The 54,681-nt window shown below is 68.0% G+C and carries 45 protein-coding genes and 9 pseudogenes; 26 read left to right on the top strand and 28 right to left on the bottom strand.

The annotated features are described in order from the left end of the window. The first annotated feature begins 276 nt into the window (after nt 1–276). From E2651_RS08295 to E2651_RS08275, 5 genes are all read left to right on the top strand, one after another. Nucleotides 277–1,458 carry an FAD-dependent monooxygenase gene (locus tag E2651_RS08295; RefSeq protein ID WP_135330373.1) on the top strand — a complete coding sequence of 394 codons (1,182 nt, stop codon included), beginning with the start codon at nt 277–279 and terminating at the stop codon, nt 1,456–1,458. Beyond that, nucleotides 1,458–2,996: a hypothetical protein gene (locus E2651_RS08290; RefSeq protein ID WP_135330372.1), complete on the top strand. Its 1,539-nt coding sequence runs from the start codon at nt 1,458–1,460 to the stop codon at nt 2,994–2,996. Before E2651_RS08295 ends, E2651_RS08290 begins: the two co-directional genes overlap by 1 nt. 34 nt (nt 2,997–3,030) lie before the next feature. Next, entirely contained in the window at nt 3,031–3,588 is a 558-nt protein-coding gene (locus tag E2651_RS44605; protein WP_209446098.1) for a hypothetical protein, read from the top strand. 152 nt (nt 3,589–3,740) lie between these two features. Beyond that, complete coding sequence (locus E2651_RS08280; protein ID WP_209446097.1) at nt 3,741–4,358, top strand: transposase family protein; 618 nt, start codon at nt 3,741–3,743, stop codon at nt 4,356–4,358. A gap of 94 nt (nt 4,359–4,452) precedes the next feature. Further along, entirely contained in the window at nt 4,453–5,040 is a 588-nt protein-coding gene (locus tag E2651_RS08275; RefSeq protein ID WP_135330371.1) for a hypothetical protein, read from the top strand. Nucleotides 5,041–5,913: 873 nt separating this feature from the next. On the opposite strand, the gene E2651_RS08265 is transcribed toward E2651_RS08275, so the two are convergent. The 3 genes and pseudogenes from E2651_RS08265 to E2651_RS08255 form a co-directional block, all read right to left on the bottom strand. Next, complete coding sequence (locus E2651_RS08265; protein WP_245238666.1) at nt 5,914–6,471, bottom strand: hypothetical protein; 558 nt, start codon at nt 6,469–6,471, stop codon at nt 5,914–5,916. A gap of 45 nt (nt 6,472–6,516) precedes the next feature. Next, a pseudogene (locus E2651_RS08260) lies at nt 6,517–6,707 on the bottom strand (IS5/IS1182 family transposase); the annotation flags it as partial. A gap of 204 nt (nt 6,708–6,911) precedes the next feature. Next, on the bottom strand, nt 6,912–7,652 hold the full coding sequence (locus tag E2651_RS08255; RefSeq protein WP_135330369.1) for a class I SAM-dependent methyltransferase: 741 nt from the start codon (nt 7,650–7,652) through the stop codon (nt 6,912–6,914). A 323-nt stretch (nt 7,653–7,975) separates the two neighbouring features. On the opposite strand from E2651_RS08255, the gene E2651_RS43855 reads away from it, so the two are divergent. After that, nucleotides 7,976–8,428 (top strand): hypothetical protein, encoded by a 453-nt coding sequence (locus E2651_RS43855; protein WP_167828731.1) that lies wholly within the window; start codon nt 7,976–7,978, stop codon nt 8,426–8,428. A gap of 251 nt (nt 8,429–8,679) precedes the next feature. On the opposite strand, the pseudogene E2651_RS08245 reads toward E2651_RS43855, so the two are convergent. After that, nucleotides 8,680–8,793: pseudogene (locus tag E2651_RS08245) on the bottom strand (IS5/IS1182 family transposase); the annotation flags it as partial. Between the two features lie 419 nt (nt 8,794–9,212). Here E2651_RS08245 and E2651_RS45150 point away from each other — a divergent pair. After that, nucleotides 9,213–10,523, top strand: a complete 1,311-nt coding sequence (locus E2651_RS45150; protein WP_245238664.1) for a hypothetical protein — start codon at nt 9,213–9,215, stop codon at nt 10,521–10,523. A gap of 39 nt (nt 10,524–10,562) precedes the next feature. Here E2651_RS45150 and E2651_RS08235 read toward each other — a convergent pair whose 3' ends face one another. From E2651_RS08235 to E2651_RS08215, 6 genes are all read right to left on the bottom strand, one after another. Further along, a complete protein-coding gene (locus E2651_RS08235; RefSeq protein ID WP_135330367.1) occupies nt 10,563–11,030 on the bottom strand; it encodes a hypothetical protein in 468 nt (155 codons plus the stop codon). Between the two features lie 945 nt (nt 11,031–11,975). After that, complete coding sequence (locus E2651_RS43850) at nt 11,976–13,121, bottom strand: IS630 family transposase (RefSeq protein WP_245238661.1); 1,146 nt, start codon at nt 13,119–13,121, stop codon at nt 11,976–11,978. A gap of 18 nt (nt 13,122–13,139) precedes the next feature. After that, entirely contained in the window at nt 13,140–13,895 is a 756-nt protein-coding gene (locus tag E2651_RS08225) for a PxKF domain-containing protein (protein ID WP_135330366.1), read from the bottom strand. A gap of 431 nt (nt 13,896–14,326) precedes the next feature. Next, on the bottom strand, nt 14,327–14,455 hold the full coding sequence (locus E2651_RS45925; protein ID WP_280922778.1) for a hypothetical protein: 129 nt from the start codon (nt 14,453–14,455) through the stop codon (nt 14,327–14,329). A gap of 195 nt (nt 14,456–14,650) precedes the next feature. Further along, nucleotides 14,651–15,334, bottom strand: a complete 684-nt coding sequence (locus E2651_RS08220; protein ID WP_209446095.1) for a response regulator transcription factor — start codon at nt 15,332–15,334, stop codon at nt 14,651–14,653. After that, nucleotides 15,331–16,521: a histidine kinase gene (locus tag E2651_RS08215; protein WP_135330365.1), complete on the bottom strand. Its 1,191-nt coding sequence runs from the start codon at nt 16,519–16,521 to the stop codon at nt 15,331–15,333. The genes E2651_RS08220 and E2651_RS08215 overlap by 4 nt, the downstream gene beginning before the upstream one ends. A gap of 294 nt (nt 16,522–16,815) precedes the next feature. On the opposite strand from E2651_RS08215, the gene E2651_RS08210 reads away from it, so the two are divergent. Further along, nucleotides 16,816–18,954 (top strand): multicopper oxidase family protein, encoded by a 2,139-nt coding sequence (locus tag E2651_RS08210; protein ID WP_135330364.1) that lies wholly within the window; start codon nt 16,816–16,818, stop codon nt 18,952–18,954. 9 nt (nt 18,955–18,963) lie between these two features. Beyond that, nucleotides 18,964–19,107, top strand: coding sequence for a hypothetical protein (locus E2651_RS45145; RefSeq protein WP_245238659.1), 144 nt, complete (start codon nt 18,964–18,966; stop codon nt 19,105–19,107). 318 nt (nt 19,108–19,425) lie between these two features. Here E2651_RS45145 and E2651_RS45140 read toward each other — a convergent pair. Then, nucleotides 19,426–19,503, bottom strand: a pseudogene (locus E2651_RS45140) (hypothetical protein); the annotation flags it as partial. A 153-nt stretch (nt 19,504–19,656) separates the two neighbouring features. On the opposite strand from E2651_RS45140, the gene E2651_RS08200 reads away from it, so the two are divergent. Then, the gene (locus E2651_RS08200) at nt 19,657–20,256 is read left to right on the top strand and encodes an SgcJ/EcaC family oxidoreductase (RefSeq protein WP_135330363.1); all 600 of its coding nucleotides are present in this window, start codon (nt 19,657–19,659) and stop codon (nt 20,254–20,256) included. Between the two features lie 479 nt (nt 20,257–20,735). On the opposite strand, the gene E2651_RS43840 is transcribed toward E2651_RS08200, so the two are convergent. Next, entirely contained in the window at nt 20,736–20,906 is a 171-nt protein-coding gene (locus E2651_RS43840; RefSeq protein ID WP_167828737.1) for a hypothetical protein, read from the bottom strand. Nucleotides 20,907–21,308: 402 nt separating this feature from the next. Then, on the bottom strand, nt 21,309–21,614 hold the full coding sequence (locus E2651_RS08195) for a carbohydrate-binding module family 14 protein (RefSeq protein ID WP_167828736.1): 306 nt from the start codon (nt 21,612–21,614) through the stop codon (nt 21,309–21,311). A gap of 357 nt (nt 21,615–21,971) precedes the next feature. Here E2651_RS08195 and E2651_RS08190 point away from each other — a divergent pair. The 5 genes and pseudogenes from E2651_RS08190 to E2651_RS08170 all read left to right on the top strand — a co-directional run. Then, nucleotides 21,972–23,224, top strand: a pseudogene (locus E2651_RS08190) (PHP domain-containing protein); the annotation flags it as partial. 182 nt (nt 23,225–23,406) lie between these two features. Continuing rightward, on the top strand, nt 23,407–24,537 hold the full coding sequence (locus E2651_RS08185) for a tyrosine-type recombinase/integrase (protein ID WP_245238657.1): 1,131 nt from the start codon (nt 23,407–23,409) through the stop codon (nt 24,535–24,537). Continuing rightward, on the top strand, nt 24,534–25,175 hold the full coding sequence (locus tag E2651_RS08180; protein WP_135330360.1) for a hypothetical protein: 642 nt from the start codon (nt 24,534–24,536) through the stop codon (nt 25,173–25,175). Before E2651_RS08185 ends, E2651_RS08180 begins: the two co-directional genes overlap by 4 nt. Nucleotides 25,176–25,979: 804 nt before the next feature. Continuing rightward, a complete protein-coding gene (locus E2651_RS08175; protein WP_209446094.1) occupies nt 25,980–27,218 on the top strand; it encodes a site-specific integrase in 1,239 nt (412 codons plus the stop codon). Beyond that, entirely contained in the window at nt 27,215–27,868 is a 654-nt protein-coding gene (locus E2651_RS08170) for a DUF6262 family protein (protein WP_209446093.1), read from the top strand. Before E2651_RS08175 ends, E2651_RS08170 begins: the two co-directional genes overlap by 4 nt. 198 nt (nt 27,869–28,066) lie before the next feature. Here the strand turns inward: E2651_RS08170 and murJ are convergent, their stop codons facing one another. After that, entirely contained in the window at nt 28,067–29,743 is a 1,677-nt protein-coding gene (murJ, locus tag E2651_RS08165) for a murein biosynthesis integral membrane protein MurJ (RefSeq protein WP_135330359.1), read from the bottom strand. A gap of 366 nt (nt 29,744–30,109) precedes the next feature. Here murJ and E2651_RS08160 point away from each other — a divergent pair, with 366 nt between their 5' ends. From E2651_RS08160 to E2651_RS08135, 6 genes and pseudogenes are all read left to right on the top strand, one after another. Next, on the top strand, nt 30,110–31,135 hold the full coding sequence (locus E2651_RS08160) for a hypothetical protein (protein ID WP_135330358.1): 1,026 nt from the start codon (nt 30,110–30,112) through the stop codon (nt 31,133–31,135). Nucleotides 31,136–31,315: 180 nt separating this feature from the next. Then, nucleotides 31,316–33,550, top strand: a pseudogene (locus tag E2651_RS08155) (DNA polymerase III subunit alpha); the annotation flags it as partial. A 2-nt stretch (nt 33,551–33,552) separates the two neighbouring features. Continuing rightward, nucleotides 33,553–34,122 (top strand): hypothetical protein, encoded by a 570-nt coding sequence (locus E2651_RS08150; RefSeq protein WP_135330357.1) that lies wholly within the window; start codon nt 33,553–33,555, stop codon nt 34,120–34,122. 360 nt (nt 34,123–34,482) lie between these two features. Beyond that, nucleotides 34,483–34,872, top strand: a complete 390-nt coding sequence (locus E2651_RS08145) for a hypothetical protein (protein ID WP_135330356.1) — start codon at nt 34,483–34,485, stop codon at nt 34,870–34,872. A gap of 784 nt (nt 34,873–35,656) precedes the next feature. Continuing rightward, nucleotides 35,657–35,959, top strand: a complete 303-nt coding sequence (locus E2651_RS08140) for a hypothetical protein (RefSeq protein ID WP_135330355.1) — start codon at nt 35,657–35,659, stop codon at nt 35,957–35,959. 106 nt (nt 35,960–36,065) lie between these two features. Beyond that, nucleotides 36,066–37,034, top strand: a pseudogene (locus E2651_RS08135) (IS701 family transposase); the annotation flags it as partial. Between the two features lie 80 nt (nt 37,035–37,114). Here the strand turns inward: E2651_RS08135 and E2651_RS08130 are convergent. Then, nucleotides 37,115–37,843 (bottom strand): SDR family oxidoreductase, encoded by a 729-nt coding sequence (locus E2651_RS08130; RefSeq protein ID WP_135330353.1) that lies wholly within the window; start codon nt 37,841–37,843, stop codon nt 37,115–37,117. 75 nt (nt 37,844–37,918) lie between these two features. On the opposite strand from E2651_RS08130, the gene E2651_RS08125 reads away from it, so the two are divergent. Continuing rightward, nucleotides 37,919–38,296: a MerR family DNA-binding transcriptional regulator gene (locus tag E2651_RS08125; RefSeq protein WP_135330352.1), complete on the top strand. Its 378-nt coding sequence runs from the start codon at nt 37,919–37,921 to the stop codon at nt 38,294–38,296. Between the two features lie 44 nt (nt 38,297–38,340). Here E2651_RS08125 and E2651_RS08120 read toward each other — a convergent pair whose 3' ends face one another. Then, entirely contained in the window at nt 38,341–38,952 is a 612-nt protein-coding gene (locus E2651_RS08120) for a hypothetical protein (protein ID WP_135330351.1), read from the bottom strand. 80 nt (nt 38,953–39,032) lie between these two features. Then, entirely contained in the window at nt 39,033–39,695 is a 663-nt protein-coding gene (locus tag E2651_RS08115; RefSeq protein WP_135330350.1) for a hypothetical protein, read from the bottom strand. Between the two features lie 174 nt (nt 39,696–39,869). On the opposite strand from E2651_RS08115, the pseudogene E2651_RS08110 reads away from it, so the two are divergent. Next, nucleotides 39,870–41,378, top strand: a pseudogene (locus E2651_RS08110) (ISL3 family transposase); the annotation flags it as partial. 23 nt (nt 41,379–41,401) lie between these two features. On the opposite strand, the gene E2651_RS46095 reads toward E2651_RS08110, so the two are convergent. The 7 genes from E2651_RS46095 to E2651_RS43835 all read right to left on the bottom strand — a co-directional run bounded on the left by E2651_RS46095 (nt 41,402) and on the right by E2651_RS43835 (nt 48,590). Next, complete coding sequence (locus tag E2651_RS46095; protein ID WP_348541612.1) at nt 41,402–42,481, bottom strand: site-specific integrase; 1,080 nt, start codon at nt 42,479–42,481, stop codon at nt 41,402–41,404. Between the two features lie 413 nt (nt 42,482–42,894). Then, nucleotides 42,895–44,163 carry an MFS transporter gene (locus E2651_RS08100; RefSeq protein ID WP_167828735.1) on the bottom strand — a complete coding sequence of 423 codons (1,269 nt, stop codon included), beginning with the start codon at nt 44,161–44,163 and terminating at the stop codon, nt 42,895–42,897. Beyond that, nucleotides 44,160–45,284, bottom strand: a complete 1,125-nt coding sequence (locus E2651_RS08095; protein ID WP_167828734.1) for a crosslink repair DNA glycosylase YcaQ family protein — start codon at nt 45,282–45,284, stop codon at nt 44,160–44,162. Before E2651_RS08095 ends, E2651_RS08100 begins: the two co-directional genes overlap by 4 nt. Next, nucleotides 45,277–45,969 (bottom strand): hypothetical protein, encoded by a 693-nt coding sequence (locus tag E2651_RS08090; protein ID WP_135330345.1) that lies wholly within the window; start codon nt 45,967–45,969, stop codon nt 45,277–45,279. The genes E2651_RS08095 and E2651_RS08090 overlap by 8 nt, the downstream gene beginning before the upstream one ends. An 85-nt stretch (nt 45,970–46,054) precedes the next feature. Continuing rightward, nucleotides 46,055–47,137 carry a YncE family protein gene (locus E2651_RS08085; protein ID WP_209446092.1) on the bottom strand — a complete coding sequence of 361 codons (1,083 nt, stop codon included), beginning with the start codon at nt 47,135–47,137 and terminating at the stop codon, nt 46,055–46,057. A gap of 434 nt (nt 47,138–47,571) precedes the next feature. Further along, complete coding sequence (locus E2651_RS08080) at nt 47,572–48,339, bottom strand: 3'-5' exonuclease (RefSeq protein WP_135330343.1); 768 nt, start codon at nt 48,337–48,339, stop codon at nt 47,572–47,574. A gap of 110 nt (nt 48,340–48,449) precedes the next feature. Next, nucleotides 48,450–48,590: a hypothetical protein gene (locus tag E2651_RS43835; protein WP_167828733.1), complete on the bottom strand. Its 141-nt coding sequence runs from the start codon at nt 48,588–48,590 to the stop codon at nt 48,450–48,452. A gap of 178 nt (nt 48,591–48,768) precedes the next feature. On the opposite strand from E2651_RS43835, the gene E2651_RS08075 reads away from it, so the two are divergent. Further along, on the top strand, nt 48,769–49,083 hold the full coding sequence (locus E2651_RS08075) for a hypothetical protein (RefSeq protein WP_135330342.1): 315 nt from the start codon (nt 48,769–48,771) through the stop codon (nt 49,081–49,083). Nucleotides 49,084–49,293: 210 nt separating this feature from the next. Here the strand turns inward: E2651_RS08075 and E2651_RS45130 are convergent. After that, nucleotides 49,294–49,407: pseudogene (locus E2651_RS45130) on the bottom strand (glyoxalase); the annotation flags it as partial. A 264-nt stretch (nt 49,408–49,671) separates the two neighbouring features. Continuing rightward, nucleotides 49,672–50,499: a hypothetical protein gene (locus E2651_RS08065; protein ID WP_135330341.1), complete on the bottom strand. Its 828-nt coding sequence runs from the start codon at nt 50,497–50,499 to the stop codon at nt 49,672–49,674. A 246-nt stretch (nt 50,500–50,745) separates the two neighbouring features. On the opposite strand from E2651_RS08065, the gene E2651_RS45920 reads away from it, so the two are divergent. Next, a complete protein-coding gene (locus E2651_RS45920; RefSeq protein WP_280922775.1) occupies nt 50,746–50,874 on the top strand; it encodes a hypothetical protein in 129 nt (42 codons plus the stop codon). A 238-nt stretch (nt 50,875–51,112) separates the two neighbouring features. On the opposite strand, the pseudogene E2651_RS08060 reads toward E2651_RS45920, so the two are convergent. Then, nucleotides 51,113–51,427: pseudogene (locus tag E2651_RS08060) on the bottom strand (VOC family protein); the annotation flags it as partial. Further along, nucleotides 51,424–52,677: an IS256 family transposase gene (locus tag E2651_RS08055; RefSeq protein ID WP_135330340.1), complete on the bottom strand. Its 1,254-nt coding sequence runs from the start codon at nt 52,675–52,677 to the stop codon at nt 51,424–51,426. The gene E2651_RS08055 and the pseudogene E2651_RS08060, both read right to left, overlap by 4 nt. Nucleotides 52,678–53,256: 579 nt before the next feature. On the opposite strand from E2651_RS08055, the gene E2651_RS08050 reads away from it, so the two are divergent. Continuing rightward, nucleotides 53,257–54,678 (top strand): hypothetical protein, encoded by a 1,422-nt coding sequence (locus tag E2651_RS08050; RefSeq protein ID WP_135330339.1) that lies wholly within the window; start codon nt 53,257–53,259, stop codon nt 54,676–54,678. The last annotated feature ends 3 nt before the right edge of the window (nt 54,679–54,681 follow it).

Below are 54,681 nucleotides of genomic sequence, written 5' to 3'. Positions count from 1 at the left end.
CAGACCTACACCGGGAAACGACAGCGACCTTCACCAACCGAACGACACCCCAGCAACACAGTGCCCAACCCCGCCACACCCACCACCAGTGAAACCCATGACGCACACCCAGAGCACATCACACGACACCCATCAGGCACGTTGACAGGCGTCTGTCGACATGTTGCGATGAGGCGCTGCTCAGCCCGGACCTCCGTCGCGTCGCATGCCGCTCGGGCACCGGGTCGACAGCCACTTGACCGGAGGCGGCGCCCCCCGAACCCAGAGCGAGGACCCATGCCGCAGCGCGCCGCGACCATCGTCGGCGGCGGGATCGGCGGCCTCGCGGCCGCCATCGCCCTGCACCGCCGGGGCTGGCACGTCGAAGTGCTGGAACGGGCCCCCGAGTTCACCGAGATCGGCGCCGGCATCTCCCTGTGGCCGAACGCGCTGCACGCGCTCGACGCGCTCGGTCTGGCCGACGCCGTCCGGGCACTGGGCGCCGTGGAAGCCGCAGGGGGCGTACGCGACCGCCGGGGCCGCTGGCTGTCCCGTACGGACAACACGGAGCTGGGGCGCCGCTTCGGCCATCCCCTGGTGGTGCTGCACCGCGCGGACCTGTTGCGGGCACTCACCGAGGCGCTGCCCGCCGACTGCCTGCGGGCGGGCAGCGAGGTGTCCGCGGTCCGCGACGACGGGCACGGCCCGGTCGTCGTGCACCGCGGGGGCGAGTCCCGGCCTGACCTCGTGATCGGGGCCGACGGACTGCGCAGCGCGGTACGCCGCGCCCTGCGGCCGGACGCGGCCGGACCCCGATACGCCGGTTACACGGCCTGGCGCATGGTCACCGATCCCCTCGCCTACCCGCCCTCCGAGGGCGCGGCGACCTGGGGCCGGGGGGAGCGCCTCGGGTACACGGGGCTGCCGGGCGGCCGGATGTACTGCTTCGCGACCGCGTCACTGCCGCCGGGAGCGGCAGCCGGTCCGTCCGAGTACGCCGAACTGCTGCGCCGGTTCGGATCCTGGCCGGACCCGATCCCCACCCTGCTGGCCGCCATCCCCGAGGAGGCCGTGCTCCGGCACGACCTGTACGACCTGCCGCCGCTGCCAACCTTCGTCCGCGGCCGGGTCGCGCTGCTGGGCGACGCCGCCCATGCCATGACGCCGAATCTGGGCCAGGGCGCGTGCCAGGCGCTGGAGGACGCGGTTACGCTCGCCCACTGTCTCGACGCCACCCTGGACGTGCCCGCCGCGCTGCGCTCGTACGACCTGCTGCGCCGCCCGAGGACCCAGGCCGTCGCGCGCCGCTCCGCCCGGCTCGGCGCCGTCGGCCAGCTGTCGTGGCCGCCCGCGGTGCTGCTGCGCGACACGGCCGCGCGGCTGACACCGATGCGGGCGACGTTGCGTTCTATGACACCGGTGCTCGGCTGGCGGGCGCCCGGTGAGCCGGTGACCCCGACAGAAAACGAGAGCCACTGATGCCGGACTGGACGTATCACCCCCTGCGCGGCGCGGCCGCCGCTGTCCTCGGCGTACGCCGTTCGCAGCGCACCGCACTGCGGCTGCTGGCCGCGATCGGCTCCCGTCCCACCGGCGCCCGGCTGATCGCCCGGGGTTTCGGTCACCGTCATCCGCCGGCGCGGCTCGCCGGTGAGATCGCCGGCGTGCCCGTGGCCGTCCGGCTCGGCATATCCGTCCCGCCCTCGCTCGCCCATGAGGCGATACGTGCCATGGCCCCGCTGGGGGCCGGTGTGGTCGAGGTGGCGCCGGTCTCGGCGGCCGACGTCGAGACCGTACGCGAGGCGGCTGCCGGCCGTTCGATCCCGGTGGTCGTGCGGGCCTGCGACCCGGAGGCCGAGGACGCCCTCAAATCCCACGTCGACGGGTTCACCATCGATGACGACCCGCACGTGGCGCATGTCACCGACCCGTCGGTCACCGCAGCGGCCACCGTGCTGGAGGAGCCCCAGACCGTCGTACTCGCCCGGCCCAGCGTGCTCGTCGCGGCCGGACCCGGATGGTTCGCCCGGGTCGTCGAGGCGGCCACGCCCACCGCGCCCGCTCCAGCGCTCCGGGACGTCGGCCGCGATCCGCGCCGCTGGCCCGCCTGGTGGTGGGCGCTGCTCGTCGGGCTCGGTATGACGGGCGCCGGACTCGGTGCCGCGGCGATCACGCTCGGGCCGGTGCTGCTCTGGTACGACCGCGACTACCTCGGCATGACGATGCACGAGCTGCATGCCGCCAACCACCACCTCGTGCACTTCCTCCAGCACGACCGGATCACCATGGCCGGCACGATGGTGTCCATCGGCGCCCTCTACACCGGCCTTGCGGTGGGCGGGATCAGACGCGGCTGGCCCTGGGCCCGCGAGGCGTTTCTGCTGTCGGGGGCGATCGGCTTCCCCACCTTGTTCTACTTCCTGGCGACCGGCTTCGTGGAACCCCTGCACACGGCCACCGCGATCGTGCTGTTCCCGATGTTCGTGGCCGGAGTCCGGCGCGCCCAGCACGCTCCGCGGTGGCGGCTGGCGCCCGAGGGGCCGGAGCCGGAGCGGCGGCGGGCGCTGGTCGGCCAGCTGCTGCTGATTGTCACGGGAGCAGGGCTGTTCGTCGGCGGAGCGGTGATCTCGGTGGTTGGTCTGACGGGTGTCTTCGTGCCGACCGACCTGGCCTTCCTGGGCACCGGTACGCAGACGCTGGAAGCGGTCAGTCCCCGGCTCGTGCCCTTCGTCGCCCACGACCGTGCGGGGTTCGGCGGCGCCCTGATGTCGGCCGCGGTGGCGATCACTCTCCTCAGCGCATGGGGCTGGCGGCGGGGCGAGACCTGGGTCTTCTGGACCCTGGCCACGGCGGCGGCCGCCGGCTTCCTGCCGGCTGTCGTGGTGCACGGCGCGATCCACTACACCGACTTCATTCACCTTGCGCCGGTCTACTTCGGCATCGCCATGACCGGGACCGGTCTGCTGCTCGCGCGTCCGTACCTCTGCGCCAAGGCGCCGGCGAGGCCGAAGGACTGACGGGCCGCCCCGGCGAGCGCTTGACCATGAGCGCATGGACGACTCGGACGCCCCCATCCACCGGACGGGCAACTGTACGTGGTTGGCCTTCTGGGCCACGGCGAAGGGTCCGATCGTCGGCGAGAGCGAGCGGGCGGCGTCGTACATCCGCCGCGAAGTCGTCCAGACGGCACCGGGCTTCATCCAACTCCCCAGGTGTCACAAACCGGTCTACGACACACCCGAGCAAACGGACACGGTCGCCTGCCTGCTTGCCGGCAGCACCACCTCCACCGCCGCCGCCGTAAAACGGCTGACCGGCACCACCGTCAGTAACCACAACGTGTCCACCCTGCTGGCCGACCTCACCCGCCGCGACGACTGCACCGACGCCCTGCACACGCTGATCCTGCTGGCCGACCATCTCGACGCACACGGTGCCCCGCTCGACTACGCGCGCCGCCGCGCCCTGTTCACCCCCCGCTCCCACTGGACCCACGGGCCTGGGACGATCCCCAGCGCCGCGCGAACACGTTCCCCGGAACGTCATCAGGCAGCAGACTCACCTTCACGGCCTTCGTCCAGATCGGTGCACCTTGGTCGGAGCACATGATCAGACGAAGGCCGCCTCAGCATCCGACGAACTCCCCGGTGGGCGGCCTAGTTCGAGGGCCATTTCGACGCCAGAGGTTAAAAGACAAGCTTAGTGACCTCGCCGGCGGCAACGGCGTCGCGCGCACCACCGTGGACCGATGGCTGAAGGAGATGATCAACCTGCTGGCCGCCCGCGCCCCCAGACTGGAGCGGGTGCTGGCAAAGCTCGCCCGCGAGGGTGGCAGCGTCGTCCTCCTCGACGGGTCGCTGATACCCACCCAGCGCCGCAGCGGCCTGCCCATCAGGCGCCGCTGGTCGGCCAAGCACAAACGCCGCGGGCTGCTGGCCATCGCCCTGACCGACGTGCGTGGGCGGCTGTTGTGGACCTCCACCGCCCGTCCGGCCCGCGGCTCGGAGATAACCGCCTGCCGCCACGACGACCTGGTCGGCCAGCTCCGCGCAGCCGACCTCGCCGCGATCGCCGACCTCGGCTTCATCGGCCTCGCCGACGGCGGCCCGGCCGCCGACCCGGCGGTCATCACCGGCTATAGGAATCCCAAGGGCAAGAAGCTTCCGTCCGCGAAGAAGCTGGTCAACCAGCTGATCGCCGCCGAACGCGCAGTGTGCGAGCACGCCTTCGCCCACCTGAAGAACTGGCGCGTGCTGACCAAGCTCCGCCTCGACGTGAAGTGGGCAACCCGACTCGTACGCGCGCTAATGATCCTCAACCGGCACGAGCACGACATCCCCCCACACACACCACCCCTGCGACCTGCATGTTCAGGATGAACACGGCTCAGTTGTTTCGGGCACGACCGAAACAACTGCCCTCCGGTCCAGTCCGGTTCCACCATCAGGAGTCACGTACATCCCGAGGCGAGAGGTGAGCCAGAACATGACTTTGAGCAGGCGCTGGGCAAAACTGGCAGTGGCAGTGGCAGTGGTGGTGGCTGCCCCTCTGGGAGCTCTTGGCACCGCATCACCAGCCACCGCGGAGGCCGCCTCCTCGGTGGTGCGGAATGACGGCGCCAAGGCATCCGACAACGTTGATGGGTGCGATCTCGCCCACGTGCCCGGATGGCCCATCGGCTACGGCGAGACCGACGCGCGCTCCTACAAGGGGCGCGATCTAACCCTCTACACCGAAAAATGGCCTGACACCTACGCTTATGCCTCGATCACAGGTGATGTGGCCAGGTACGACAAGGTGTATGTGCAGCGGAGCTTGGGCGACTTCAACATGCACTCCAAGCCCAGGCATCCTTCAGACGATTACGTGCGGGCTGTGGGCGGGGGTGTCATGACCTGCCGCTTTACCGCGACCTGGGCGGATGCGGCCGCCAACTTTGCGATGACCGGCTCGGTACGGCTTCAGACAGGTGAGGACAACCGCAGCCATGCAGTACGGGCATGCGTGAAGCCCACGGGTGCGAAGTTCAAGTGCACTCGCTGGTTCATCGACCACTACTGACCCGCCGCACAGCTGATGGCCGGTGAGGGGACAAGTCTCCCTTGCCGGCCATTGCGATCGGACCTTTCCACATCAAGGGTCGCTGTGATGCTCATTCCGCTGCACTTTGTTCATCGAACCAAGTGCACGCACACGGCGACGATGTGCGCGCTGTTCAGCGTACGCCGTGTGCATCCGCCGAAAGCCCATACTCCGAACAGCGCGCTGTACGTCGTACCGCGGCGCGTACCTATTGCGGCGTCTGCTTCCGTCTCTGGCTATCTCGCCGGTCACGAGGTCGCGGAGCCATCTGTAGCCATCGCTATCCGTGAAAGCCACCGCCACGGGATAGTCGCCTTGCTCAAGCTGCCCTTCCGCCAGCTCGAATTCCACCGCTCCCCCGGCATCAGCTGTCCTGGGGTCAGGACGTGGGATACCAGGTCGAACTTCTCCCGACGCCGAACTCCGCCAACAGCAATCAACACGCTCGGATATCTCACGGGGCGCTCAGCGGTGTTCAACACATCTACGCGGCCTGGCTGGTAACGAGATCTGAACTGGACTTCTTCAACGTGGGTGACGACCTTCCGCGCATCCGCCTGCTCATCCTTGCGTCGGTCGCGCATCAAGATCGTGAAGCCCATGAGTAGAGATCCACTGGTACCGATAGCACTCACCCATGCCGGAGCAGTCCCCCACCAGTCGCTCATGCTGGGAGTGTGTAACAACCTCGTGTTGCGCAAACGGCTCTTGAGCTTCTCCAGAGCTACAACGGCCTGAGCCCCGGCATGGGGAACGTCGCGGATGACTCCTTCGCGGTGAAGCACGGCATCATCCCGACCCGGTCCCAGGACTGATCCGCAGGGGCTTTCCAACTCAACGTAGGGACACGCCCTAGCCCTCGATCAGGGTCCCTGGTGGGACCTCCGTGTCCTTCGCCTTGTCGCCCGGCTGCAGTTGGCGGTCGTATCGGCCTTGACGCCAGACCAGTTTCTTGAACTGCTCCGGGGTGAGCACGCCCTGCCAGGGGGTGCCGCCCGGGCAGAACACGCCCTCGCAGCCGTAGCAGTAGTGCGCTGGCAGCCAGAACTCGTTGGCCAGTGTCTCGCCGGACGTCTCGGCGTCCTTCTCCCGGCCGTCGTGGCGCACCACCGCGAAGGTGACGGCGAGGATGAGCAGCCCGAGGACCACACCACCGACCGTGTACAGCTGGTTGTTCTCCTCGTCGCCCTGGTAGACGAGACCGCCGCCGATCACAAGGCTCAGGACGAGCCCCTCGACGAAGTGGATGCAGCCGTCGCCGCTCTTCTCCGGGCCCTTCGCCAGTCGGGTGCCGAGGCTCTTGGTCAGGGCGCCCTTGCCGGACTGCGCCTGTTCGACCGTCCGTACCTCGGCTCCGCCGCAGCGCGGGCATATCGGCGTCGGCGGTTGCGGCGTTCCGTCCTTTGTCATGGGCAGGACGCTATCCGGTGCGGGTGCCAGCGCTGACGGCGGAGTGCGGTGCTGCCGGGGCGTGCGTCTTTTCCCAGCACTCGCGGCGGCTTCTTGCCTGCCCCGGCGGCGTGCCGGCGGCACAAGGCCGAGTCCACGCTCACCATCGACCAGCCGATGCGGCCGTCCGCGTCCGCATCGCCCCGGACAGCGGCCAGGATCCTGTCCCAGGTGCCGTCCGCCGACCAGCGTCTGTGTGGAGTAGGCCGCCAGCGAGGTGCTCGTGGTGCGAGCCCTTTTTCGACGGCTTCTTCCCGAACGATGCGGGCTATGGGTTCTGAGTGACCAACTAGATCAACCCCTCTGAGTGGGTGACACCCACTCAGAGTCATCTAGCGGTAGCCGGGTCTGCTAGGGCCTGTCCGGCGAGGGGATGCCTTCACGTCTCGGCGCGGCGGAACCTACGGTTTGTGGGTTACCCAGAGCAGTTCCGCCGGCCAGCGGTGTGCCCAGTCGGGTGGGTGGGTTTCGTTGTAGCCGTTGGGTGTTCCCAGTTCGGGCCGCGGCTCGATGAGGTCGTCGATGATGAGACCCGCGCCGCGCAGGACCTTGACCCAGTCGCCGTAGGTGAGCTGATAGCTGGTCGCTCCGTCGTCTTCGGCGATGGTGTTCAGCCCGAAGTAGTCCTGCTGCAGCGTCGTGGTCACGCGGCTGGCGGCTTCGTCGTAGCAAGCTTCGAACCATGGGCTGGCGACGTTGAACACCAGGCGCCCGCCTCGGACCAAGACGCGTGCGGCTTGCGGGACGGCCAGGTGCGGGGGCGCCCAGCTGAGCCCACCGAAGTCGCAGAACACCAGGTCGAAGCTGTCGGCGGCGAAGGGGAGTTGTTCGGCGGCGCCTTGCACCAGCGGGTAGCGGGCCGCTCCCATCGCGCGGGCCGCTGCGGCGAGTTGGGCTTCGGACAGGTCGAGCCCGACCACGGTGGCGCCCTCGGCGGAGAGCGCCCTGGACCACTGGCCGGCGCCGCAGCCGAGTTCGAGGACGCGCTTGCCGGTGACATCACCCAGGGCGTGCAGGTGCGCGTCGGGGATGGAGTACATGCCCCACAGCCGGGGTGTGGCGCCGATTTGCGGGTCGTGCTCGTGCTGGTAGGCGCTGCTGATCTGGTTCCAGAGCCGCCGGTTGGCCGGGATGCTGTCCACGTGCCGACTCCAGCACTGCCTGCCGGGGACGGTCAACACGATTAGGGCACTGGCCGGCCCTCGCCTCGGTCCGGCTCGGCTCGGCTCGGCTCGGCTCGGCCCATGATCCGCCGGACAAACCGAGGATGGAAAGGAGGCTGGAACGACAACGCTTCCGCCTGCCTCACCTGAGGCAAGAGGGATTCAAGCGCGGGCGCGCGAGGCGAGACGCACGTCACTTTTGCTCCCTGTCACATCTTGCCGAGCTCTTCTCTCATAGGGCTGTAACCACCATGAAGGGCGCTGGTTTCGACCGCGCCCAGGTCACACAGGGAGGCAAACAAATGAGCTTGGCTCGACGTCGGATACGCGCGATCACGACCGTCGCGACTGGGGCTGTAGCCGTGGTTCTTGCGACCGCCCAGGTAGCAAGCGCCCAAGGCAACTGGTTCCTGATGCAAACCGACGACGACAACCCGGGCGGCCATGTCGTTTTCGAACCCGAGTACGACGGGGTCAAGCTTGCCGACAAACAGGACGACGGCTACGCCGTGCACATCACGGTATGGAAGAACAAGGGCAACGATTACCTGTACGACTTCTACAACGCGCGCGGTGAGGGCAAGTGGACGTATAGGAGCAACCGGAGTGGCCCGCGCTTCGACCTCCCTGAAAACACGTGCCTGAAGTTCCGTATCAGGCTGACCAAGGGGGTCACCAAGAACGTGGTGCCCGGGACCACCGACTTTGCGACGTGGCAGAACGCGAACGGCAACCACGAGCCGCAGTACTGCTGATCGAGAGTCCTGCGAGGCCTGACGTCGCTCTTTCGTGACGGGTCGCCGGATCTTCCGGCGGCCCGTTTCGGGTTGTCGGGTCTGTGATGGGCATGCCGGGCCCGGTGTGGCGTCGACGCAATCGGGCGGACGGTGACCGCACACGTCTGGCGCGCCTCTGGCAACAGCACGGCCAAAAGCCGGAGTCGGCGCCGTGACCAGCCGCCGCGGCGGCTGGTCACCGACGTCCCAACTCCCCGACACCTCCTACGACGGGCGATGCCGAGCATGGCGTGGTGAACGCCGTCGCCTTTGAGGCGGCAGTTGCAGAGGATCTTCCAGGTCTTCATCTGGGCGAAGGTGTGCTCGACGCGGGTGCGGACCTGGAACGAGCCGGAAACCTCGAACCCAATGGCCACCATGAGCGAACTCGTCGCCAGAGCAGCGTTGACAGCTGGGGTACACGCTGGGAAGCAGCGTACGAGGCTGGCAATTCTGGTTTGCCGCAGCTTCCGCGCCGCTCCCTGGTCACGCGCTCAGCCACGCGTCTGTGCATGAACCGGCCGGTTTGGGCTGTGATCACGCCATCCCCGGCGGGTCGCCCTCGTTGCCGATCAGACGTTCGATAGATCTTTCCCCAGACCAGGTGCCGGATTTACGACTCGGCACCACCTGAGTTGGGGGGGGCACAGCAATGACAAGACAGTGGCTTCGCACGTCCTGTGCAGGCGCGTTGGCATTTCTGGCCGCGGCGGCGATGCCGAGTGCGGCACCTGCCTGGGCGGATGAGGATGACGCGCCGGTAATGCGCGTGGAGTCCTATGTGCTGCCGTCAGGTGCGGCCAGGCCGTCGCTGGAGCAGCTGCAGTCGCCGGGCGGCATGGACCGTCTGCGGTCGCTGGCCCGGGCATTGGAGCCGCAGGCGCCGTTGGCCGCGGAGACGGTGGGCCCGGCCGCGTCCTATGCGCCGCTGAGCCGCCGCGCCTCAGCCACTGCTCCCCTTCCCTCGGCGCGGTCTGCGGCGGCCGCGGCTGCTCCGGCGGTGGCGTATCCCGAGCCGTCGAGGACGATGACGCTGGATGAGTCTCGCAAAGGCCTGGGCAGCGACAAAAAGTTCTACGTCAAGTCCCGCTTCGCGGTGTGCACCGGCGCCTCGTTCACCCAGACCTGGTTCCGCAACAACCGTCCGGCCGGCCTGAGCTGGTTCAACGTCCGCGTGGTCGGAACGGTCGCCAAGAACAGCCGGGAGATCAAGTACCAGTACCACTTCAGTGAGATGGGCAAGGACGGCACTCCCCCGACCTCCCGCCTCAAGGTCACCACGAAGGGAGCGATACCCCAAAGCTGGCCCTCGACAGTGCGCTACACCCAGGGCGGCAACATGCCCGGGACGAAGACCTTCGATCAGCTCAAGCAGCTCAAGACGTTCACCCACACGGTGAACGCGAAGCCGGGCCAGGGCAGCAGCGGCTCCAGCGACCTGGTCTTCTCCGTGTACGAGCCGACCATCGCCCTCACACCCCCGGCCGGCTACACCCTCGGCGGCGCCCAGGGCGGCAAGTTATTCATGCTCGCGCCCCGCTGGGACACGGCGAAGTACCTGGCCAACTCCACCGGAGGCGGAAATCCCGCCCGCAAGGGCGCGGCGACCTTCAGCTACGTGACAGCCCTGCCCTACAGCGCCAGGCAGGGGGCGCCGGAGCGGGAGGTGGCGCAGCACATCAAGACCGCGTTCACCAAGCCGGAAGACACCAAGCCCGTGATGGCGGCGAAGAAGGTTCCGGGGCAGGTGGCGAAGGAGCCGTTGCACCGGCTGGTGGCGGCCGGCCGCAAGGACAACAACCGTAAGGCGGCGGTCAAGCAGTGCAAGCGCTATTGGGGAGACAACTACTCCCAGGGCGGCGCCCGACAGTGCGACGAGTATCCCTTCGCGACCACGTATGAGGGTGCCGCGCAGCCCGACTACGACGCCGAGGCGAAGAAGTTCAACTTCTCCGCCAAGCCGGTCGGCAAGGACCCCAACCGTGACGCCGGGATCCTGCTGAACGGCTTCTACGGCAAGAACCGGATCATCGACGGACTCGATGACGGCTTCCTGGTGAAGATCACATCGTGAGGTGCCGGGGCGGTCACTGCGGTGACCGCCCCGCCCGCTCTAGGAGGGCGCGGGCCAGAACTGGACGAGATAGCGTTCAACGCCGTGGGCGGTGCCCTCTTCGTCCGAGAGGCGGGCCGCCTCGCTCCGGCCGGTGCAGCAGGCACGTACGCGCCAGGAGCCCCCGGTATCGGTGAGGGTCACCAGGTCCTCGGAGCGGCCCAGGCTCATCGACCACAGCGCCACCTCACCGCTGGTCGACTCGAACCCGACCTCACCCTGCTCATCCCACTTCGCCGCGTCCTCCGCGGGCGGCGGGCCGTCCCACACCTGCACCGTGACCGATGCGGTGTGAGTGTGGCCCGCACTGTAGAGATCGACACGGCCGGGGAAAGCGTTGATGAAGACATCGCCCTCGAACCCGTCCGGAAACGGCACCGACAGATCGGCATCGTCAGACTCCTGGAACGCGAAACCGTGATAGCCGACATCGGCATCCAGCTGCTGCTCTCGGATCACCTTGGCCACGAAGACCCCCTTCCACCTGACCGGCAACAGGTCACCAACCGCGATCGTAACCGCCGCGGTCGTGAACATCCGGCGCGGGCGCTGCCTCCCGAACTGCTGTCGAATCGCTGCTCTGCGACGTGAACAGAGCCAGGTGGCTGTGTACATGAGGACGGGAGTCGTTTGTCGATGACTTTGGGAGTCACTTCGAAGTGCGCCACGTGATCAATGTTGATGAGTTCGGGAGTCACTCGGTACGTGGTGATGGATCCCCGCGTTGATCAGCTCATGCAGATCGACTATGCGACCGGAGCAGGCCTGCCCTGCCTCTGCGGGACGTGCGACACGTCCTCTGGCTACGTGCCACACCGGGCCGACGCTGAGCGCGGATGGGTCCCCGTGACGTGGGTGGAGCAGCCGGACGGCTCTTGGACGTGCGAGGACTTGCCCGGACCGTACGACACGGCGACGATGGGCGATCGCCCTGGCATCACGCCCCTGTCCGCGCCCTACTCTGATCGGCATCAGGCGGTGCCACTCGGCGTGACGCCTTGCGGCCTGGCGTAGCCGCCCCGGCAAGATCCCGACGGAGTGACTCCCGGTCTCGTGAACACCGCCTATTCGCGCGGCCGTGCGACTCCCAGAGTCATCGACAAACGACGTCGCTACTCGCGTACATAGCCACCCGACTGTCCGCTGACATCGAACCGAGTCGTCTTGACAGTGAACCCAGTCGCCCAGGCTGGCTGCCACCCGGACTTCCTTGGCAACGAGCCTTGGGGGGTGAGGTGAACACGCCGGGGGCGCCGGGGATGGCGTCCCGCCGAGGACACTGCTGACGAGTCGAGTGAGCTATGGCATCGCCCGTCACCACCCCGTACAGGCTGGTGACGGGCGATGTGTGCGCATCCTGCTAAGAGCTGCCCGCAGTCAGAGGGCTACTGACCTTTTCGCCTCGGGGTGACATTACGGTGCGGGCAGGGGCAAGCCCGTTTCGGCGATGAATCCGTCGAGCAGGCTGGGTCGGTACTGCATGCGCTTGAGGCGGGTGCGGGCCAGCGAGGCGAGTTCGTCGGTGGTGCACGGGGCGAGGTTGGCCAGACTTCGCTTGCAGTGTGCCCATACCCCTTCCACCGGATTCAGCTCCGGGGTGGAGGCGGGGAAGCGGAACACAGTCAGCCAGGCCCGCGCAGTGATGAACTCCCGCATAGCGGCGTCGACATGGTGCGTGTAGTTGTCCCACAGCAGCACGATGTCTCCGCCGAGCTGCTGGTGGGCGGCGTCCAGCAGGCGAGCGAAGTCGACCTCCCTGAAGCCCGTCTTCTCGCCTTTGCGGCCATGGTGGGCCAGGATCCGGAAGATGAACCGGGTGCTGTGGCCGGGCTTGCGGCCCACCAGTGCGGCCAGCGAGATCCGGCCGGAGCCCTTGACGCGGGTCTGGATGACGGGCGGGTGGCCGCGCCGGGACCAGGTGCGCGCCTTGGGCGGTCGGAGGGTTTGGCCCGCTTCGTCGGCGAAGCACAGCCACGCATCCCGGTCCCGCACTATCTGTTGCACCTGTGGCCAGGTCTGCTGGTACCACCGGGCGGTGGCGTGCGGGTCGCGTTCGGCGGCCCGGTGTACCGGGACTTGGGCCGTGAAGCCCATCTGCCGCAGGATGCGCCAGATCTGGGCCGGGCTGAAGCGGACGTGGAACCGCCGTGCGATCACGGTGGCCACCCTGGCCAGCGTCCGTCGGTGGTCCTCGGTCCAGCCGTGGGCGGCAGGGCCCCGTGTCAGTTCCCTGGCCAGCCAGGTGCGCCAGGCTGGTCGCATCCGCGAGGGGCGTCCGCTGGGGCCCCGGGAGCGCAGGGCTGTTCTGCCGCCGGCCCGCCAGCGTGCATGCCAGGCGTAGGCCGACTTGCGGGAGACCCGCAGGCGTTGGGCAACCTGCCGGGCGTGAGCCCCTGGGTGAACAGGTCGGCGGCCGTATTCCGTACCCGTTCCCGCCGTGCGCGCCGGGTGGCGCTCAGGCCGCCGCCGTCGGGATAGCGCATCCCACCGGGATACACCCCGTTGGTGGCGCCCGGAGCGGGGTGCGACGAGGCGGTGCCCGGCCCGGTGGCCGGGCACCGCCGGGTGCGGGGTGGGTCAGCTGAAGTTGAAGTTGGCGTAGTGGTCGCTGTTGTCGGCCAGTTTCAGGTCGAAGGTGCGGCAGGTGTCCTTCCAGGCGCTGTTGGTCTTCCACACGTACGTGTATGTGTCGGTGGCCGGGTTGTAGCTGAGGCTGGATCCGCCGGCTCCGCTGGTCTGTTCGACCGGGTCGATGGGCGCACCGGTGTCACAGGTGACGTTCTGGGAGACGGGGTAGCCGGAGGCGAAGATGTCCAGGCCCTGGTCGCCGTCGAGGCTGAACTTCACGGGGACGGCCCGTCCGGCGTTCATCGAGTTGACGGTGGGCGGGTTGTCGACCGGCTGGAAGAACCCGGAGAAGTTGTAGACCGGTCCGGCCGGGGTGATCGTCGTGGTGGTGCTGTCGGAGCCGTTGGCGTCTCCGACCGCGACAGCGTTGGCGGTGACCGTACCGGCGGCCGTGGGCAGCACGGTCAGGGTGAGGGTTTCCGAGGAGCCGTGGAAGCCGGCGTTGGCGCACTCCGCATGGGCAGTGCCGGCCGGGTAGCAGGAGGTGCTGGGGTTGTTGGAGGTGACGGACGTGAACGTCGCCGCCGCCCCGGTGAGGTCGACGGTGATGGTCTGGAACACGTCCGCGACGGTCGTGTAGTTGACGGTGACGGTGTAGGTGTAGGGGGTGTTGACCGCGACCGGGTCGGCCGAGTCGGTGATCTGGACGATCGCGTCGGCCTGGGCCGGTGCCGCCACGGCGAGCAGGCCCGCCGCGGCGAGCACGGCGCCGCCGAACAGGGCGGTCAGGCGGGTGCGTAAGGACAGTGGGCCCGGCCTGCCGGGGTGGCGGTGGTACGGGCGTGTGTCATGAGGAGCACCCCTTTCCGGAGTGGCGGGCCTGCCGCGGCGGCCCTCGTCGGACCGGCATGGCGCAACATCCCCGCCGCAGCCCGGAACCGGCCCGCGGACATCAGCCCGACGGTGGATCCGAGCCCGGTGCGCCGTCCTCAGGGCGTGACCCATCGCGGTCCCCAGACTCGCTTCCCCAGGGGATCCCCGCATGAGATCTGTCGCGTACCGCTCACTGATGCCCACAGCATCCCGGCCACCCACGCAATCAGGGAAGAGCCCAATAGGCCCCCGGCACCGACCAGATGGACTATGCGGCCGTATCCCGCCTACGCCACCAAAACCGTCACCCTGAAGCGAAAAGGTCAGTAGCTGCCGGACAGGTCGCGCATCTGCTCCGCGTCGAATGCCGCGGTCGCCTTCTCCTGGCGTTGGTCCACGAGATCGGCGAAACGGGCGACCGCGGCGCGCTCTGTGGGCGTGAGATCGTCCATGCGCGGAAAGCACACGAAGCTGGCTGACCGCGGCTGGCTGCATAAACGGCCCGACGGGAAGTTCACTGCCCATCTGTGACCAGGCCGTAAAGCGGCCGGGCTTAACTGAGGTACCTCCGGGGGCTGTTGGAATTGTGTGACGAAAACCAAAGAGCCCGCCGGGGACACCGCTATCGATGGATGGCGAAGAAGTCCCTAGTCCACGAGCCCCGCATGGTGCGCCAGGATCGCCGCCTGGACGCGGTTGGTGAGGGAGAGCTTCGACAGGATTCGGCTGATGTGGGTCTTCGCGGTGGCCTCGCTCATGTGCAGGGCCGCGGCGATGTCGGTATTGGAGAGGCCGCTGCTCAGGGCGATCAGGACCTCGCGCTCCTTTTCCGTCAGGGCCTCCAGGCGGCTGCGGGCCTCGGAGCGGCGGCGCTGCCGCTCTGCGGAGGGGCCGTCGTCGTCCTCCGTGAAGCGGCGGATGAGGCGGCGGGTCACCTTCGGGGAGAGCATCGCGTCGCCGCGGGCCGCGCTGCGCACCGCAGCGATCATGTCATCCGCGGTGGCGTCCTTCAGGAGGAAACCGACGGCCCCGTGACGTAGCGCTGTCTGGACGTATTCGTCCAGGTCGAAGGTGGTCAGCACGACGACGCGTGGCGGGCGGGGCGAGCGGGTGAGGCACTCTGTGGCGGTCAGGCCGTCGGAGCGGGGCATCCGGATGTCCATCAGGACGACGTCCGGCTCCAGGGCGGCGGCCATCGACACCGCCGTATTGCCGTCCGATGCCTCGCCCACCACTTCGATGTCGGGGGCGGACGTCATGATGGTGCTGAGCATGGAGCGCACCATCCATTCGTCGTCCACGATCAGGACCCGGGTCGTCATCTCGCTCATCGCGTGGCTTCCATGTGGGTGGGCTGCTTCTGGGGTATGTCGTCCAGCGGGATCTCGGCGGCGATCTCGAAGCCGCCGTCCGGGGTCGGGCCTGCGGTGAGTTCGCCGCCGACGAGCCGTATCCGTTCGGCGATGCCGAGCAGGCCGTGGCCGCCGCTGGGCAGACCGGAGGGGTTGGCGCCGACACCCTGCTGGTTGATCACCGTGAGGTGCAGCAGGCTGCGCGTGCGGTGGACTCGGACGCAAGTCTCGGCGTCGGCGGCGTGCTTGTGGACGTTGGTCAGGGCCTCCTGCACCACCCGGTAGACGGCGTGCTCGATCAGGGCCGGCAGCTCGGGTGGGCGGGTCGCGCTGTGCTCTCCGGTCAGCTCCAGGGTGACCGGCGTCCCCAGGCTGCGGGAGTCGGCGATCAGTGTCTCCAGCTCGGCCAGGCCGGGCTGCGGGGCGAGCGGAGCCTCGGATTCGGTGTGCAGGACCTCCACCAGCGAGCGGAGCTCGGTCAGTGCCTCGCGGCCGATGGCGCCGATCTGCTTGCCGATGTCGACGGCGGACGCGCCCTTGGTCGCCTCGAGCGCGGTCGCGTGCAGCACCATCAGGGCTACGCGGTGGGTGACGACGTCGTGCATGTCCCGGGCGATCTGGGCGCGTTCGTCGCTGCGGGCCTGTAGCACCCGCTGCCGCTGTTCGCGCTCGGCCCGCTCGGCGCGCTCCCGGAGCTCGGCCATGAGGCGGCGGCGGGCGCCCGTGTACAGGCCGAGCAGGGCCGGGAAGACGCAGATGCCCACGCTCATGATCGCTGCGTCAAAGCCGCCGCCCCGCCAGATCGGCGGAGCGACCACCATGACGGCGACCGTGGAGGCGACGGCGACACGGCGCCAGGAGGCGGCGCGGTCGGCCAGGGTGTACTGCGCGAACACCACGGCGATCCAGGCCGACATCACCACATAGGCGCCGAGCGCGGCCAGCAGAAGCAGCACGGGACGGCGGTGGCGGAACCATGCCGCGAGGCCCACGAGCAGCCCGACCGGGATCGCCACGAAGAGCGGCGGGTGCGCGGGAAAGTAGTCGAACCTCGCGGAGATCCCGTCGCTGGTGGCCGTGGTCGTGGCGAGGGCCAGCGCCACGAGGGTGCCCTCCACCGAACGCCGGCGTTCCCGGTGGCTCGTGAGGCGGCTGTGCCATGTCATGGCTGCAGGCTAGCCGCGGTGCGGGAGGGCAGGCGTCAACCGATAGTTGTACGCGGCATTGCCCGGCCTGCAACTTTCCGCCGAGGAAGAGAGCGAGGATCGGCGGATGCCCGGCCGGTGCGGTGATCGCCACGCTGACGGCATGCCTGAGAGCACCGAAGCCACCACAGCAGGGCGCCGCCACCTTTGGGTCCTCGGCGACCAGATCGCCCGCGACCTTTGCCGACCGCGCAGACGCCCACCACAGCCGCCGACTGCCGCGGCCCGACGGTCGCAGGGCCGGGGGTGACGGCCATGTACGTCGCCGCATCCGGACTCGAGCTCGCACTGGGCATCGTCCTGCTCCCCGCCTGGCTGATCGCCGCCGTCACGACGGGCCTCCAGCCAGGCCGCCGCGCCGTCGGCCGCATGCGGCGGATGTCCCGTATCGCGCTGGTGCTGGTGTCCGTCGCCCTGCTGCTCACCGCGGCCAGGCTCGTCGTGTACGGGCTGCTTGCCCGCCATGGATGGGTGTTCGTCGCCGACCGGCGGCTGTTCACCACCTTCGTCATGCTGCTCCCGGCCGTGATCGCCACCGTCGTCTGGACGGTGCCGTGGCTGGCGTCCGCCGCCCGGAATGGGGTATCCCCTGCTCGAGCGAAGCCGAGAGCTCGGGGAAGGCTGCCCGACCCGGCTGCGCCGGTGCCGCTGGAGGAGCAGTCGCGCGCCCGGTCCCCGCGCCATGTCGTGCCGCCCCGGCTCGCGGCCTTCGGCGGCCTCGGCTGCTTCGCGCAGATGTTCCTGCCGCCGGACCGGTCGTTCTGGATCAGCCTCGGCGCGTACGGGTTGATCACCGCGGCGGTCGGCGGGCTGCTGGTATGGCGCGCCAACGCGCGGCTGCAGCGCCTCCTAACCGGCCGTGAGATCCCCCGGCGACGGGCAGTGGCGGTCCGGCTTGGCACGGCCGTGGTGGTGCTCGGCACCGTGGTGGGGCTGGCCAACTACGGGATCGCCGGCAGCCGACTTCCGCACACTTTCTCGATGATGAAGGGTGAGGCCGACTGGGGCGGCGGTGCCGCCGGGCAGCACCACGACATGGCCGGCGACCACCACATGGCCACCGGCACCGGCGGCGCCGACGAGGTCTCCGTCGACGAACTACGCGGTCCCAGGAGTGGTACGCCCGACCGGCGCTTCTCCCTCACCGCGCAGGCCAAGAAGGTGAAGCTGGCCTCCGGCAAGACGGTCGACGCCTGGACGTACAACGGCCAGGTCCCCGGGCCCCAACTGCGGGTCACCGAGGGCGACCTGGTGGAGATCAAGCTGCGCAACGAGCTGCCCGGCAAGACCCCGGTCACCATCCACTGGCACGGCGTCGACGTCCCCAACGGCGAGGACGGCGTGGCCGGCGCCACCCAGGACGCGGTGCTGCCCGGCAAGTCCTTCACCTACCGCTTCCGCGTGGAGGAGTCCGGCACCCGCTGGTACCACTCCCACCAGGCCGCCTCCGAGCAGGTCGACCGCGGCCTCTTCGGCGCCCTGATCATCGAGCCGAAGAAGCAGACCCGGCCGATGGACAAGGACGTCAGCGTCCTCGCCCACGACTGGCAGACCGACAAGGGCACGGTGCCCGCGCTCGGCGCCTTGGACGAGCTGGAGCGGCGCCGCGCCGAGCCGGGCGAGAAGGTGCGGATACGGCTCACCAACACCAGTGGCAGCACCCGCGAGTTCGCCATCGACGACGTCCCGTACAAGGTCACCGCCCTGGACGGGACGGACGTACACAAGCCGACCGCGCTCAAGGGCAAGAAGCTGGTGCTCGGCGGTGGCAACCGGATGGACGTCGAATTCACCATGCCCGACGGCCCGGTGCGGGTGACCGACGGCAGCGCCCCGGACGCGGGCATCGTGTACTCGCCGGATGGCAAGGGGGTGTTGAAGGCGGATCTGAACGGTCCCGAATTCGATCCGTACAGCTACGGCGGCCCGAAGAGGACGGCGCTCGGCCCGGACAGCGACTTCGACCGCGACTACAAGCTCGTCTTCGACGAGTGGCTGGGCTTCTACGACGGCAGCTTCGGGCTGAAGCAGACCATCAACGGCCGTGTCTTCCCGGACACCCCGATGCTGATGATCAGGGAAGGCGACGTCGCCCGCGCCACTTTCATCAACCGCGGGAACGAGGACCATCCGATGCATCTGCACGGCCACCACATGCTGGTGCTCGGCAAGAACGGCAAGCGCGCCTCCGGCAGCCCGATGTGGCAGGACACCGTGCTCGTCCGGCCGGGCGAAGAGGTCCAGGTCGCCTTCAAGGCCGACAACCCGGGCATCTGGATGGACCACTGCCACAACTTCTGGCACAGCAAGCTCGGCATGGTCATGCACCTCGCGTACGACAACGTCACCACGCCGTACGAGATCGGCGGCCCCGTCGGCAACAAGCCCGAGTAAGGAGTTCTGATGCGCCGGAAACAAGCCCCGGCCGCCATGCCGGCCGGGGCACTGTGTCTCACCACCGCGGCCTGCGGCACCGCCGCGACCCCGAAGGCGGCCACCTGGGGTACGAGCCCTCCGGTCTCGCTCGAGAACTGTGACGTGCCGTGAAGACGCCGTCGGGAAGCCGGTCCGTCGCACCGCCGGACCGGCTAGGAGGGCCAGCTCCTCTTGCGCTCCCGTGTCGCCGTCCTGATCTCCTCCGGCGCGGTCCGGAACGCCGGAACGCCGGAGCGGCGCGGGCGAAGTAGCCGAAGAGCAGGTCCTGTTGCTCCGGGGTACAGCGGCGAGCACCTCCCCGATGCGGCGGCCCGCCGGCACCACGGCCGCCTCGACCTCCCCCAGCGCGTCGGGGATCGCCTCTACCAGGACCTTGCGCCGGTCGGCGGGGTCCGTGGTGCGGTGCACGTATCCCGCACGCTCAAGGCGGTCGATCAGGTGGGTCGTCGCGCCCGTTGTGGGGCTCGCACCGGCCGAGAGTTCACCCGAAGTGAGCCCGACCGCCAGGCTGATGCGGCTGAGCGCGTACCACTCGGACGCCTGGAGACCCGCAGCCTCCGCGCACGCGCAAATAACGCATGCGTGCAGTTACTGCACAAGTGCAGTGATTGTGGCCGCTGTCGCCACCGGTCCGCCACCACCGAACGGAGAGACCTCACCATGAACCGAAAGCTCGTCAAGCGCGCCGCCCTCGTCTGCACGCTCGTCCTCGCCCTCGGCGCGACCGGCACCTATCTCTATCTCGACGCCACCTCCGACGTGCAGCGAACCGGCGCCGAAACCTGCGGCGAGGTGATCCCGGCCGACGCCGACCGCCGCGACGGCAAGGCCGTCTGCGCCACCCTCGACGCCCTCGCCGACGCCTGGGAGCGTGGTGACGCGGAGGCGTACGGCCGCCAGTTCACCGAGAACGGCACGTACACCACCTACATAGGCAGCCACTACGAGGGCCGCGCCGACATCACCGCGAGCCACCGCGCGCTCTTCAAGGGCTTCCTCAAGGACAGCAAGCTCGCCGCCAGGTACCTCGACATGCGCTTCCTGACCAAGGACGTCGCCGTCCTCACCAGCCGCGGCGCCGACTACACCGGTGACAAGCCCGGCGCGGACGAACTCTCGAAGGTGACGACCTTCACCCTGGTCCGCGACACCGACGACACCTGGCGGATCGCAGCCTTCCACAACACTGAGCGCAGCAACGTCATGGAGCGCTTCTCCTTCCTCTGGGCCCCCGACACCGCCCCGAAGGCGGAAAAGTGACCCGCGCCGAGATCACCGTCGCCACCGCAGGCATCGGCCACGCACTGGCCCTCGCCGCCGAAGGTCACACCATCACCGCCGTCGCCCGCCACCGAACACCGCCTCAAGTCCCTGACCGATCAACGCGACGGCCCTCACGACCACTTGACCGCCGACCTGGCCACCCCCTCTGGCCTGCGCGACACCACCGCCGCACTGCGCGCCAGGCCCTACTAGGCCCGGCAATGCGAGTCGATCCACGCGCCGGTGACGGCCGGGCCGCCCTCCTCGAACTGGAGAACCGCGAGGTACTGGGTGGTCACCGGACGGGCTCCTGCTGGTCCGCTGTACGCGGGCCGGGGAGTTCGCCGGCCTTCAGGGCGGTGAAGTCGGCGTGGGCCTGTTCGACTGCTTCGGGGTACGCCTCGTGCTTGGCTGCTCGGCTAGCAGGACGAGAGCGAGCGCTGCGAGGGTGACGATGCCGCCGAGTGCGGCGAAGGCTAGGGCCTTGGTCGTGCGGTGGCGATCTCGAAGAGCGTCACCGCCTCGGATGGTCGGTGGCCCGTCGGAGCCGGTTCCGGCCGGGGCCTGGTGGCGATAACGGCGGCGCCGATCGCGCCGATCAGAGCCAGGCTGCCGGTATTGATCGCGCCAATGATGATGGGGTTCACAGCGAGTGCCTCCGGGGTTGGTGGAGCTGCACCCTAGGCATGCCCCGGGGTGGACGCGACCGTCCGCATCCCCTGTGAGCTGCACGTTCTCAGGTAGTTAGGCGGCATGGAATCGGGTAGATCCGGCCCCACGAGAAAGGCATTAGGCGTGGGGGGGGGGGCCGAACATGCTCACGCTGCACAGGCGCGACTCCGGGGCGGCAGCCGCCTGTTGACACTCAAGCCAGTCGGGCCAGGCCAACGCACTGATCGCGACTATCTTCGCTGTCAAAGGACACCGACCACAGCCGGTGTGACTGAGCTCTGTAGTTGGCCCGTGCGGCCAACTACAGCGCTCAGCGTGTGGCGCCTCGAAATGGTGCAGGACTGGCGAGGTTCACCAACCAGTGCGCTCCGGCTTCATCAGCTTGGGTCAGGGCCCGCGTCCTGGTCAGCGGCGGGGTTTCCTGCTTTCTCGGGCCAGTCGCAGACCTTCAGGACCGGGTTGAAGTGGAGGATGCTCGGACAGGCCTTCAGGTACGCCACACCGTGCGAACAGTGGAAGAAGGAACCGGCGTCATCGGGGTTGGGCAACAGCTCGTCTTCTGCCCTGCATCGCTCGTCGTCCGCAGACGCGGTGAGGGTCTGAGCGGTGGCGCTGTACGCGGGCAGGCACAGAGCACCGAACGCGAGGAGGGCGGACGCCGCCATCCGGGAAACCTTGATCATTAGCAATCCTTCGTCGGAGACAAATACGGGGTGCACCCGCGGCCGGGCCCTAACGCGGTCGCCACGGGGGGCGCCCCCTTCATGAACGTCTACGACGACTGCTGGTAACTGCCACCACGAGAGCACTGTCGACATTGGCCGCCCTGCGTGCGACTGAGCGCGCTCTCCTGTGGGCCCACCTATAAGGTCACCAAGGCTAACCAGAACGCTCAGAGGCCAAGTAAGGCGCTCAGCCACAGCCGGTTGCGGATGCGGCACGCGGGGTAGATGACTCGCACTGTTCGAATTATGTTCGATACATTAGTTGTAGATCGAGCCATCTGGCTTGAATCGCTTCTCGTGTCATCGGAGGTGAACGTGAACGCCTCCGGGTTTCCCCATCTTCACGTCGCCTCCGGCTACTCGGCCCGCTACGGCGCCTCGCTCCCCCACGACCTCGTGCGTCGCGCCGTCGAGCGCGCCATCACCACGCTCGCGCTGACCGACCGCGACACCGTGGCCGGCACCGTCCGCTTCGCCAAGGCCTGCACGGCCGCCGGGATCCGCCCGCTCTTCGGTGTCGACCTCGCCGTCGCCCCCACCGCGGGGCCGGACCCCCCGTCAGGGCGGCCGCGGACGCCGGTGCGCGGCGGGGCGCATGTCGTCGAGGCGCGGTGACGTGTCACGCTGCTGGCGCAGGATGCGGGCGGGTGGGCGCGGCTGTGCCAGATCGTGTCGGCGGCCCATGCCCGTCCGGTGGACGGGGTGCCGGTGGCGGCCTGGCCGGTGCTCGAGGAGCACCTCGGTAACGGCCTGGTGGTGCTGTTCGGTCCGGCTTCGGAGCCGGTGTCCGCGCTCATGTCCGGGCGCCCCGATCTCGCGGAGGAGCTGCTCACGCCGTGGCGGAGGATCGCGGGGCCGGGGCTGCGGCTGGAGGCCGTCTACCTGGGGCGCACCGGGACGGGTGCGGGCTCGCTTCGGCTGGCGGGGCGGACCGTGCAGGTGGGCGAGCAGCTCGGCATCCCGGTCGTCCTGTCCAACCACGTGCGCTACGCGGATCCGGACCAGCATCGGCTGGCCGACGTGCTGGATGCCGCGCAGCTGCTGCGTCCCATCGACCGCGGGCAGTTGGACGGCGGGGAACGGTGGCTGAAAGGGCCGACGGAGATCCTGCCGTGGCGGCGCGGATCGCTGCGTCGGCGGGTGGCGGCCCGGAGTGTGCGGCGGCGCTGCTCGCGCAGACCGAGGCGACCGCCGCCTCCTGCGTCCTGGACCCGGTGGCCGATCTGGTGCTGGGCCGGGCGCACTTCCCCGAACCCCATGTAGTGGGCGCCCCCCGGGAGCGGGGCGGGGCGATGCGGCTGTTGCGGCAGCGCTGCGAGGCCGGGATGCTCGCCCGCGGCCTGGAGTCGGACACGGCTGCGGTGCGGCAGCTGGACTACGAGCTCGAGGTGATCGGCCGCCTGCACTACGAGCCGTACTTCCTCGCGGTCGCCCAAGTCGTCGCGGACGTCCGGGCGATGGGGATCAGGGTCGCGGCCCGCGGGTCCGGCGCCGGGTCCATGGTCAATCACAGCCTTTTCGTGGCGACGGCCAACCCGATCACCCACCGGCTTCTCTTTGAGCGGTTTACCGACCGCCCCCATGGTGCTCGTGTAGCTCATCCAGGTGGTTGCTGAGCCCGTGCCGTTTCCCTTTACCGACCACTCCAGTTCGGTCCGATACGTACAGGAATGATGGAAGGCGTGGAGTGCGGAGTCTGATGGTCCTTGGGGACCTCCGGGTGCAGGTGATCCCTCGAGCAGGCGGTGGTTTGTCCTACACGATCGTCTGGCCGGATGGGTCGGTGGAGGAAGAGTCCGATCGCTTCCTGCAGCTCTTCGAGGGGACGGGCACGCAGAAGACCTACGCGTACCACCTCGTTGATCACCTTCGATGGCGGATCTGCGAGGGACTTACGACGGACTCGCTGACTCTCCGAGACCTTCACCGGTACATGGGCGCGGTGGGGGCGAAGGTAGCGCTGCCGTACGGGCAGCCGTGGCGACAGCCGCCGAAACGGCCTTACGGCACCTCGGCGCTGCAGGTCACGGCCGCTTGCCTGAAGGGGTTTTACCTTCACCAGTGCGCGGAGCTCGGCACGAACGAGGAGCTCAGGGCTGAGCTGTCGGTCAGCCGGTTGCCGAATCAGCTGGACCGGGACCGGGCGCTGCTCGGGCACGTGAAGTCCTCGATGCCGGCGAATCCGTTGGCGCCCAAGGACGGTACCCGCAGGCGACATCCGAAGATGTTGCCGGACGGGGCCCGGCCGGAGCTGCAGCAGGTCGTGAACACCGCGCGCGACGACATGGTTGTGACCTGGCTGTCGGACACGAGCATGCGGATTGGCGCGCTGTGCGGACTGCACTTGGTCGATCTGCACCTGCGGGACGGTGCGGCCTGTGGAGAGTGCGGTCCTCCGCATGTGCACGTGTGCCATCGGTGGGTCAATCCGAACCGGGCCGCGGCGAAGGGCAAGCCCGACTGGGAGTTGAGCGACGGGGTCATCTCGGGTGGGGAGATTTTCCGAGTGAGTCCCGCGATGATCAGCTCCTACTTCACGTACATGACGACGGAGTACGCGAAGCACGCCGGCGGGCACGGGATGCTGCTGATCCAGATGGCTGGGCCACGGCGCGGCGACCCGTGGACGACGGACGCGGCCCGGGGCATGCTGCGCCGGGCGGGGCGGCGGGCCGGTCTGCCGGGGCGGATCAAGCCCCACAGCTTCCGGCATACGACAACCGCCAAGGTCATGGACGCCACCGACAACGATCCGATGGTGGCCAAGGTGCTCGGCAACTGGTCTTCGACGCGGATGGTCGACGAGGTCTACGGACATCCCGATCTGCATTCCCCGAAGTTCCAGGCCGCGCTGACGGCGGTATGGGGTGAGGACGCATGAGCGAGCCGACCCGTGTACTCCTGCCGGTGGTGGATGTCGGCGGGGTGAGCAGCCGGACCTTCTCGGACCGGTTGGAGGTGCTCACCGCGTTGATCGAGGCGCCCAACTTCGAGGCCCTGCTGCGCGATGACGTCATCGTGGTGCCTCCCGACCATGCGACCTTCGCGTGGCAGTGCGGGGTTCCGGGGTGCGAGCGGGCACTGCAGGAGACCCGCGAGTTCTGCACGACCCACTACAGAGAGTGGACGCAGCGGGGGAAGATGCTGGGGACGGACGCGATCTTGGCGGACTTTCTGCGCGAGGCCCAGCCGCTCAAACCGCGCTTGTGGGTCAGAACGCCGCCTCAGTGTCTGATCTGCGTCGATGTCCCGGCCTGGGGCAACAGCCCTCTTTGCTTCTTGCACAAGAACCGGTGGCGAACCTACCGCCGCGAGACGCGCCAGGCAGGTGGGATCGAGCAGGACTTTGACGAGTGGGTGGCCGGGCAGCCGCGGCTGCCGCACTTCGGGCAGTGCCAGGTCGTGGCGTGCCCGGAGATGTGCACCTGCTGGGGCTGTGCCGCCGTCACTTCCTCGTGTACCGCCATGACGGCCAGCCCGGCGGCGCGAGCGTCCCGTACAACTGGGGCCGCATGCTGACCGAGTGGAAGAAGTCCACGCCCGTTGTCTCGTATGCGGACAAGGCGGAGTTCCGCCGGTGGTGCCGACGGACCAAGTCGTTCTATCGCTCGGACGGGAAGCTGACCCTGTTGGGCCTGAGCCCGCTCGTCCGCGCCGAGATCAAGTGGGCCATGTTCCACCATGGCCAGGTCCCGGACGAACGGCAGGGCACGATGTGGGCGCTGCCCGACGTCCAGAGGCTCGCCGAGGAATGCCGGCGGCACGAGGTCAACTCCTTGGCCGACCTCGACCTTGAGCAGGGAGCAGGCGGTCGGTGGTTGCGCTACCAGTCGATCGCCAAGGCGATGCTGCGGTATCTGCGGCTCGTCTACTTCACCCGAGAGGACAGCAAGGACGCCGGCTACATCGCGACGGAGCAGTTCGGAGTCCGTTTCCCAGGCCGAGGGTCGCACTGGGACTTGACCGGCGTCTCGCAGCGCTGGCTGCGCGATCTGCTGTGGGATTCCATGGCGGACCGGCTGCTGACCAAGCCTCCCCGGTCGGGCGGCATCCTCGACCAGAACCGGCGCGCGTTCGTCGAGTTGAGCGCCTTCCTCGAAGCCCGTGCTCCCGGCGGGGGCCACGACCCCCGCGTACTCGACAAGTCCCTGGCCATCGACTTCGCCGCAGACCAACGGCACCGTGCCGAGCATCGGTTGCCGACACTGGGACTGCAGCGCCGCACCCGCGGCGACAGCCGCACCGGCAAGCCCTGCAAGCACGGACCGATCATGCTGTCCCACGTGTTCGGCGGCTGCCGCCGCATCCTGCGCGAGGCCCTGCATGCAGGCGTCACCGACCAGATCGGCCTGGACAGCCTTCGTCGTCGCCATCCCCTCCTATCGCCCTCCCGTACGGCGCCGTTCGCCCTTCCCGGACGACCTCGCCCGGGCCCTGGCCGACGAGAAGAACCTGCAGCTGATGACGGACTTCGACCTCTCGGACCGCGGCCTCCGGGACGCCTGGGAAACCCTGGTCCTGACCGGGCGCCGAGCCAACGAGGTCCTTCAGGTCCGCTACGCATGCATCGCCCGGCTGGGCGGACTACCTCTGTTCTGGCACGACCAGACGAAGGTCGGGAACTACGACCAGGCCATCCGCATCCCCGAACGCCTCTTCACGCGCATCGAGCAACGACAGGCCAAGACCCGCGCCCTGTTCATCCAGCGCTACGGCCGCCCGCCAATGGAAGCGGAACGCAAAGCCATCGCGCTGTTCCCGAGCCGGGTGCGAAACCGCAACCTGCTCAGGGGCGTCAGCTACGGCGGCTTCATCGGTTCCTTCCGGGAGTGGCTGCTCACTCTCGATCTTGGCCACGGCGTGCCCCACCAGGCCCGCCACACCCTGGCCACGAACCTGCTGAAGAACGGCGCCGACCTGGTCCATGTCAAGCGCTACCTGGGGCAGATCTCGAAGGAGATGGCGGAGCACTATGTGCACCTGGCGCACGACGATCCCAGGCTCAACGACGCGTTGACCGCTATCTGGGTCACCGGCCCCGGTGCCGCCGAGCCCGGCGTCCTGTTGTCCGGCGGTGAGCCGATGAGCCGCGAAGAAGCCGAGGCCCTCTCGCTGGACCTCACCCGCAAATCCACCCCGGCCGAGGGGGGCTTCTGCACCTTCCAGCCGGTGGTCGACGGCGGGAGCTGCCCGTGGAACTTGAACTGCCATAGCTGCGACAAGTTCGTCATGTCCGGGGCCGACCTCGTCTACTGGCACCGCAAGCGCGAGCAGTGGAACATGCTCGCCGAACAGGCACCGGACAACGCCACCGCCGACTACCTCCACCAGATCTTCGAGCCGACCGCGCGGGCCATCGACGGGCTGGAAAGGGCTCTGGCCGGTATGGGCCTGCTCGACGAGGCCCTCGCCCTCGACCTACGGCGCCCCCAGGACTACTTCGGGCGGGTGTGGAGCACGGCCTTTCGCGCCCAAGAACTCGCCCGCCAGGAAGGCGAGGAAATCATCGACACCGTCGACGAGTACGCCGCCACGGACGACGACGTGGAGGAGGACCGTTGACAAGCCACATCCATCAGGGCACCGTGACCTCGGTTCCCGGGCAGACCGCAGCGGCAGTGGCCGCCCGCAAACGGCAGACACAGCAGAAACTGACTGATGTCGACGTGGCCATCGGCCAGCTGCGCCGAGAGCGCGGCCGGCTGACCGTGCGGGCCATTGCGGCACGGGCGGCCGTCTCCGCCACCTTTCTGTACGAGAACCCCGAGGCCCGCGCCCGCGTCCAAGCGGCCATCGCGGACAGCAAGAGCCGCCACGACCGCACGACCTCCGCCGAGCACGACGGCATCGAGGCCACCTGGCGGGAACGGGCCCTCAACGCCGAGGCCGAGCTCACCCGCGCACAGAAGGAGATCTACGTCCAGCGGCACCGCATCGGTGAACTCATGGGCCAGGTACGTGACTTCAGCCAGACCGCGCCCGGCGAATCCGTCGAGGCCCTGGTCACCGAGAACACCAACCTCAAGCACCGCGTCCAACAGCTCACCCGAGAACACCGACGGCTCCAGGAGCGGCTCGAGGGAGCCCGCGCGAACCTGCGCTTCGCCGACAAACGTGCGGCCGATCTTGAGATGCAGGTGCTGGAGCTGCAGCCGGGAGACCCCGGTCGCCACGGCCCGCAGACCGGGACGCGCCCGCCCTCACACCCCTGACATGTGCCCGACATGCATCAATGTGACTCGCAGCGATAGTTGGCCGGAGGCGGTCGCAAGACCGCTGGTGACCGGGCTGTGCTCAAAGACAGTTGGCCATTTTGCTCAGAGATAGTTGGCCACTGCGGCCTCGACGTCGCCTCGGAGCTGCGTGGAGGCGTGCTTCTTGAGGTGGATCCAGGTGGGTGGCTGCCTGAGTCACCCCAGCCCCGGCAGGCTGCGCAGCTCCGTGATCCGCAGGAGTCGCGCAAGGAACAGGAACAGCAGGACCATCGCGATTCCGCCCGCGGCGAGCGAGAGCGCGGGCGCCAAAGAGACTGACGTCAGGCTCTGGCTGCAGGAGCGGGCGATGAGCCACCCGGCAGCCCCGGCGACGGTGGCGGCTGCGGTCAGCTTTGTGTAGGTGCGACAGATGCGCCGGCCGTCGAGGAGCCCCTCCGTGCGCCGCCGCAGACGCAAGGCGGTCAGCAGCAGGCCGATCGCGTAGGACAAGGCGTAGGCGGCAGCCATCCCCGTGACCGCCCAGCGCGGGGGCAACAGGAGGTGGCAGGTTGTGGCGAGAGCGATGTTGATGCCGCTGATCGCCACCGCCATCCGGAACGGCGTGCGGGTGTCCTCGAAGGCGTAGAAGCCGCGCAGCAGGAGGTACTGGGCGGAGAACGGGATCAGTCCGAGGCCGAAGGCTTGCAGCATGTGGCCCAGGGGGACGGTGGCTGCCGTGTCGGCGGCGCCGTGGGCGAACAGCAGCTGAGCGATCTGCGGGCCGAAGGCGAGGAAGAAGAAGGCGGCAGGGACGATGATCACGCCGCTGATCCGCAGCGCGCGGGACAGGTCGGCGCGCAGGTCGTCGACGCGCTGCTCCGTCACTGCCCGGCTCATGCGCGGGAGCAGGGCTGTCACGAGGGAGACAGTGACGATCGACTGGGGCAGCATCCAGATCTGCTGGGCGTAGCTGTAGGCGGTGTAGCCGACGCCGTCGTGAGGCAGAGCGGCGTCGGCGGAGGAGGCCAGGCGGGTGACCACTGTGCTCGCCACGAGGTTGGCCAGCACGAACAGCAGGGTCCAGCGAGCCGCGTTCACGCTCTTGCGCAGGCCGGTGCCGCGCCAGTCGAAGCGCGGCCGGAACCGGAAGCCGGCCGCGCGAGCGTAGGGGATCAAGGCGAGTGCCTGGAGGGCGAGAGCGAGTGTGGTCCCGATCCCGAGCAGCCTGACCTGGGTGTCGGTGACGTCCGAGACCTGTTCGGGGGCGGTCATCAGGCCTAGGTAGAGACCGAACATGGAGATCAGGACGAGGTTGTTGAGGACCGGGGTCCACATCATCGCGCCGAACCGGTTCCGGGCATTGAGGACTTGGCCGAAGATGCTGAACACGCCGTAGAAGAAGATCTGCGGGAGCAGGAAGCGGGCGAAGGTCACGGTCAGCTCGAACGCGTCGTGCGTGGCGGCTGTGTCGCGCTGGTAGACGCTGATGATCTCAGGGGCCGCCCACGTGGCCAGCGCGGTCCCCGCGCCGAGGACGCACAGCACCAGGGTGACCAGGCGTTGTTCAAAGGCGGCGCCGCCGTCGGCGTCCTCTGCGCGGGCCCGTACGAGTTGGGGGACCAGGACAGAGTTCAGTGCGCCGCCGATCAGCAGGAAGTACAGACTGGTCGGCACCGTGTTGGCCTGGTTGTAGGTGGTGGCCAACAGCCCGGTGCCGAGCGCGGCCGCCTGCAGCACCTGCCGTATCAGTCCGGTGGCACGCGAGACCACTGTTCCCGCCGCCATCAGCGCAGACGAACGCAACAGTCCGCCCCCGCCTTTCGCCTTCTTCGGGGCAGCGTGCCTCCGTCTGGTGGACCGCTCTAACCGCTCGGGCGACGTCTCCTCGATCATGGGCACAATCTACGATCCAGACCCCGCCTGGCTGGAGGGGCCTCGGGCTTCAGGGCGCCTTTGTGGCCAACTAACGCTGCGACTGGCCAACTATCGCTGCGAGTCACAATCAAGTGCGAAGTTTGCGTATTACCCGTTCGAACACTTGCGCTATTCATGGTCTAGGGTGGATAAGCAAGACAGGAGACGGATCGGGCAGGGGGTGCGCGAGGACAGGGAGGTACACGCGGCGATCGTGGACCTGCTCGCGGGCCATCTGCCGGGAACGGACCGGCGGTAGCGCTCTCCCGGGTGACGCCCGTGCCGGAACTCTTCGTGGGGCGGCCACGAGGGCCGTTGTCAGAGGCGATTGGCAAGATCGCGGCCATGAATGTCACTCCTGTCACTCCGCCACGGCCGATCGACGTTGCCGCGGTCTTTCCCCAACTGGCTCCGCTGGCCCGCACGGCGACCCGCCTGCACCCCCGCCCTGGGGCGCCGACGTGGCACGACAGCTCGATCGGCGGGCCGCTGCTGTGGCCCGCTGAGGAGCCGTGGCCGCACTGCGAGGAACCGCATGTGGTGGATGGCATCAACCCAGCCCAGTCCCCGGCGGATCTGCGGCTGGAACGACAGATCTTCGCCGCCTCGCACGGCCGGGACCTGACTCCGGAGGAACGGGAGACTCTCGAGCGGATCCGACCCCCTCGGGCGTATCCGGTGAGGCTGGCGGTCCAGGCGTACGACGGCCCCATAGCGATGCTGCCCGTCGCGCAGCTGTACGTAAGGGATGTGCCCGATCTGAGCCCGCCGGAGGGCAAGGACCTGCTGCAGGTTCTGTGGTGCCCCTTCGATCATCCGATCATGCCCAGGACCCTGCTCTTCTGGCGTTCGGCAGGCGCCGTCACCGACATTCTCGACACGCCCCCCGAGCCGCCCGCAGTGCAGTTCGACGGCTATCTACCGGAACCGTGCGTGCTCGAACCGGAGCAGATCACCGAGTACCCCGACCATCTGGAGCTGAGCGAAGAACTGCGGGAGCAGCTCAAGCAGTGGAGTGTGCCGCAGGCAGCAGAGGAAGACATGGACCCGGACACGTACTACGACTGTGTGCTGTCCAACGCACCCGGCTGGAAGGTCGGCGGCTGGCCCGCTTGGAACTCCACCGACCCCAGCTCGCAGCCCTGCTCCGAGTGCGGCACCGGCATGGAGGTCCTGATGACCGTCGCCACGTTCGAGGAAGGGGACGACGCCGGGAACAGCTGGTCTCCGCACCCCCACCCAGGTGCTGGACCGTACCCCGGCCACCGCGGCTACAACGCGACCGGTGTCCAGATAGGCAGCGGCTACCGGCAGCACCTGTTCGTCTGCCCGGCGGAGCCCGAGCACCCGCACATCGAGTTGATGACGTAGCCCGTCCGCAGTGTGCAGCCGGGGCGTCACGGTGCGGGCATGCCGTGACGCCGGGTGGCCGCGAGGCTCAGGGTGCCTACCTGCGGCCCGACATCCGAGAAGGAAGCAGGCCATCCCTGACACGACCGCGACACATCGCCCCAGGTTGAGCGCGTCCCGGTGAGCTCGCCGGTCGGTAAAGAGCGGTTCCTCTCGGAGCGGCGTACGTCGCTGCCCGACATCGACGTCGATGTGGAGTCCGCGCGCCGCCTGGAGGTCTACGACCGCATCTTCACGCGGTTCGGGAGCGAGCGGGTCGCCGTCACCGGCATGCCCGAGACCTACAGGGCCAGACACGCGCTGCGCGATACCGGACTCGCGCTCGGCATCGACCCGCAGACCATCGACATGATCGCCAAGAGCTTCCCGCACATCCGCGCCTGCGACATCCGCTCCGCGCTCGCCGAGCTCCCCGAGCTGCGCCAGCTCGCGGCACGGCAGGAGGAGTTCGGGCCGCTGTTCGAGCTCGCCGAAGGGCTGGACGCCCTCGTGCGCGGCTACGCCATGCACCCGTGCGGCGTGATCCTCTCCAACGCGTCGCTGCTGGACCGGCTGCCGGTGCAGCCCACCCCCGGCGGCAACTACCCGATGGTCCAAGCGGACAAGGAAGACGTGGAGGACCTCGGCCTCCTCAAGCTTGATGTGCTCGGTGTGCGGATGCAGTCGGCGATGGCCCACGCGGTCGCCGAGATCCACCGCACCACCGGACAGCTCCTCGACCTCGACAACCCCGACCACGTCCCCCTCGACGACGAAGCGACGTTCAAGATGATCCGCCGCTCGGACACGCTGGGCTGCTTCCAGATCGAGTCGCCGGGACAGAAGGATCTCGTGGGCCGGCTCCAGCCGCGGCACATGGCCGATGTCATAGCCGACATCAGCCTCTTCCGCCCCGGCCCGGTCAAGGGCGGGATGCCCGCGCGCTTTATCCAGGCCAGGCACGGCGCGGCACCCCACTACCCGCACCCAGACCTCGAACCGATCTTGGATGACACGATGGGCGTCGTGATCTGGCACGAGCAGATCATCGCCATCCTCACGACCATGACCGGCTGCGACCGCGCCGCCGGCGACGTCGCCCGCCGCACCCTGGCCAACCCCGAACGCCTCCCCCGCGTCGAGACCTGGTTCAAGACCGCGGCCACGGAGCGCGGCTACAGCACGCCGGTCGTCCACGAAGTCTGGGACGTCATCAAGGAGTTCGGGGCGTACGGGTTCTGCCGCGCCCACGCCGTCGCCTTCGCCATCCCGGCGGTGCAGTCCGCATGGCTCAAGGCGCATCACCCCGCCGCCCTGTATGCAGGGCTGCTGGAGCACGATCCGGGGATGTGGCCGATGCGGGTGATCGTCGCCGACGCCCGCCGCCACGACGTACCCGTCCTGCCCGTCGACATCTCCCACTCACAGCCCCAGCACCGCGTCGAAGCCACCGAGCCCGGGTGGGGAGTGCGGCTCGCGCTGTCCACGGTCAAGGGCATGAGCGAGGCCGAGGCCGCGCGCATCGCCGCCCACCAGCCCTACGCCTCACTGCAGGACTACTGGCAGCGGGCCAGACCCTCCATGCCGATCGCCGAGCGCCTCATCCAGATCGGCGCCCTGGACGCAGTGAAGGGCGAGCTGACGCGGCGGGATCTGCTGCTGCAGGCCACCGAACTGCACCGGCACACCCGCAACCGCACCACCGCCGACGGCCAACTCGCCCTCGGCGGCGACCTCGTGACGGCCAAGCCCAGCGGCCTGCAGGAACTCTCCAGCCGCGAGCGGATGAGCGCCGAACTCGAGGTCCTCTCGATCGACGTCTCGGCACATCTGATGGAGCACCACCACCGGCTGCTCCGCGAGATCGGCGCCACCGACGCCGCCCACCTCCAGCACCTGCACCCCGGCCAGAAAATCCTCGTCGCCGGCGTACGTGCCTCCACCCAGACCCCACCCATCCCCTCCGGCAAACGCGTCATCTTCGTCACCCTGGAAGACGGCTTCGGACTCGTCGACCTCGCCTTCTTCGAGGACTCCCACGAAGCCTGCGCCCACACCATCTTCCACTCCGGACTGCTGCTGGTACGTGGCACGGTGGAGGCACGCGGCCCGCGCCGCACCGTCGTCGGCGAAATGGTCTGGGACCTCGAAGCCGTCGCCGCCACCCGCCGCGACCACGGCCCCCAAGCCGCCCTCGACCTCCTCGGCCACACCACCACCGCACCCACACCCGCCCAACCCACCACACCCGCGGCCGCCGAGGGGAGCCCGGGGCGGGTACTGCAGGACGGCACCGCCGGATCCCAACTGGCCGCCTGGGCCGACCTCCAGCCCGCCGGCAGCCGCTCCGCCGACCTACGCCGCCTCGGACACCGCTCCCCCGGATCGGCGGGATGACCATGACCAGCAACCCGGCCCGACGGCCAAGCACGACACGGTGCATCACCCGGGTCCACTTCCACCTACCCCACGACGGGCAGAGCGGACTGTTCGAGCAGCTGCTCTCGCTGATGGAGGGGATCACGCCTCGGCTGAGGGCGCTGCCGCCCGACGGCATCGACCTCGACCTCACCGGCGCACTGGGCTACTTCCGGCGCGACGCCGCGGGCCTGGCCCAACTCGTCAGGCTGCGGGCGCTGGCCCTGTACGGCGCCGCCAGCACCGCGGCGGTGGCTCCGAACGCCCTGCTCTCGGCGATGGCCGCGGCGGCCACCCCGCGCGGCCAGATCACCGTCATCGACGACGAGCCCTACGCGATCGCTGCGTTCCTGCGGCCCCAGCCCATCACTGCGCTCTACGGCGTGGGACCGGCAACCGCCCGCCAATTGGCCCGGGTTGGCTTGACCACGATCGGTGAACTCGCCGACGCGCCGCTGCTCACCGTGCAGCGCATCCACGGTGCGCAGAACGGCCGCACCCTGCACGAACGTGCCCACGGCATCGACAACCCAGACACTCACGGAACTTGATCAAGCCCTGCACGGCCATCCCGCAAGACCATCGGCGCCATGCGCGCGAACCGACGCTTTATTCGGAACTTCACAGGGGTTCCCCCTTTGATAGTGGATGATCGCTCCGCGCAGGCTCCCGTCCTGAGGGCGTCGATGACCAGTTCGGTGCGCATATGGGTCGGCGATCTACCAGCCCACCAGCCGCTTGGAGTGCAGGTCCAGCAGCGTCACCGGATAAGGGAACTGACCGTCGCCGACGGGGAGATACGGGATGTCCCCCACGTACTTCCCGCACCGGCGCATCACCCACACCACTACCTGCGGTTCACAGCACCAACGCCAACTCGCGCCGTTCTCAACCAGGTTGACAAAAACCGAGTGGCATGGTTGCGCGAAGTTGCGGAACCGGCCATATGGCTCATCCTGGAAATAACACACGACCACCGCGCCAGCATGGCGTATCGCCGCCGCAGTGGCACACCAAATCACAACAAGAAAAATTTTGGAACATCAGCTTGCGTAGGCGGGACATGGTTGCTGCCCAAGGTCAGCACCCGCGACGCTAAGACGACCCCGCTGCTGCCGCCCGAGGAAGGATTCGGCGATGACCCACCCCTTACCGCCCCCACATCGCTGGCGTTCTGGGGACGAGGCGTCGGCGGAAGCTGGCAGGTGACAATCCCGCAACAGCAGTTCGACACAGGACTGAACCTGAACGGACTCACCCGGATCCAAGTGTGGATCGGATACCAGTTTCTCCACGGTTGACCGACCGCGGCACGATCGGCGAGATGACCGGTGGGCGACTGCCTGGAGGTCTCGACGGCGATCGATGGGCCGGACGCTACGCGCCAACACGGGCATGGGTTTCTACCAGCTGAGAAACGCGAGATTGGAGATGCGCAATGACAGAGATCGACGCGGCTGTAGTGGACTCGAACGCGTCCAGCGCTACGATCCAGGCAACGATATTCAACAAATCAAGTCGCACTATCGCCACGGGCGGCACAGTGCGACTTACGGCAGCTCCCTTTGGGACCGGAAATTTCGCTGATGGGACTTTCGGCTCGATCGCGCCAGGGGGACAAGAGACGCAGCTTATCAATTGGGATTTGGAGCAAGACGATACGGGACATACCCCATATCCGACGGCCGCCCACTATTTCCTTTCAGCGGAAGGGGGCGGGGCCTGCTCAGGCGGAACCGGTGAAAATCCAGAAGGAATCGCAGGAGTCCGATTCTCCATATTTGACTCTGACTGGTCATAACTGCGCCGATCCTGGATAGAGGGGCACTGGCTCCCCGAAACAGGCGAATAACGTTCACCCACTCGCCAGAGCCGATGTGTCCTTCAGCATAGCGTCATCAGGCGGACGTCAAATTGTGAAGAGGGGAGTGCCTCTAGATGCCACAGGTCGGTTAGTCGGCACCCGCAGCACTATGATCATGGTTGGCGATAAGCACCTAATCCCCTGGCTTCCCGTACTGTGGAGTTCCCGAGACGGTGGGCCTGGGGTAAATGGCGGTCCCGTCCGGAGTTAGCGAGGAGATCATGTCTACTTCGTCATTTCAAATGTCGAGCTTCACTCCTGTTGATGGTAAGATTGTCAATCAAAGCTCGACCTCTGTATCGTTCTCATTCTCTAGCGCATACGTAACACATATCAGCGTCGACATATGGTCTGAGGACGACCAAGGCGCAACCTACGCTGATAGGCAAGAAACGGATACGAACGGTACCGATGATGTGGGCTTGTCGTTTGCCGTGCCCGCCGCCGTTGACCTGCACTACAAGATTACGATCAGTGGCGACCCCGGCTCCAATAATATTGTCTACGTCCGCATCGAATGGTGACTCGTTAGCATTCCGTGTGCCATCCCAGCCCCGCCAGGGCTTGATCAAGTTCCGTGAGTGTCTGGGTTGTTGGTGATGCCCAGGATGGCGAGTGCTCGTTCGGGTTCGCGGCGAAACCGTCGGGGTGCAGCGCCAGTACACCGGCACCGCTGGGCGGATCGAGAACTCCCAGGTCGCGGTCTATCTTGTCCATGCCACGCCGCGTGGACACGCCACCGTTGACCGCGAGTTGTACCTGCCCAGGGCATGGACCGATGATCCCGAACGGTGCCGCAGGGCGGGCCTGGACCCCGACGGGGTGCGTTTCGCCACCAAGACGCAGCTCGCCGCCGCGATGCTTGAGAGGTTCTGGGCCGGCGGTCACACGGCCGGCTGGGTCACCGGCGACGGGGTCTACGGTGGCAACCCTTCCCTGCTGTCGGCGATCGCCACGCACGCGACGGGATACGTCATGGCCGTCTCCTGCCGCACCCAAGTACGCACCACTGGCGGCAAGTTCCGTGTCGACGTGCCGATGCGCAAGGTGCCCCGACGCGGCTGGCAGCAGCTGTCCGCGGGCGCCGGCGCAAAAGGCCCGCGCCGATACGACTGGGCCGCCGTCGACCTGATCCCCACCCACTCGGCGGGCACCTGCCAGCTACTGATCCGCCGCAACCGCACCACCGGCGAGGTGGCCTACTACCGCTGTTTCAGCCCACGGCCAGTAGCGCTGCCCGCCCTGGTCCGCGTCGCCGGAACCCGCTGGCGGATCGAGGAGACCTTCCAGGCCGGCAAGGGCCTCGCCGGCCTGGATGAGCACCAGGTCCGCCGCCACACCTCCTGGCTGCGCTGGGTGACCCTCGCGATGCTCGCCCACGCCTTCCTGGCCGTCATCCGCGCCGGCGAGCACTACGAACACCCCGCCCCCACCGTGCTCATCGCCCTCACCTGCAACGAAATACAGCGACTACTCGCCCTGCCCGCCGCAGCCCCGAACGGCCAACGCGACCATCGCCTGCACTGGTCCCTATGGCGTCGTCGACACCAAGCCCGCGCCCGCGACTGCCACTACCGCCGACGCGAGGCCACAACATGAAGATCCACAACTGCGGATGGAGTGTTAGTTGACTGAGTTCAGAAGCAACCGACCGAAGTCAGTGCGGCCCGAGGGGCCCCTCATGCCGCCGTTAGCGCCGCCAGGGCGCGGTCCATCGCGGCGTTGAACTCTTCCGGCGTCAGCGGCAGGCGGGACTTGACGTCCCGACTCCACTGGTCGGCGAGGACCTCGGCGGAGCCCGCCTCGACACCGTCGAGCGCCGCGTCGGCCAGGTCCGACGGAGCGATCTTGTCCACGGGCCAGCCCGCCGCCATGTCGGTGTCGGCCAGACCGAGGTGCACCGCTGTCACGAGCGTGCCCTGCTCGGAGAGTTCCAGGCGGACGCCGTTGGTCATGGCCCAGGCGGCGGCCTTGGTCAAGTGGTAGGCATTGGCGCCCTTGACCCCGAACCATGACATGGCGGAGAGGACGTTGACGATCGCGCCCCCGCCGTTCCTGGCGAGCGCCGGCGCGAACTCCCGGATCATTCCCAGGTGGCCAAACATGTTGGTCTCCAGCTCGTGCCGTACCGCGTCCAGCGAACCGGTCACCAGGTCGGTCCCCGTCTGGATCCCCGCGTTGTTGATGAGCAGCGAGACGTCCGGGGCGGCCTCGGCTGCGGCCCTCACGGATGCGGGATCGGCGATGTCGAGGGGCAGCACGTCGACCCCGGGCAAGTCCATGCTCTCGGGCCGGCGGGCCGTCGCGTAGACCTTGCGGGCGCCCCGTTCGAGCAGGCGCTGGGCGAAGGCGCGGCCCAGGCCGCGGTTGGCTCCGGTGACAAGGGCAACTGAGTTGTTGATGTCCATGCCCGGTACGCTAAAACCTGACGTTGGCGTCAGGGGCAAGTGCTGGTCATCAGGGCCGGGGGGAGAGGAATCACCATGACCGTCACAGAGGCCGCGGCCGAGCGGCTGATCCGCATCGGCGAGGTGGCGCGGGGCGCCGGCGTCTCGGTACGCGCCGTGCGCTACTACGAGCAGCAGGGGCTGCTCATCGCGGAGCGCAGCCCATCCGGCCAGCGCCTCTACCGGCAGGATGCCGTCCCCCTGGTCCGTTTCTTCCAACAGATGTTTGCCGCTGGCCTGACCAGCCGAAGGATCACGGATCTCCTTCCGTGCTGGGACTCCGGGCACACCGACGCCGAGCAACGAGCCATGCTGCGCGCCGAGCGGGACCGCATCCAGGCCAAGATCGACGACATGCAGGCTGCCCTGGACCGCCTCGACGAGGTCATCGCGATCACGGACACGCACCCATAGGCGCGGTCGGTCGGACGTCGCACCAGCGATCTACGGCTGGAGTACTAGAAGATCCGGCCCGGCGCCCCGACCTCGATGACATCGCCCTGAACGCTGCGAGCATGCCGCAGGTACTCCCTGGTCTGGAACAGCTCCAAAAGCCGCGAATAAGGATCAAAGAGCGATTCCTCACGCCCCTCAAGGGGAATCCGGATCATCCACTTCTGCTCCCGGAACGCGAACGTGAGGTCAGCGCGCCGCTCCTGACACACCGCGACGTTCAGCAACCGCAGCGGACCGCAGGTGAAGGAAGCCACAGAGCGGATGAGATAGGCCAGGTGAGCCCAGCCCGGGGAGCAGGAAAGAGGGGCCCAGCCGAACAGGTTGTCCTCGAACCGCTCGCCCTCGCCGAGGGCCGTCTCCAGGAAAGGAATCCGGGCATCCGGCCGTCCCTGCGTGAAGGTGACGCTGAGGCCCGTCATGTCGATCGCGCTCAGTTGCAGACCGCACGCCCCCTGCCGGGCGATGATGCAGGCGACGGTGACCAGGAAGTCACCGGCGCGTTCCTCCTCGGCGCTCGGCGCCTCATCCCATTCGTCCTCCTTCGGCTCAGGCGGCGTGTAGGAGCCGGAATAGATCACTTCTCCCCGCCCCCGGCTGCGCGGCCCTTTCGTCATATGTCATCCCTCCTTCTCGAATGCCCTCAGCCCCGCCGCAGGAGCGGCGGGGCTGAGGGGCTGCGTGCAGATGCCTTCTGCTACTTCATGAGCTTGTAGGAGCCCCGGTAGTCCAAGTCGGCTGCTGCGGCCTTGTTTGCCTTGACAGTCTTGGTGAGCGGCTTGTAGGAGCCGACGAGCGACTCACCGTTGACCTTCTGCGCGGTGGCCGCACGGCCGCCCTTTTTGTTGAGCTTGACCAGGGACTTCGTCACCCAGTTCGGGGCACGCTCCGGGCCGATGATGTGCTCGGTGACGACGCCGAACTTGTACTTCGAGCCACCCTTGTGCTCCTCGTTGACGGTGGCGGTCACCTTGTACTGCTTGACGAGGCGGCACACCCCCCTGCTGCACTTGTACTTACCGGCGTAAGCGGTGAGGGAGTACGACGCCTTGCTCTTGGGGACCTTCTTGCGGTTCGGCGACTTCGTCAGCGCCTGGACGGCGGAGTACTTGGTGATGTTGTGCTTGTTCTTGATCTTCGTCCAGCCGAAGCCAGCGTCTTTGCTCTTGTTGTAGTAGCCGAGCCGCAGGGGCATGTTGCCGGGGCCGGAGTAGGACAGGTTCTTGAGGATCTTGTACTTGGGGGCGGCCTGGACCTGCACGTCCTGGACCTGCTGTGAGCCCGCCGCGTAGGCGGGGGCCGCGCCTCCTAAGAGTGCCAGACCGGCGACGCCGAGAACAGTTTTCTGGATGACCTTCATGGATGCTCCTTTGAAGGGATGAACGGCGACCGTATGTCATCAACTCCCGGTGATCTATTGTCATTTCGGGAGGGGTCGGGGTGGCCTCATTGATTTCAAAAAGAGGATCAGGCAAGATTTTCGTGAGGACGATCACCGGGATTCCGGCTTCGTGACGTAGCGTCATCTGGGACCGTGGTGTCGTGCGACGAGCTCGTCGGTGTGCTGTTCCCGTACCTCAGCTCAGTGCTGGTGGAGCGGGTGTCCCTCGCAGGCGAGACGGTCCACATCAGGGCCAGAACCCGGGATCACAGCGTGTCCTGCCCGGACTGTGCTACGGCGTCCCGCAGGGTGCACAGCACCTACGAACGCCGCCTGGCCGACGGCCCCGTCGGTGGTCAGCCGGTACTGATCCGGCTCACCGTGCGCCGTTTGTACTGTGAGAACGCTCAGTGCCCGCGTCGTACCTTCGTCGAACAGGTCGACGGCCTGACGGTCCGATACGGCAGACGAACCCTCGTGTGGTGCCGTGGGCTGGAGGCGGTGGCGGTCGCTCTGGCCGGGGCCCGTTTCGCGGTGGTCCTGCACAGCCTCGTCAGCCGCACGACGCTGCTGCGGCTGCTGATGGCCTTGCCCGACCCCGCCTGGACACCGCCAAGGGTGCTCGGCGTCGACGACTTCGCCACCCGCCGCGGCCAGCACTACGGCACGGTGCTCATCAACTGCGAGACCGGCCAGCCGCTTGACCTGCTGCCCGGCCGGGACGTCGAGACCCTGGCCTCGTGGCTGCGCGAACATCCCGGCCCTGAGATCATCTGCCGGGACCGGGCCGGCGGCTACGCCTACGCCGACGGCGCCCGCACCGGGGCGCCCCAGGCCGTTCAGGTCGCCGATCCCTTCCACCTCTGGCAGAACCTCGCGACCGCGGTGGAACGCTGGCGCCGGCACAACGCCTGCCTGAACCCACCCGACGCCGACGAGAACGGCATCGTGCACATCTCCTTCGCCGACGAGCAGGACACGACGAAGGAGATGTCGCCCATCGAGGCCGCTATCCGCGAGCGCCACCGGGTCGTCCATGCTCTCCTCGACCAGGGACACGGCATCCGCGAGATCGCCCGGGAACTGCACATGGGCGGCAACACTGTCCGCCGGGTCGCCCGCGCCGAGATCCCCGAACAACTGCTGACCGGACGCCACCAGCCTCGCCGCACCCAGATCGACCCCTACAAGCCCTACGTGGACAAACGATGGGCGGAAGGCTGCACGAACGCCGTCCGTCTGCACACCGAGCTCAAAGAACTGGGCTACCAGGGCACTTACCGGATCCTCAGCCACTACCTGCGGCCGAGGCGCCGACGCCGCATCCGCACTGTCGCCCCGGCACCACCGGGTGTCCGCCAGGTCACCACCTGGATGATGCGCCACCCCGACCGCCTGCGCGACGACGAACGCCTCCAGCTCGGCGAGATCCTCGCCCGCTGCCCGGAACTCACCGCCGCCGACCAGCTCGTCCGAGCCTTCGCTCAGATCCTCACCATCCGCTCCGGCCAACACCTCAAAGACTGGATCACCGCCGCCCGCGCCGAGGACCTGCCCGGACTCCACACCTTCGCGCACGGACTCGAGAAGGACTGGGACGCCGTGATCCAGGGCCTGACCACCCACTGGAACTCCGGCCCCGTCGAGGGCCGCGTCAACCACATCATTCTGTGGAATCAGAATTGTCAAGCTTGCTGTGGTTTGCCCTGGCGGACGTCGAGGATCGGCAAGAGGGTGGCGTTCGTTGGAACGTCGAGTTGTCGGGGTGTCGGTCCGGCCGGGGTGGGGGTGTCGGCAAGTCTGTCGAGGAGGCGGTCGAGCGCGCTCTGGCCGTCGGTGACGGCAGCTTGCTCATCTTCCGTGAGCGGGATCGAGACGGCCATCTTCTGCAAGTTGCCCTTGGCTTCCAGCAGTTGGGCCCTGCTGGAGTCCTTGGGGGTGTAGAAGTCGCAGCGTGCGCAGGCCATGCGGTGCTGGCACTGCTCGAAGAAGGTGTAGGTGCAGTAGCCGTGTCCGAGGTCGTAGTGCTGCCAGGGTTTGCCGGTCGCGGCGGCGCCGGAGGCGACTGCGTCGCGGTCGACGAGGACCTCGATGGTGCGGACGTTCCGCTCGAAGTAGCCCGCTTCGGAGTACGCCTTGGACAGAGTGTTCGGGGTGATCTTCGCGTAGTACTGGGTGGATTGCGGTGATCGGTGTCCGAGCCAGGCTTGCAGCTCGAACAGCGTCATCGGTTCCTTGGCGTTGTAGAGCTGGCTGGCGATGGTGGAGCGGGCTCGGTGGCTGGTGATGTTCCCGCGGACGTCGGCGTCCGGGACTCCGGCCTTGCGGCAGAGCATCGGGATGATCGTGTTGTTGATGTAGCTGGTGGAGACGCGGCGGGCGCGAACGGCGAACAGCAGCTCGACGTTCTCGCCGGTGCGGCGGTCGGTGAACTTCGGCTGGTCCGGGCGGACGGCCTGCCAGGCGTCGATGGCCTGGCCGAGGATCGGGTCGACCGGCTTGGTGAAGGCGATGCCGGTCTTGTGGGTCGGAACGTCGAGGAGGCAGACCGCGTCGCGGGCCAGTACCTGCTGCGAGTCGCCCGCGATCGAGTTCCCGTCGTGCTGCCAGCGGATACAGCCCAGCCTCAACCGGGATATCTCGTTGCTGCGTTGACCGGAGAACAGCCAGGTCAACGTGACCGCGCGGACCAGCTCGAAGGGGTAGAAGTGGCCGGACCGGGTCTGCGGAAGATCCGCGGGATCGAGGTTGAGGCCGGCCCACAACAGCTTCGCCCAGACCTCGTCGCCGACACCAATTGTGGGGTCTCAAATCCCGCGTCATTTTCTCCGGCGCAGTCTCACACCGATGTCATGTTGCAGGTCAGCGGGTCGCATCGAACACGAGAGCTGAGGAAATGACACGGAAGCTGAGACAGCCGGCGGATGACGCGACGTGAGACGCCAGACGGAATCGCAGGTCACGGCGCGGCCGTATGACACGGAGCCTGAGAACCTGCAAACCTATGGCGGGCCCGGACGTCGGGCATGCCGAACGCCTACCGTCGCCCAGGGGCAGGAAGGCGATGTGCCTCGCCGCGGCTCCACCGATCAGCGCGGCCCCTTGATGGAGGGCCGCTATGTTCCGTCCCCGCTGCCACCTTCTGGCCCGGCGGGACCTCTGATTGTTCCTACCCGCCCTATGGCGCCTCACTGGAGAGCTTCCCCGCCTGTGGCGGGACGCCTGCTGTGTCAGATTCAGTGTCGGAGCTGGACTTGTTCGGCAGCCGATGAGCGATCAATGTCGCGACACCTGCGATAGCCGCGAGTGTGATGGCCACGAGGCGCGGGCCGGTGAGGGCCAGGAGCTGACCGCCAAGCATGGAGCCGGCGCCGGATCCCAGGTTGTAGCCGGAGCCGAGCCAGGCGTTGGCTTCTGCGTGGCGGGTGGTGTCGATGCGTTCGTCGACGAGCAGGTAGGCGATGACGAAGATCGGTGTCATGGGCAGGCCGACGAAGAAGACAGCCGCGATGGTGAGGGGGGACGAGGACAGCGCGGCCAGCAGCAGGGCGCCGACGGCCAGCGCCGCGGTGGCGATCGCGTAGCGCTGCCGTAGGGATGCGGTCCACTTCCTGCGCCCGTACAGCAGCCCGCCGACGGCGCCGCCGAGGGAGAAGGCGGCGAAGGCGTAGCCGGAGGAGATGACGTTGGCGTAGTCCTCTGTGGCTGCCGGGATGATGACGTTGAGGCCGCCGCCGCATAGGCCAAGGGCGATGACGGGCACGGTGATGCCCTGGCCGTCCCGGGTCCTCATGAGCGAGCGGCGCCGCACCGTGGCCCCGGCCTGATCGCCGGATTCAGTGGAGTCGTCGGCAGCGATAGGAAGGGTGCGTAGGACGGCGGTGAGCCCGAGGGCCGCGGGCAGGAGGAGGAAGGCCCCCACCGCGGTGACCCAGCGGGAGTCGGTTAGGACCATGGCTGCGGAGCCGATCAACGGCGTGGTCACGAAGGTGAGTTCTTCGACGATCGAGTCCAGTGTGTGGATGCTCTGCAGGTGTTGCTTGTCCGGCATGAGCCGGGACCAGATGGCCCGCAGGCTCGGGGTCAGGGGCGGGAACAGGGCACCGGCAGCGGCTGTGATCACGAGAGGTATCTGCCAGAGGCGGTAGCCGGTCACCGTGGCTGCGACGACGAACAGCACGACGCTTGCCAGTGCCATGAGGACGACGCCTCTGGGGCCGTGGTCGGTGCACCATCGGGCTCGGGCGGGGCCGGGCACAGCAATGGCCAGGAGCAGGGCGCCGGAGGCCAGGCCGGCGATGCCGATCCCGTAGTGCTGGGTGAAGGAGATCAGCACTACGAAGGGGACGAGGCCGGCGGGCAGGCGGCTGAGCACACCGAGGGCAATGACACCCTTGACCTTGGGCACCGAGAGCGTGGCGCGGTAGCTGATGGTCGTGTCGCTCACGGGGTGACTCCGGCGGACTGCGGGGACGAGGTGAGGGTGGGGACGCTCGTGGCGCCGGCCCACTGGCAGATGACGGCCAGGGCGCATTCGAGGTGTTCGGGGTCCTGGCCGTCGATGAGCTGGTGGCCTTCGATGTGGGCGCTGCCCTTGCTGACGCGGACCGCGATCCTCCCCACGAGGCTGGTGCCGAGGAGGACGGGCATGCCGAAGTAGCCGCACTCGCGCTTGGCCGCGGGCTTGTATGCCTCCAGCAGGTACTCGACGCCGAACAGGCGCCGCATGCGCGGGCGGTGCCAGATCAGCGAATCGAAGGGCGAGAGCGGGGTGCAGGCGTCGCTGTCCGGGCGGGGCAGCTCAAGGTCTGTGCGATGGGCCCAGGCGGGCTCCTCCCAGCCTTCGACCCGCGCGGGCTCGGCCTCTTCGAGCTCGGGCAGGATGGCGGCGACGTTCTTGGGCGACAGGCGGAAGTAGTCGGCGATGTCATCGGCGGTCGCGACACCGAGCGCCTGGAGGGCCAACTGGGCCAGGGAGCGCAGGCACTCCGCGTCGCCGGGCTCGGCGGTCAGCAGGTCGCGGGGAATCACGGACTCGGCCAGCTGGTAGACGCGTTGCCAGCCACGACGGTTTACGCAGGTGACTTCGCCGGTGGCCAGCAGCCACTCCAGGGCCCACTTGTTGTCCGAGGACCTCTCCCAGCCGTTGCCCTTGGCGCCGCCCACATCGCTGATGGTGAGCGCACCCTGGTCGGCCAGAGCGGCCCGTACCTGCTCGACCGCGGCGGAGGAGACCTCCGGGCCATTCCATCCCTTGGCGGCATATGTGCGGCGCCGGAAGGCGAACAGCGGCCACAGGCGGATCGGCAGCAGAGAGGCCGCATGCCCCCAGTACTCGAACAGCACCGGTGTGGCCTTCTTGTCGATCAGCTGTGCGGCATCGGATACCGGAACGCCGCGGGCGAGTTGGACGAGTTCATGGGAGCGGCGCACCACGTTGATGGTGTCCAGCTGGATGCAGTCCAGTCGGTGCAGGACCTCTTCGGCGCCCGTCGGTGTGGGGGCTCGGTGAAGGCCCTGGGCCGCCACGGCGAGGGACCGTGCTTCGGGCAGGGAGAGCTCAATCAAGGGCGGGTTCCGCCTCCGCTGCGTCGTCGAACAGGCCCTTGGCCTGGAGAGAGTCCGCATGCAGGAGCACGATGCGGGCAATCGGCTGGCCGCGGTGGATGCTCACGCGGGCGGTGGGACGGACCGCGATGCTCAGGCCGTGCTCGGTGGCCATGCGGGCGGCAATCGAACTGCTCAGGATGCCGACGGGCACCTCCAGCCCTGCGGTGTTCTCCAGCGGGAGGACGAGGAGGAAGTAGCCGCGGGGCACGTCCGCCGTCCACCCCATGCGCCACTCGACACTGCCGACGCCGTTGACCAGGAACATATTCTCCCAGCCGCGCGGGGTGCTGAACTGATGCAGGTGCAGCCAGCTGGTTTTCTCCACCGCCAGGTGGGTCTTCTCCCGCTGCCACAGCTCGGTGCGGTTGGCCGCCCGCCCTGCGGCCTCCGGCTCGCTGATCCCATCGAGTTCGATCTGGTCCAGGGGTGTGAAGTCGACGTCCACGGGACTGTGCACCCGCCAGCCCAGTTCCTGCCCCATGACCCAGGGTGCGCAGTGCTCCGGGCGCCTCTCGGCGCGCACAAAACGGAAGTTCTCCCGGTACACCGCCGCATCACTGCGGCTGCGCTGCCGGTCGACCTGGTACTTGCTCGGCAGCAGCGCCCACGGCTGGAGCTGACGGAACGGGATTTCGACGGGCAAAGCAGCTGCACCTTCCTTCGCGGCAGGCCCCCGCACGCAATCGCGTGCGGGGGCCGAACTTCCAGACGTGACCGATGAACCGGGGTTAGCCGGCGGCCTTGGCGCCCTCGCTGAGCTGGGCCGCGGCCTGGTTCAGCTTGGTGCCGTCGTAGGAGATCTCGGCCGCGTCGAAGACCGAGACACTGCACGGCCCGTAGCCGACCTTGATCTCGTCGTACTGGACCTGCCCGCCTTCCTCGGCCGACATCGACAGGTCGACTCCGTCGAGGTGGACCACGGTCAGAGTGTGCGGGCTGAACTTGAATTCGACCTGGTCGTCGTCGGGCACGGTGCGCGCGGAGATGCCGCAGTAGACCGTGCCGTCGTTGTCGTCTACCGCGATGCCGCGCGGGCCGGGGCCGACCGGAATGTTGCGGGTCGCCTTGAGCTCGTCGGTGTCGACGACCGCGATCACGGAGTTGCGCTCCAGGGTGAGCAGCGCGTACCGGTTGTCGGTGGTGAAGGCCACCGCCCGGCCGCCATCCGCCAGGACCGGGACCCGGGCGATGACGGTGTCGGTCTCCAGGTCGATGACGGGCATCTCCGCGATCGCGTTGCACGCGACGTAGGCACGCTTACCGGTGCGGTCGATGTTGAGGCTGTAGGGGAAGGAGTCCTCCCCGATGTGGATGCGGGCCACCTCGCGGATGGTCTCCGGGCGTCCCTCGTCCACCAGGCCGCTCAGGTCGAGCTTGGCTATGTAGCCAGAGCCCCAGATGCACACGTACGCGTGGCGGCCGTCCTTGCTGATGGCCATGTGGCGCGGGTCTCGGGCGACAGCGACTTGAGTGAGCTCGGTGCGGGATTCCAGGTCAACCACGGATACCGTGTTCGAGCCGGAGTTCGACACCAGCAGGTACCGCTCGCCCGGCACGATGCCCAGGCCACGCGGGCCCGAGCCGACCGTGATCCGAGCGACCTCTCGGCGGGTCAGGGCATCCAGCTCGGAGACAGTGTTGGTGCTGGTGTTGGACACGAAACCGCGTCCGTCGCGGGTGAACTTCACACTCCCGCGCGGCGCGTTGCCGACGGAGATCTCCTTCCGAACCTCATGCGCCGAGGGTCCGTCCTTACGGATGACGGTGATTTGCCCGGAGTCGGTGTCGGTCGAGTAAATCTCAACGGTCACGCTGGTCTCCAACTGTTGACTTCCACCACTGGCCATGGCGGCTGAGATTGCCCAAGTGACGCTACGTTTCATCTCGAACACGAGTCCATGCCAACCCTGAGGCCTGACTGAATCCCGTCGTATTGACACAACGTCTAGCGGCAGAGTGAGCGAAGGCATACACGGCGACTGAGTGCGATACAGGCTGCACACCCCGGGCCCGTGACGGCGTACAAGCTCCCGAAAGTACTGACCCGCAATGCATCCGGCCCACAGCTGATGGGGCATCAAGTGGTCACGTACTGGCTTGAATTGATCACGGAGACAAGTCGGGCAGGTACCGTTGGCCTGGTTATCAGTTGTATGCGGTGACGCGGCCAGAGACCGCGCCGCCGCATACAACGGGTGACCGGCCAACGGACACCCCCCGGCCTCGATCACGGCGTCCTCCCGGTTCAGCACATGAGGTGCATGGTGGTCAGCAGGCGTCGGCAGTTGGCGACAGCGTCGTAGGTGCCGCCAAGGGGCTGGTAGCGGTAGGCGCGGTGGCGGGCGGACCACTGGCCCTTCCAGGCCGCGTAGGGGGCCATGGCGTCCTCCCAGGTGCATTGGCGCAGCCAGGCTTCCGCGCGGGCGGGGTCCTGGTAGTGCCGGTGGGCTTCTCGCTGCAGTACGCCTCGATCAAATCCGGCATTGAAGACGATGCAGCGGCGACCGTCCATGACGCTGGCTAGGTCGGGGATAAGCGTGCTGAAGGTTGGTGCGGTGGAAAGGCGGCGGTCGGTGATGCCGTGGAGAGACCTGGCTTCGGGTGTGATGTCGGCCAGCGGGTTGACGAGTTCGTCGAGGAGGGTGTTGCCCTGCCTGTCGGTGACGCCGATCTGGACGGCCCAGGCCGTGTGGAGCCCGGTGGTCTGGATGTCGAGGGCGAGCAGGTGTGGGTCTCTCAGGATGCCGCGCGCCCACCGGTGGACGCGTTCTCGGTCGGCTGCCCAGCTGGCGGGGCGGCGCAGGGCTCGGACGGCATCGTCGAGGTTGAGGTGGCTCTCGTTCAGGGACTGGACGTGCCAGCGTCCGTCGAGGTCGAACTGGCCGTGGACGGTGCCCAGGTACCGAGTCTCTTCGTAGGCAGCCCAGGACGGCCGGTCGGTGTCGCTGGGGCGTACGAGCTGTACGGATGTGCCGTCTACCAGGTACTCGATCCAGTGATCCCAATCCGTCACGTCATCCGAGTCCACGGTGCCCCGTACCGCCTTCCTCTTTGTGCTGCGTCGCTGCGGGGAGGCTGTCCAGCGGCGCGGTCGTACGGCTGGGCTTCGCGTTCCATCGTGGCTCAGCCCTCATCGAGGGCGCGGACCGGCAGGAACCACAGCCACTTGCCGGCTTTCGCGAAGTCGTTGAAAGCGGCCGGGGCCGAGAAGTCGACCTCGGGAGCCATGGCCCACTCACCGGCACTCAGAGGTCGCTCGCTCATGTTGTTTCATCCCGTGAGACACACCCTGGCGCTCAGGGGCTATTCCGTGTCAACGACCGCGCGACGGGCCTGTGGCCGCCGACGGCCCGCCCCGTCGCGACCATCGAGGTGACCAACATCCCGCATGAAACGCCCTGTCTCGCGTTAGCGCGAGAAGCAGCCGGGGCAGCACGGACTCATGACTCAGCCACCAGGCACTCCAGGGACGCTCCGGCAGACAGAAAGTCACGGTCGGCTCTGGGAGTACTTCCTCCGCGAAGACGCCATGATCATGAAGAGAGGCAATCTGTTCCTCGTCGCGCAGTCACTTCAACTCGTCGCCTACACCGCGATCGTGTCCACGGGACACGAAGCGGAGCAGCAAGCCGACAGCAACGTTCTGACCGCCCGTGTCATCGCGGCTTTTGGGATAGCTCTCGCCACCATATGGCTCTACGTAGGTCACCGGCAGATCCGGTACACAAATGCGCTTGTGGCCACGGTTCTAACGTGACCACTGACCACTCGCGCACCACAGCCGGATGCGATCACCTAGTCGGCCTGCTCCTTCGCCGATGTGAGTGGTTTGGTACGGGCGGCCTTGTAGCCGGTGATGACCCCCGGGTCGTCAGAGGCGTCGCCCGGGCCGACGAAGCCGAGATCACCGGTCGCGCACACGTCGCGGGCGCGCGAGTAATCGTCAAGACCTGTGGATCGGTTGATCTCAGCTTCGATGTGATGGGTTGATCGCGACGAGCTCGACCTCGAAGCCGTCGTCGTTCTCCAGATAGGCGGCATAGTGCTGCGCGCCGCCGGCGTGCGGATGCCGATCGGGGAAGGGTGCAGATCTTCTGAGGGTGCCATGCGACCGGGCTGACCTGCACTGTCACGTCGGTGTGCGCGACGGCCCCTGCCGCCCAGTCGGAAGTCCGCGCTGGTCTGCGAAGCCCGTACCCGCGACTCGACTGATCCGGCGCGGAGACGCACGCCACGTGGACCTCCGCGATCACCTACCAATGGCAAACCTGCTGGTCACAGGATTTTGATCAACCCTTAGAAGATCTGCACCCAACGGACTTAACGTCCACTCAGGGCAGGCTCTTCACTCGACGCCCTTCAACGAATTGGACCAGTAGTCCGCAACGGGCCGGTCCTCGGTCACGAGGGTGTCGGTGTGCTGTGGATCGCAGGTGATGGCGATCTTTCGGTACATCAGCTTCTTCGTCGCGTTGAGCCGGTGGAAGACGTAGTACTGACTCTTGCCGTCGACATCCTGCTGGCCCGGCACCGGGAAAATCTCCGCCAGCTGGCCGATGCCCGTCAACGACGCCTTCCACCAGTCGGCTACGGGCCTACGCTCGACCACGAGGCGATCGGCGTGGGTCGCGTCGCGGCTGATCGAGATGGTCGAGTAGTACAGCTTGCCCTGCTCGTCGTAGTGGTAGACGTAGTGCTCGCTCTTGCCCTCCACGTTGTGCCGGCGGGGCACCGGCATACTGGCGACCGGGTACTTGATGTTCGCCATCGAGTTCCAGTACGCGGAAACCGAGCGGTCATCGACCATGAGGCTGATGGTGTACGGGTCCTTGTGGAGGGTCGCGATCGTCCGGTACGTCAGTTCCTTCTTTGTCGTGTTGTAACAGATCAGATAGTGCTCGCTCTTGCCGTCCACGCTCTCCCGGCCGGGCACCGGCATCGCCAGCAGCGGTGTGGTGACGCCCTTTAGCCCCGGCGACTGAGACCAGGGCTTGTCCGGGATCACGAGCTTGTCGGTGTGCGCCTCGTCGCTACTGACGGTGATGACTCTGTAGGCTTCCTGATTGTTCTGCCCGTACATCACCGTGTAGCAGGGGGAGGGGGTGCGCACCGTCTCAGGAGGCGCATCCATCTTGACGAGCACGAGCGACTCCCTCTCCTGCTCGTTTGTCAAGCGGATTTGGTAATTAGTCATGGAGATCCTTCCCGGCGACAGGTGACCCACAGCAGGTCGCAGACCAACCTACAGTCGACAAACAAGGCAAATCGGTTCTGCGTACGGGGACACGCAACCGGGCCCTGCCGTGGCGATCCGGCCTTGGGGCTGATTCGTTGACGCCGGTCACCGGCGGCTGTCGTCGGGAGCTAGGGCCTGTCCGCGCCAACTCAGGACCCCACCCCGTGGGAGCTGTTGCGTGCCATGACGCAGCTGCGCGACGACCTCCGCGCCGACCTGGCCACCTTCACTGACCGGCTGACGGGGATGGTGACCAAAATCCAGTACGACGCCGATCGGCGTACGGACGAGCTACGTCTCAGTGGACGTTAAGTCCGTTGGGTGCAGATCTTCTGAGGGTGCCATGCGACCGGGCTGACCTGCACTGTCACGTCGGTGTGCGCGACGGCCCCTGCCGCCCAGTCGGAAGTCCGCGCTGGTCTGCGAAGCCCGTACCCGCGACTCGACTGTTCCGGCGCGGAGACGCACGCCACGTGGACCCCGCGATCACCTACCAATGGCAAACCTGCTGGTCACAGGACTTTGATCAACCCTCAGAAGATCTGTACCCATCGGGGAACAACAGATGCCAGCCGTGCCGGGCCGCGTCGGTGGCCAGCTGGTCGACCGAGGTGTCGTCTTCGACGTGAAAGGCCAGGTGGTTCAGTCCTGGCCGGCAGCGGTCGTGCCGGTCGGCGGTGAGGGCCGGGGACTGCTCCACGACCAGGTAGGTCGGCCCGAGCCGCCAGCTGCGTCCGCTGTTCCAGCTCTGGAAAAGGGTGTGGCCCAGTGCCTCCAGCAGCCAGCCGAGAGAGGCGACCGCGCGGTCGAGGTCCGGCACCCACAACTCGACGTGGTGCAACGTTCCGCTGGCGGGCCGGTTCACGCCGCCACCGCCTCGGGGCGTTCGACGAGGTGGCCGCGTTCGAAGCGCGCGCCGGCCCGGACCAGGGCGACGAGGTGGGGTGCGTTCACGGCCCGCCAGCGTTCCTGGGCGGACTCGATGAGCTTGAAGACCATGGCCAGGGCGGCGGCCCCGCTGCCGGCGCCCTTGGTGACCTTGGTCCGCAGGCGCACAGTGGCGAAGGTCGACTCGATCGGGTTCGTGGTCCGCAGGTGGATCCAGTGCTCGGCGGGGAAGTCGAAGAACGCCAGCAGTTCCTCCTCGTCGTCCGTGATCCGCTTGACGACCTTGGGGTACTTCGCCCCGTACTGCTTGGCGAACGCGGCGACGGCCTTGGCCGCACGCTCCTTGTCCTCGGCGTTGTAGATCTCCTGGATCGCGCGCTTGGCGGCGGGCTGGGCCGACTTCGGCAGCGCGTCGAGGACGTTCGCGGTCTTGTGCACCCAGCACCGCTGGTGGCGGGTCTCGGGGAACACCTCGTTCAACGCGTTCCAGAAGCCGAGCGCCCCGTCGCCGACGGCCAGGACGGGGGCCCGCATGCCCCGGCGGGCACAGTCCCGCAGTAGTGCCGCCCATGCCTCGGACGACTCGCGGTAGCCGTCGGTCATCGCGATCAGTTCCTTGGTGCCGTCGGCCCGCACGCCGACCACGACCAGGACGGCGGCCTTCGCCTCTTCCAGGCGTATGCGCAGGTGAACGCCATCGGCCCAGACGTAGACGTAGTCCGTGGCGGACAGATCGCGGTCCATGAACGACTTGTGGTCGGCCTGCCACTGCGCGGTCAGCCGCGTGATCGTCGCGGGTGAGAGGCCGGCAGAGGAGCCGAGGAACTGCTCCAGCGCGGGCACGAAGTCACCAGTTGACAGGCCGTGCAGATACAGCAGCGGCAGCACTTCGCTGATCTTCGGGGATTTACGGGCCCAGGGCGGCAGGATCGCCGAGGAGAACCGCCTGCGCTCGCCGGTGGCCTCGTCGACGCGCTTGTCGTTGACCCGCGGGGCCTTCACCTCGATCGCCCCGGCCGATGTCGTCACCTTCCGCGGCTGGTGGAAGCCGTTGCGCACGACCAGACGGCGGCCGGAATGGTCTCGCTGATCGGCCAACTCGGCTATGTAGGAGTTGACTTCCGCTTCCAGGGCGGCGGCCAGCATCCGCTTCGCGCCCTCGCGGACGATCTCGTCAATCAGGGAGCCGTGTGGCGTCGTTCCGTCTTCGTTGACTACCGTGAGCACGGGCGTGCCTTCCCGACCGACGCAGCGAACGTCGGCCTACTCGATGACCATCACAGGATCATTCGGGAAGGTACGCCCTTCGCGTGCCAACCCGAGGCCGATCCACAGGTCTTGAGCATTGCTCGGGTGATGGTTGGCGGATCACCTCACCGACATCTCCCAGCACCAGAACATCGCCGCAGGTCAGTGCGTTGATCGTCGATCGCGCATCAAGATCCGCCCTCTACCTCGCTCGTCCGCCAACTATGAATCTCGACCGCACGAGTTATGACTGAGCGCCGGGCCTGGCCCCTCTGGCCGACTAGGCGCTCAGATCGCCATCGGTGCCCGGCTGCTGTCGGGAGGATTGCAGGGGGTGGCGACGCGACGAAGTCCACGAAGCCTTCCTCGGCCTCGCCACCCGCCTCATCACCCACCAACACGTCCAACGCCTTTGCTAGGACCCCTAAGGCCACCGGTCGGCGAACGCCGCGCCGGGAGTCTTGAGTTGAGGTCCGCGGGTGGCGGATCGGACCGTCGCGCGATGGTCCGGCCGGGGTGGGCCGTTGCAGTGTCGGTGGGGCCGATACCGTGCGCGGTATGAAGATCGAATCCCTTCTCGACGACCTCCATACGCTGCGCGACCGAGGCGCCTTGGGCACCGTGGACGCGCGGGAGGACCTCGGCGATCCGGGTGCCCTCGGCGGGCTCCGTGACCTTGGTGGTCTCCGTGACCTCGGCGGTCTCCGTGACCTCGGGGATCCGACCAGCGCCGACGGTGACGAGCGGGCCCGGGCCGAGGCCGTCCTCGCGCTCCTCACGGAGCGGGCCGACGACGTGGTGCCCGCGCTGCTGGCCGGCGTCGCCGACGCCCGGTCGACTGCCACGCTCCAGCCCGTCATACGGATCCTGGCCCTGATCGGGCCGCCCGCCTTCGACGCCGTGCTCGCGGCCTGGCGGCGCGGCAACGTGAAGGACTGGGCGGCGGGCCGGCTGCTCGGGTCGTTCGACGAGCGGTGCGCCGACCGGTACGCGGAGCTGGCCACCGATTCCGCTCGCGGCGCGTCGGGCATCGGGTTCGCGGGACTCGTCCGGCTGCGGACGGACTCCGATGCCGGGCTGCGCGCCCTGGTGGAGTGCTACGCGGGCCGCCGCCCCGCCCCGTACAAGGCCGACGACTACGCCCTCCTGACGCACGAGGCGTATCGAGCCAGGTTGCGCGCGCTGCGCCGGGACCCGGCCGCCTCGCCGCGGACCCGGCGGGGCGCGATGGCCGCGCTCGTCGCGGGCGGCGGCGCCGACGGGCTCGACGCCCGCGACCGTGCGGCGATCGAGCGTCTGATCCGGGTGAAGATCGTGGGCGAGACGCCGAGCGCACCGTCGCCCCAGCTCTCCGGCTGGTGGCTGACCGTGCCGGGGGCCTCGTACGAAGGGCTCTTCGACGCCCTGGACCTGCACCACCGGCGACCCATCACATGCGCCACGGGTGTCGAGGCGGCGGGCCGGGACATCCAGGTGCCCGTCCCGGGCGGTGACGGCGCCGTCCAGACCGTGGGCCGCGTCTTTGTCACCCCGGAGCTGGACGGCTGGCGCCTCGTCTTCGGCCCGTACGACCTCCTCATCGGGGAGGGCTGGGAGGACATGGTCGAGACCGTCGAGCGCGTCAGCCGGCACTGCGCCCAGGCGCAGCTCTTCTTCGTCGACGACGCGGGCGGCTCCGACGTGTGGTTCGTTGCCGAGGAGGGCTGCGTGATCCGACAGTACGCCGCCGAGAGCGACCCCGAATGGGAGGGCGACCCGCTCCCCTGGGAGACCCTCGCGGTCGACGACCCCGACTTCGACCCGGAGTGCGACGATGCCCCGCCCAACGCGGGAACCGCCGGTGTGCGCACCGCCTGTGGCCACCTCTCGGTCGACCCGGACATGGTCGGTTCAGGCACCGAAACCCGGGGCCACGGCTGGCTCGCCCTCACCTCCCCGCACGCCGGCCACGGCGCCTTCCCCGGTATCCTCCCCCTCTGAGCC

It is taken from the genome of Streptomyces sp. MZ04 (assembly GCF_004684775.1).
In the GTDB taxonomy this organism is placed as follows: Bacteria; Actinomycetota; Actinomycetes; order Streptomycetales; family Streptomycetaceae; genus Streptomyces.
This window is presented reverse-complemented; position numbering and strand designations above follow the sequence as displayed.

What these genes read in the sequence shown, in the direction of transcription:
- E2651_RS08195 (WP_167828736.1), bottom strand. Translation starts at nt 21,614, where the DNA reads ATGATCAAGGTTTCCCGGATGGCGGCGTCCGCCCTCCTCGCGTTCGGT.
- E2651_RS08050 (WP_135330339.1), top strand. Translation starts at nt 53,257, where the DNA reads ATGAAGATCGAATCCCTTCTCGACGACCTCCATACGCTGCGCGACCGA.
- E2651_RS08125 (WP_135330352.1), top strand. Translation starts at nt 37,919, where the DNA reads ATGACCGTCACAGAGGCCGCGGCCGAGCGGCTGATCCGCATCGGCGAG.
- murJ (WP_135330359.1), bottom strand. Translation starts at nt 29,743, where the DNA reads ATGATCGAGGAGACGTCGCCCGAGCGGTTAGAGCGGTCCACCAGACGG.
- E2651_RS08175 (WP_209446094.1), top strand. Translation starts at nt 25,980, where the DNA reads ATGCAGGCGTCACCGACCAGATCGGCCTGGACAGCCTTCGTCGTCGCC.
- E2651_RS08075 (WP_135330342.1), top strand. Translation starts at nt 48,769, where the DNA reads ATGACTCAGCCACCAGGCACTCCAGGGACGCTCCGGCAGACAGAAAGT.
- E2651_RS08215 (WP_135330365.1), bottom strand. Translation starts at nt 16,521, where the DNA reads ATGACATGGCACAGCCGCCTCACGAGCCACCGGGAACGCCGGCGTTCG.
- E2651_RS08160 (WP_135330358.1), top strand. Translation starts at nt 30,110, where the DNA reads ATGAATGTCACTCCTGTCACTCCGCCACGGCCGATCGACGTTGCCGCG.
- E2651_RS08280 (WP_209446097.1), top strand. Translation starts at nt 3,741, where the DNA reads ATGATCAACCTGCTGGCCGCCCGCGCCCCCAGACTGGAGCGGGTGCTG.
- E2651_RS08210 (WP_135330364.1), top strand. Translation starts at nt 16,816, where the DNA reads ATGTACGTCGCCGCATCCGGACTCGAGCTCGCACTGGGCATCGTCCTG.
- E2651_RS44605 (WP_209446098.1), top strand. Translation starts at nt 3,031, where the DNA reads ATGGACGACTCGGACGCCCCCATCCACCGGACGGGCAACTGTACGTGG.
- E2651_RS45150 (WP_245238664.1), top strand. Translation starts at nt 9,213, where the DNA reads ATGCGCGTGGAGTCCTATGTGCTGCCGTCAGGTGCGGCCAGGCCGTCG.
- E2651_RS08265 (WP_245238666.1), bottom strand. Translation starts at nt 6,471, where the DNA reads ATGACAAAGGACGGAACGCCGCAACCGCCGACGCCGATATGCCCGCGC.
- E2651_RS08295 (WP_135330373.1), top strand. Translation starts at nt 277, where the DNA reads ATGCCGCAGCGCGCCGCGACCATCGTCGGCGGCGGGATCGGCGGCCTC.
- E2651_RS43855 (WP_167828731.1), top strand. Translation starts at nt 7,976, where the DNA reads ATGAGCTTGGCTCGACGTCGGATACGCGCGATCACGACCGTCGCGACT.
- E2651_RS08140 (WP_135330355.1), top strand. Translation starts at nt 35,657, where the DNA reads ATGTCTACTTCGTCATTTCAAATGTCGAGCTTCACTCCTGTTGATGGT.
- E2651_RS08290 (WP_135330372.1), top strand. Translation starts at nt 1,458, where the DNA reads ATGCCGGACTGGACGTATCACCCCCTGCGCGGCGCGGCCGCCGCTGTC.
- E2651_RS08200 (WP_135330363.1), top strand. Translation starts at nt 19,657, where the DNA reads ATGAACCGAAAGCTCGTCAAGCGCGCCGCCCTCGTCTGCACGCTCGTC.
- E2651_RS45925 (WP_280922778.1), bottom strand. Translation starts at nt 14,455, where the DNA reads ATGGACGATCTCACGCCCACAGAGCGCGCCGCGGTCGCCCGTTTCGCC.
- E2651_RS43835 (WP_167828733.1), bottom strand. Translation starts at nt 48,590, where the DNA reads ATGAGCGAGCGACCTCTGAGTGCCGGTGAGTGGGCCATGGCTCCCGAG.
- E2651_RS08115 (WP_135330350.1), bottom strand. Translation starts at nt 39,695, where the DNA reads ATGAAGGTCATCCAGAAAACTGTTCTCGGCGTCGCCGGTCTGGCACTC.
- E2651_RS08130 (WP_135330353.1), bottom strand. Translation starts at nt 37,843, where the DNA reads ATGGACATCAACAACTCAGTTGCCCTTGTCACCGGAGCCAACCGCGGC.
- E2651_RS45145 (WP_245238659.1), top strand. Translation starts at nt 18,964, where the DNA reads ATGCGCCGGAAACAAGCCCCGGCCGCCATGCCGGCCGGGGCACTGTGT.
- E2651_RS08220 (WP_209446095.1), bottom strand. Translation starts at nt 15,334, where the DNA reads ATGAGCGAGATGACGACCCGGGTCCTGATCGTGGACGACGAATGGATG.
- E2651_RS08120 (WP_135330351.1), bottom strand. Translation starts at nt 38,952, where the DNA reads ATGACGAAAGGGCCGCGCAGCCGGGGGCGGGGAGAAGTGATCTATTCC.
- E2651_RS08150 (WP_135330357.1), top strand. Translation starts at nt 33,553, where the DNA reads ATGACCAGCAACCCGGCCCGACGGCCAAGCACGACACGGTGCATCACC.
- E2651_RS08180 (WP_135330360.1), top strand. Translation starts at nt 24,534, where the DNA reads ATGAGCGAGCCGACCCGTGTACTCCTGCCGGTGGTGGATGTCGGCGGG.
- E2651_RS45920 (WP_280922775.1), top strand. Translation starts at nt 50,746, where the DNA reads ATGACGCAGCTGCGCGACGACCTCCGCGCCGACCTGGCCACCTTCACT.